The 54,197-nt window shown below is 69.3% G+C and carries 59 protein-coding genes and 3 pseudogenes; 13 read left to right on the forward strand and 49 right to left on the reverse strand.

Annotated elements, in window-relative coordinates; translation table 11 throughout:
* Positions 1 to 159: 159 nt before the first annotated feature.
* From ACIHAD_RS23715 to ACIHAD_RS23750, 8 genes and pseudogenes are all read right to left on the reverse strand, one after another.
* Positions 160 to 675, reverse strand: a complete 516-nt coding sequence (locus ACIHAD_RS23715) for a type II toxin-antitoxin system RelE/ParE family toxin (RefSeq protein WP_397356782.1) — start codon at positions 673 to 675, stop codon at positions 160 to 162.
* A gap of 3 nt (positions 676 to 678) precedes the next feature.
* Positions 679 to 987 (reverse strand): type II toxin-antitoxin system prevent-host-death family antitoxin, encoded by a 309-nt coding sequence (locus ACIHAD_RS23720; protein ID WP_397356783.1) that lies wholly within the window; start codon positions 985 to 987, stop codon positions 679 to 681.
* A gap of 56 nt (positions 988 to 1,043) precedes the next feature.
* Positions 1,044 to 1,151: pseudogene (locus ACIHAD_RS23725) on the reverse strand (peptide-methionine (S)-S-oxide reductase); the annotation flags it as partial.
* 28 nt (positions 1,152 to 1,179) lie between these two features.
* The gene (locus ACIHAD_RS23730) at positions 1,180 to 1,455 is read right to left on the reverse strand and encodes a hypothetical protein (RefSeq protein WP_397356784.1); all 276 of its coding nucleotides are present in this window, start codon (positions 1,453 to 1,455) and stop codon (positions 1,180 to 1,182) included.
* A 282-nt stretch (positions 1,456 to 1,737) separates the two neighbouring features.
* The gene (locus tag ACIHAD_RS23735; RefSeq protein WP_397356786.1) at positions 1,738 to 2,193 is read right to left on the reverse strand and encodes a helix-turn-helix domain-containing protein; all 456 of its coding nucleotides are present in this window, start codon (positions 2,191 to 2,193) and stop codon (positions 1,738 to 1,740) included.
* Between the two features lie 227 nt (positions 2,194 to 2,420).
* Positions 2,421 to 2,693, reverse strand: a complete 273-nt coding sequence (locus tag ACIHAD_RS23740) for a helix-turn-helix domain-containing protein (protein WP_397356788.1) — start codon at positions 2,691 to 2,693, stop codon at positions 2,421 to 2,423.
* A gap of 73 nt (positions 2,694 to 2,766) precedes the next feature.
* A pseudogene (locus ACIHAD_RS23745) lies at positions 2,767 to 2,872 on the reverse strand (peptide-methionine (S)-S-oxide reductase); the annotation flags it as partial.
* A gap of 16 nt (positions 2,873 to 2,888) precedes the next feature.
* Positions 2,889 to 3,764: a GNAT family N-acetyltransferase gene (locus tag ACIHAD_RS23750; RefSeq protein ID WP_397356789.1), complete on the reverse strand. Its 876-nt coding sequence runs from the start codon at positions 3,762 to 3,764 to the stop codon at positions 2,889 to 2,891.
* Here ACIHAD_RS23750 and ACIHAD_RS23755 point away from each other — a divergent pair.
* The gene (locus tag ACIHAD_RS23755; protein WP_397357154.1) at positions 3,719 to 4,051 is read left to right on the forward strand and encodes a replication initiator; all 333 of its coding nucleotides are present in this window, start codon (positions 3,719 to 3,721) and stop codon (positions 4,049 to 4,051) included. The two genes, ACIHAD_RS23750 and ACIHAD_RS23755, sit on opposite strands and share 46 nt — an antisense overlap.
* 273 nt (positions 4,052 to 4,324) lie before the next feature.
* Positions 4,325 to 4,735: pseudogene (locus ACIHAD_RS23760) on the forward strand (replication initiator); the annotation flags it as partial.
* Between the two features lie 46 nt (positions 4,736 to 4,781).
* Here the strand turns inward: ACIHAD_RS23760 and ACIHAD_RS23765 are convergent.
* On the reverse strand, positions 4,782 to 5,558 hold the full coding sequence (locus ACIHAD_RS23765) for a hypothetical protein (protein ID WP_397356790.1): 777 nt from the start codon (positions 5,556 to 5,558) through the stop codon (positions 4,782 to 4,784).
* Between the two features lie 112 nt (positions 5,559 to 5,670).
* Here ACIHAD_RS23765 and ACIHAD_RS23770 point away from each other — a divergent pair, with 112 nt between their 5' ends.
* Entirely contained in the window at positions 5,671 to 5,886 is a 216-nt protein-coding gene (locus ACIHAD_RS23770) for a hypothetical protein (protein ID WP_397356791.1), read from the forward strand.
* Positions 5,887 to 6,757: 871 nt separating this feature from the next.
* On the opposite strand, the gene msrA is transcribed toward ACIHAD_RS23770, so the two are convergent.
* Complete coding sequence (gene msrA / locus ACIHAD_RS23775) at positions 6,758 to 7,420, reverse strand: peptide-methionine (S)-S-oxide reductase MsrA (protein WP_397356792.1); 663 nt, start codon at positions 7,418 to 7,420, stop codon at positions 6,758 to 6,760.
* Positions 7,421 to 7,589: 169 nt separating this feature from the next.
* Between msrA and rarD the strand changes: the two genes are divergently transcribed.
* A complete protein-coding gene (gene rarD, locus ACIHAD_RS23780) occupies positions 7,590 to 8,519 on the forward strand; it encodes an EamA family transporter RarD (RefSeq protein WP_397356793.1) in 930 nt (309 codons plus the stop codon).
* Here rarD and ACIHAD_RS23785 read toward each other — a convergent pair.
* The 18 genes from ACIHAD_RS23785 to ACIHAD_RS23870 all read right to left on the reverse strand — a co-directional run bounded on the left by ACIHAD_RS23785 (position 8,481) and on the right by ACIHAD_RS23870 (position 27,647).
* Positions 8,481 to 9,470 (reverse strand): polyprenyl synthetase family protein, encoded by a 990-nt coding sequence (locus tag ACIHAD_RS23785; protein ID WP_397356794.1) that lies wholly within the window; start codon positions 9,468 to 9,470, stop codon positions 8,481 to 8,483. The two genes, rarD and ACIHAD_RS23785, sit on opposite strands and share 39 nt — an antisense overlap.
* Positions 9,471 to 9,483: 13 nt before the next feature.
* The gene (nuoN, locus tag ACIHAD_RS23790) at positions 9,484 to 11,073 is read right to left on the reverse strand and encodes an NADH-quinone oxidoreductase subunit NuoN (RefSeq protein WP_397356795.1); all 1,590 of its coding nucleotides are present in this window, start codon (positions 11,071 to 11,073) and stop codon (positions 9,484 to 9,486) included.
* A complete protein-coding gene (locus ACIHAD_RS23795) occupies positions 11,070 to 12,629 on the reverse strand; it encodes an NADH-quinone oxidoreductase subunit M (protein ID WP_397356796.1) in 1,560 nt (519 codons plus the stop codon). The genes nuoN and ACIHAD_RS23795 overlap by 4 nt, the downstream gene beginning before the upstream one ends.
* Positions 12,629 to 14,542 (reverse strand): NADH-quinone oxidoreductase subunit L, encoded by a 1,914-nt coding sequence (gene nuoL / locus ACIHAD_RS23800; RefSeq protein ID WP_397356797.1) that lies wholly within the window; start codon positions 14,540 to 14,542, stop codon positions 12,629 to 12,631. The genes ACIHAD_RS23795 and nuoL overlap by 1 nt, the downstream gene beginning before the upstream one ends.
* Positions 14,543 to 14,554: 12 nt before the next feature.
* Positions 14,555 to 14,851 carry an NADH-quinone oxidoreductase subunit NuoK gene (gene nuoK / locus ACIHAD_RS23805; protein ID WP_125643825.1) on the reverse strand — a complete coding sequence of 99 codons (297 nt, stop codon included), beginning with the start codon at positions 14,849 to 14,851 and terminating at the stop codon, positions 14,555 to 14,557.
* A complete protein-coding gene (locus ACIHAD_RS23810) occupies positions 14,848 to 15,630 on the reverse strand; it encodes an NADH-quinone oxidoreductase subunit J (protein WP_397356798.1) in 783 nt (260 codons plus the stop codon). Before ACIHAD_RS23810 ends, nuoK begins: the two co-directional genes overlap by 4 nt.
* A complete protein-coding gene (gene nuoI, locus ACIHAD_RS23815; protein ID WP_189646988.1) occupies positions 15,623 to 16,138 on the reverse strand; it encodes an NADH-quinone oxidoreductase subunit NuoI in 516 nt (171 codons plus the stop codon). The genes ACIHAD_RS23810 and nuoI overlap by 8 nt, the downstream gene beginning before the upstream one ends.
* Entirely contained in the window at positions 16,125 to 17,429 is a 1,305-nt protein-coding gene (nuoH, locus tag ACIHAD_RS23820; protein WP_352322507.1) for an NADH-quinone oxidoreductase subunit NuoH, read from the reverse strand. The genes nuoI and nuoH overlap by 14 nt, the downstream gene beginning before the upstream one ends.
* Positions 17,426 to 19,813 carry an NADH-quinone oxidoreductase subunit G gene (locus tag ACIHAD_RS23825; protein ID WP_397356799.1) on the reverse strand — a complete coding sequence of 796 codons (2,388 nt, stop codon included), beginning with the start codon at positions 19,811 to 19,813 and terminating at the stop codon, positions 17,426 to 17,428. The genes nuoH and ACIHAD_RS23825 overlap by 4 nt, the downstream gene beginning before the upstream one ends.
* On the reverse strand, positions 19,810 to 21,102 hold the full coding sequence (nuoF, locus tag ACIHAD_RS23830; protein ID WP_397356800.1) for an NADH-quinone oxidoreductase subunit NuoF: 1,293 nt from the start codon (positions 21,100 to 21,102) through the stop codon (positions 19,810 to 19,812). Before nuoF ends, ACIHAD_RS23825 begins: the two co-directional genes overlap by 4 nt.
* Positions 21,099 to 21,755 (reverse strand): NADH-quinone oxidoreductase subunit NuoE, encoded by a 657-nt coding sequence (gene nuoE / locus ACIHAD_RS23835; protein WP_189646992.1) that lies wholly within the window; start codon positions 21,753 to 21,755, stop codon positions 21,099 to 21,101. Before nuoE ends, nuoF begins: the two co-directional genes overlap by 4 nt.
* Positions 21,752 to 23,077, reverse strand: coding sequence for an NADH-quinone oxidoreductase subunit D (locus ACIHAD_RS23840; RefSeq protein ID WP_397356802.1), 1,326 nt, complete (start codon positions 23,075 to 23,077; stop codon positions 21,752 to 21,754). Before ACIHAD_RS23840 ends, nuoE begins: the two co-directional genes overlap by 4 nt.
* Entirely contained in the window at positions 23,074 to 23,781 is a 708-nt protein-coding gene (locus tag ACIHAD_RS23845) for an NADH-quinone oxidoreductase subunit C (protein ID WP_397356803.1), read from the reverse strand. Before ACIHAD_RS23845 ends, ACIHAD_RS23840 begins: the two co-directional genes overlap by 4 nt.
* On the reverse strand, positions 23,778 to 24,329 hold the full coding sequence (locus ACIHAD_RS23850) for an NADH-quinone oxidoreductase subunit B family protein (RefSeq protein WP_352322512.1): 552 nt from the start codon (positions 24,327 to 24,329) through the stop codon (positions 23,778 to 23,780). Before ACIHAD_RS23850 ends, ACIHAD_RS23845 begins: the two co-directional genes overlap by 4 nt.
* A gap of 2 nt (positions 24,330 to 24,331) precedes the next feature.
* The gene (locus ACIHAD_RS23855; protein WP_357692402.1) at positions 24,332 to 24,727 is read right to left on the reverse strand and encodes an NADH-quinone oxidoreductase subunit A; all 396 of its coding nucleotides are present in this window, start codon (positions 24,725 to 24,727) and stop codon (positions 24,332 to 24,334) included.
* Positions 24,728 to 24,791: 64 nt separating this feature from the next.
* Complete coding sequence (locus tag ACIHAD_RS23860; RefSeq protein WP_397356804.1) at positions 24,792 to 26,045, reverse strand: geranylgeranyl reductase family protein; 1,254 nt, start codon at positions 26,043 to 26,045, stop codon at positions 24,792 to 24,794.
* Between the two features lie 183 nt (positions 26,046 to 26,228).
* The gene (locus ACIHAD_RS23865; RefSeq protein ID WP_397356805.1) at positions 26,229 to 26,375 is read right to left on the reverse strand and encodes a hypothetical protein; all 147 of its coding nucleotides are present in this window, start codon (positions 26,373 to 26,375) and stop codon (positions 26,229 to 26,231) included.
* Between the two features lie 555 nt (positions 26,376 to 26,930).
* The gene (locus ACIHAD_RS23870; RefSeq protein ID WP_397356806.1) at positions 26,931 to 27,647 is read right to left on the reverse strand and encodes a demethylmenaquinone methyltransferase; all 717 of its coding nucleotides are present in this window, start codon (positions 27,645 to 27,647) and stop codon (positions 26,931 to 26,933) included.
* A gap of 163 nt (positions 27,648 to 27,810) precedes the next feature.
* Between ACIHAD_RS23870 and ACIHAD_RS23875 the strand changes: the two genes are divergently transcribed.
* A complete protein-coding gene (locus tag ACIHAD_RS23875; RefSeq protein ID WP_397356807.1) occupies positions 27,811 to 29,016 on the forward strand; it encodes a hypothetical protein in 1,206 nt (401 codons plus the stop codon).
* Here ACIHAD_RS23875 and ACIHAD_RS23880 read toward each other — a convergent pair.
* Entirely contained in the window at positions 29,013 to 29,231 is a 219-nt protein-coding gene (locus ACIHAD_RS23880) for a DUF4229 domain-containing protein (protein ID WP_397356808.1), read from the reverse strand. The two genes, ACIHAD_RS23875 and ACIHAD_RS23880, sit on opposite strands and share 4 nt — an antisense overlap.
* A 257-nt stretch (positions 29,232 to 29,488) precedes the next feature.
* On the opposite strand from ACIHAD_RS23880, the gene ACIHAD_RS23885 reads away from it, so the two are divergent.
* The gene (locus ACIHAD_RS23885; RefSeq protein WP_026214226.1) at positions 29,489 to 29,710 is read left to right on the forward strand and encodes a BldC family transcriptional regulator; all 222 of its coding nucleotides are present in this window, start codon (positions 29,489 to 29,491) and stop codon (positions 29,708 to 29,710) included.
* A gap of 178 nt (positions 29,711 to 29,888) precedes the next feature.
* On the opposite strand, the gene ACIHAD_RS23890 is transcribed toward ACIHAD_RS23885, so the two are convergent.
* Together ACIHAD_RS23890 and ACIHAD_RS23895 are read right to left on the reverse strand one after the other, a co-directional pair.
* Complete coding sequence (locus ACIHAD_RS23890; protein WP_397356809.1) at positions 29,889 to 30,131, reverse strand: hypothetical protein; 243 nt, start codon at positions 30,129 to 30,131, stop codon at positions 29,889 to 29,891.
* Positions 30,132 to 30,141: 10 nt separating this feature from the next.
* Positions 30,142 to 31,119 carry a hypothetical protein gene (locus tag ACIHAD_RS23895; protein ID WP_397356811.1) on the reverse strand — a complete coding sequence of 326 codons (978 nt, stop codon included), beginning with the start codon at positions 31,117 to 31,119 and terminating at the stop codon, positions 30,142 to 30,144.
* A gap of 123 nt (positions 31,120 to 31,242) precedes the next feature.
* On the opposite strand from ACIHAD_RS23895, the gene ACIHAD_RS23900 reads away from it, so the two are divergent.
* Complete coding sequence (locus tag ACIHAD_RS23900; RefSeq protein ID WP_397356812.1) at positions 31,243 to 31,530, forward strand: PLD nuclease N-terminal domain-containing protein; 288 nt, start codon at positions 31,243 to 31,245, stop codon at positions 31,528 to 31,530.
* Here the strand turns inward: ACIHAD_RS23900 and ccsA are convergent.
* From ccsA to ACIHAD_RS23925, 5 genes are all read right to left on the reverse strand, one after another.
* On the reverse strand, positions 31,527 to 32,501 hold the full coding sequence (gene ccsA / locus ACIHAD_RS23905) for a cytochrome c biogenesis protein CcsA (RefSeq protein WP_397356813.1): 975 nt from the start codon (positions 32,499 to 32,501) through the stop codon (positions 31,527 to 31,529). The two genes, ACIHAD_RS23900 and ccsA, sit on opposite strands and share 4 nt — an antisense overlap.
* Positions 32,491 to 34,053: a cytochrome c biogenesis protein ResB gene (locus tag ACIHAD_RS23910; RefSeq protein WP_397356814.1), complete on the reverse strand. Its 1,563-nt coding sequence runs from the start codon at positions 34,051 to 34,053 to the stop codon at positions 32,491 to 32,493. Before ACIHAD_RS23910 ends, ccsA begins: the two co-directional genes overlap by 11 nt.
* Entirely contained in the window at positions 34,053 to 34,775 is a 723-nt protein-coding gene (locus ACIHAD_RS23915; protein WP_397356815.1) for a cytochrome c biogenesis CcdA family protein, read from the reverse strand. Before ACIHAD_RS23915 ends, ACIHAD_RS23910 begins: the two co-directional genes overlap by 1 nt.
* A complete protein-coding gene (locus ACIHAD_RS23920; protein WP_397356816.1) occupies positions 34,768 to 35,331 on the reverse strand; it encodes a TlpA family protein disulfide reductase in 564 nt (187 codons plus the stop codon). The genes ACIHAD_RS23915 and ACIHAD_RS23920 overlap by 8 nt, the downstream gene beginning before the upstream one ends.
* Before the next feature lie 71 nt (positions 35,332 to 35,402).
* Positions 35,403 to 36,041 carry a histidine phosphatase family protein gene (locus ACIHAD_RS23925; protein WP_397356817.1) on the reverse strand — a complete coding sequence of 213 codons (639 nt, stop codon included), beginning with the start codon at positions 36,039 to 36,041 and terminating at the stop codon, positions 35,403 to 35,405.
* A 242-nt stretch (positions 36,042 to 36,283) separates the two neighbouring features.
* Here ACIHAD_RS23925 and ACIHAD_RS23930 point away from each other — a divergent pair, with 242 nt between their 5' ends.
* Positions 36,284 to 37,144: an EamA family transporter gene (locus ACIHAD_RS23930; protein ID WP_397356818.1), complete on the forward strand. Its 861-nt coding sequence runs from the start codon at positions 36,284 to 36,286 to the stop codon at positions 37,142 to 37,144.
* A 52-nt stretch (positions 37,145 to 37,196) separates the two neighbouring features.
* Here the strand turns inward: ACIHAD_RS23930 and ACIHAD_RS23935 are convergent, their stop codons facing one another.
* Entirely contained in the window at positions 37,197 to 38,117 is a 921-nt protein-coding gene (locus ACIHAD_RS23935) for a LysR family transcriptional regulator (RefSeq protein ID WP_397356820.1), read from the reverse strand.
* Positions 38,118 to 38,300: 183 nt separating this feature from the next.
* Here ACIHAD_RS23935 and ACIHAD_RS23940 point away from each other — a divergent pair, with 183 nt between their 5' ends.
* Positions 38,301 to 39,200, forward strand: coding sequence for an EamA family transporter (locus tag ACIHAD_RS23940; protein ID WP_397356821.1), 900 nt, complete (start codon positions 38,301 to 38,303; stop codon positions 39,198 to 39,200).
* Here the strand turns inward: ACIHAD_RS23940 and hemL are convergent.
* The 7 genes from hemL to ACIHAD_RS23975 all read right to left on the reverse strand — a co-directional run bounded on the left by hemL (position 39,142) and on the right by ACIHAD_RS23975 (position 46,593).
* A complete protein-coding gene (gene hemL / locus ACIHAD_RS23945) occupies positions 39,142 to 40,431 on the reverse strand; it encodes a glutamate-1-semialdehyde 2,1-aminomutase (protein WP_397356822.1) in 1,290 nt (429 codons plus the stop codon). The genes ACIHAD_RS23940 and hemL overlap by 59 nt on opposite strands.
* 48 nt (positions 40,432 to 40,479) lie before the next feature.
* On the reverse strand, positions 40,480 to 41,109 hold the full coding sequence (locus tag ACIHAD_RS23950; RefSeq protein WP_397356823.1) for a bifunctional DNA primase/polymerase: 630 nt from the start codon (positions 41,107 to 41,109) through the stop codon (positions 40,480 to 40,482).
* Positions 41,110 to 41,239: 130 nt separating this feature from the next.
* A complete protein-coding gene (hemB, locus tag ACIHAD_RS23955; protein WP_397356824.1) occupies positions 41,240 to 42,223 on the reverse strand; it encodes a porphobilinogen synthase in 984 nt (327 codons plus the stop codon).
* Complete coding sequence (locus ACIHAD_RS23960) at positions 42,220 to 43,725, reverse strand: uroporphyrinogen-III synthase (protein WP_397356825.1); 1,506 nt, start codon at positions 43,723 to 43,725, stop codon at positions 42,220 to 42,222. Before ACIHAD_RS23960 ends, hemB begins: the two co-directional genes overlap by 4 nt.
* A 35-nt stretch (positions 43,726 to 43,760) precedes the next feature.
* On the reverse strand, positions 43,761 to 44,666 hold the full coding sequence (hemC, locus tag ACIHAD_RS23965) for a hydroxymethylbilane synthase (RefSeq protein WP_397356826.1): 906 nt from the start codon (positions 44,664 to 44,666) through the stop codon (positions 43,761 to 43,763).
* Entirely contained in the window at positions 44,663 to 45,919 is a 1,257-nt protein-coding gene (locus tag ACIHAD_RS23970) for a glutamyl-tRNA reductase (RefSeq protein WP_397356827.1), read from the reverse strand. Before ACIHAD_RS23970 ends, hemC begins: the two co-directional genes overlap by 4 nt.
* Positions 45,916 to 46,593 (reverse strand): redox-sensing transcriptional repressor Rex, encoded by a 678-nt coding sequence (locus ACIHAD_RS23975; RefSeq protein WP_352357297.1) that lies wholly within the window; start codon positions 46,591 to 46,593, stop codon positions 45,916 to 45,918. The genes ACIHAD_RS23970 and ACIHAD_RS23975 overlap by 4 nt, the downstream gene beginning before the upstream one ends.
* Before the next feature lie 114 nt (positions 46,594 to 46,707).
* Between ACIHAD_RS23975 and ACIHAD_RS23980 the strand changes: the two genes are divergently transcribed.
* The gene (locus tag ACIHAD_RS23980; RefSeq protein ID WP_357692449.1) at positions 46,708 to 46,941 is read left to right on the forward strand and encodes a glutaredoxin family protein; all 234 of its coding nucleotides are present in this window, start codon (positions 46,708 to 46,710) and stop codon (positions 46,939 to 46,941) included.
* Here ACIHAD_RS23980 and ACIHAD_RS23985 read toward each other — a convergent pair.
* On the reverse strand, positions 46,938 to 48,323 hold the full coding sequence (locus tag ACIHAD_RS23985) for a putative quinol monooxygenase (RefSeq protein WP_397356828.1): 1,386 nt from the start codon (positions 48,321 to 48,323) through the stop codon (positions 46,938 to 46,940). The genes ACIHAD_RS23980 and ACIHAD_RS23985 overlap by 4 nt on opposite strands.
* Positions 48,324 to 48,611: 288 nt before the next feature.
* Between ACIHAD_RS23985 and ACIHAD_RS23990 the strand changes: the two genes are divergently transcribed.
* Genes ACIHAD_RS23990 through ACIHAD_RS24000 form a run of 3 tightly spaced genes read left to right on the forward strand, consistent with a single transcriptional unit; the run spans position 48,612 to position 50,775 of the window.
* Positions 48,612 to 49,175 (forward strand): sigma-70 family RNA polymerase sigma factor, encoded by a 564-nt coding sequence (locus ACIHAD_RS23990; protein WP_397356829.1) that lies wholly within the window; start codon positions 48,612 to 48,614, stop codon positions 49,173 to 49,175.
* A 60-nt stretch (positions 49,176 to 49,235) separates the two neighbouring features.
* Positions 49,236 to 49,883 (forward strand): DUF5667 domain-containing protein, encoded by a 648-nt coding sequence (locus ACIHAD_RS23995; protein ID WP_397356830.1) that lies wholly within the window; start codon positions 49,236 to 49,238, stop codon positions 49,881 to 49,883.
* Positions 49,884 to 49,905: 22 nt separating this feature from the next.
* Positions 49,906 to 50,775 carry an HAD family hydrolase gene (locus tag ACIHAD_RS24000; RefSeq protein ID WP_397356832.1) on the forward strand — a complete coding sequence of 290 codons (870 nt, stop codon included), beginning with the start codon at positions 49,906 to 49,908 and terminating at the stop codon, positions 50,773 to 50,775.
* Between the two features lie 13 nt (positions 50,776 to 50,788).
* Here the strand turns inward: ACIHAD_RS24000 and ACIHAD_RS24005 are convergent, their stop codons facing one another.
* The 4 genes from ACIHAD_RS24005 to ACIHAD_RS24020 form a co-directional block, all read right to left on the reverse strand.
* Entirely contained in the window at positions 50,789 to 51,802 is a 1,014-nt protein-coding gene (locus ACIHAD_RS24005) for an LCP family protein (RefSeq protein WP_397356834.1), read from the reverse strand.
* A gap of 2 nt (positions 51,803 to 51,804) precedes the next feature.
* Positions 51,805 to 52,386, reverse strand: coding sequence for an RNA polymerase sigma factor (locus ACIHAD_RS24010; RefSeq protein WP_364082626.1), 582 nt, complete (start codon positions 52,384 to 52,386; stop codon positions 51,805 to 51,807).
* A 58-nt stretch (positions 52,387 to 52,444) separates the two neighbouring features.
* Positions 52,445 to 53,230 carry an SDR family NAD(P)-dependent oxidoreductase gene (locus ACIHAD_RS24015; RefSeq protein ID WP_397356835.1) on the reverse strand — a complete coding sequence of 262 codons (786 nt, stop codon included), beginning with the start codon at positions 53,228 to 53,230 and terminating at the stop codon, positions 52,445 to 52,447.
* A 70-nt stretch (positions 53,231 to 53,300) separates the two neighbouring features.
* Complete coding sequence (locus ACIHAD_RS24020; protein WP_397357155.1) at positions 53,301 to 54,182, reverse strand: lysophospholipid acyltransferase family protein; 882 nt, start codon at positions 54,180 to 54,182, stop codon at positions 53,301 to 53,303.
* Between the last annotated feature and the right edge of the window lie 15 nt (positions 54,183 to 54,197).

Below are 54,197 nucleotides of genomic sequence, written 5' to 3' on the forward strand. Positions count from 1 at the left end.
CGAACGTCACATGATCGAGAAGAGACAAGCCTCATCGGCCCTGCTGAGGACCGCTGTGGCATAGACCCGTCTCCACGCTTTGAGGGGATTGACACCCGTTGGGCACTTCAAAGAGATATTGCTGTGATAGCGCTGCGCTTCAGGCAATAGATGCACGACCTAATGAGCCTTGGACCGGTACTCAGCCCACCTGTCGACCGCCTCTTGAAGGTCAAGAGCGGCAACGTCCTCACGCGCCATCCCGGCGAAGATCAACCGGTCCGCGAGCCAATCTGGAACCGGTTCTCTGGGAGGTGCTTTCTCCACCCGAATGTGATCGGCCAGCCTGCCAAGGCGTTCGATCACCTGGCCGAGCTGGACGATCTCGGGACGGCCTGCACCCACCTCGCGGACCCTCGCCGTCGCCTCTGCGTACACCTCCGCGTCGGCACGCTCACCGACAGCCCACACCTCGCAGATCTCCACTGACTTGTCCTCAGTGATGCGATAGACGACACGCCAGGTGTTGCGACCGACCACCAGTTTCCGGAAGTTGGTCAGTTCCCCGCCGAGCGGGTAACCGGCTTCAGGATTGTCCAACAGGAGAAGGATCTTCTTGAGCACTTTGGGTACCGCGTCTGGGCCAATGCGCCGGAGGTCGTCAACTGCCGGCGCAGTGAAGGCGACGTCGGCCACGATTCACTCATCGTCCGGGACGGCGGAAAGCGACTCGCGAGTATGCCCGAAAGCGGCAAGCACCTCATCAAGTGAGACCCGCTCCCCCGTGTCCGTGACCGACCGGGCGAGCACAAGCGCCAGATCACGCAAATCAGCCGCCGCTTCCTCAAGCTCATTGAGCCGACGAATACTCACCACGGCCGCTACTGGCTGATGCCGACGGGTGACCACCAGATCGGCCCCCTGCTCCGCATCAGCCACCAGGCGGGCAACGCCTCGCTGGGCCGCCTCTGTGACGGTCAGCTCAGTAGGGTCGTGCAGAACAGTCATACGTCAACTGTACATCTTTCTGTACAGAATCGCAGCCCCCCTGCCCAAGCACCGCCTCACGCGTCACCTGACGTCAGACCCACTGGACACGCGACTCCGGTCCCGCCGATGCCGCAGCACCCATTGGGAACTTTAAAAAGATATTGCTGGTGGTAGCGCTTGGCTTCGCGCTACAGATCCAGTTGGGGGACTTCAGCCGGCTCGAAGGGCAGCGACCGCTTCGACGAGGCCCGCCGCCTCCAAAGCGTCGAGCACATCATCAACGGTCTCCGGCGGGCTGGTCCGTGAGTCCGCGATCTGCTGCACACAAGCCCAGACGACCCTTCCGTCCAGGTCGATTTGGTCCAGCACGAAGTCATCGGGTGACTTCACCTCGATATCCCATGGAGCCAAATAGTCGGCAGGGAAGTCCTTGAGATTCGACGTAACGATGACCTTCGCGCCCACCTTGATCGCCGCAGCCAGCACATGCCTATCATCGGAGTCGGGTAGTTTCAGCCCTTCGATCAGTGGCTCATATCCCTCGACGAGGCAGTCTCGGACAGCGGAGTTTCATCAGGCAGCGGAGCTTGTCGAGCTTCTCCGCAGGAATGTCGGGCCGGTTGGCGGCGAGGTTGCGCTGCATCTCGTCAAGGATGCCGTTGGTCCACCTGGCTTGCACCCGTCCTGTCATGGCGAGACGAATGAGCAGGTCACGCAGGTGTTGCCGTACAACACGTTCGCGTCGTAGACCGCCACGAATGTCATGGCTCAGATGCGCAACTCTTGCCCCAGCGCAGCGAGTTCGTCGGCTGCGGTCCGGCGCTTGGCGTCATCGCGACGCTTGTACTCCTGGAGATCCTCGTACTTGATTCGGCGGTGCTTGCCGATCAACCGGAAGGGAATTTTTCCCGTCTCCAGAAGTTTGATCACATACGGGCGTGAGACGTTCAGCATGTCCGCCGCTTGCTGTGTCGTCAGCTCAGCATGCGACGGAATCACCGCGACTCCGCGCCCTTCGGCTGCTTGGGCGAGGATGAAGGCAAGCAGAGTCACGGCTTCACGAGGCAGGATCAAGGGGTCCTCGTCCCCGTGCTCACCGACGACATGTACAGTCGGCTGCTCGGGATACCGCATGAGGTAATCCTTGATTCGGCGTACCGCGCGACCGGCTACCTCGGCATCGATGCTTCCCGGCTGAACTCGCTTGGCCTGCACGTCAGTCATGACGTCACCCCCTCTTCGCAGTATCCGCAACAGACGCAATAAACGCAAGCGAAATCGCTAGCGGCTAACGGGCGCACACGATCGAAGACGGCCGTCAAAAGGATCATGGACATGCCGCTGCCCCAGAGGTCCGGATGAGCCAAAAAAGGTGTGGATCTCCGCGAGGCCGGTGCGGGAAGGGGCGGCCCCGAACTGGGCGACAACTCATCTCGCGCGATACATCCGGCTCAGGTTGCGGGAGAGCGTGGACTGACGGCACCTCCAGTCTCGGCGTCCAGCGCCCTGGCCAGTCGCTCGAGGACCGGCAGCATCGGCACAGTGCCTCCCCCTTCAAGACGGGCCCCTGCTGACTGTGTCATGTCAGCCGCACGAGCCAGGTCACTCTGGCTCCATCCACGAGATTCCGGCAACCGTCGTACTGCCCGACCGAGCTCGAAGGCGAGACGAGCCGCATCGTATGCCTCGGCCGCCCCGGGCTCGGACAGCCGTCGATACCGCAACTACCCATGGCTGCACCAGCGACAAGAAGACAACGCGAACGGCCTCGGGACTCCGGTGGACGGCCTCGCGACCCTACGCGTCGCCGGACGTCAGACCCACTGGACACGCGACTCCGGTCCCGCCGATGCCGCAGTACCCGTTGGGGACTTAAAAGATATTGCTGATGGTAGTGCTCCGCTCCCGGCAACAGATCGTTAAGACTGGAGGTCGTTGGAGAGGTTGATCCGGATCTCTGTGTTGCGGTACCCGGCGCGCAGGAACGCGGCCGCCATCGGCGCGTTGCCCACGTCGGTGGTGGCTGTGATGCGCGACTCTCCGTTGGCCGCATGCATGCGGGTGATCTCGGCGAGTACCTCGTCCACGTATCCGCGCCCCCGGAACTCCGGGACCACCCCGAGGTATCCGACGTTCACGCTGTACGGCGTCGCCGAGGGGATCGCCATGCCTGCCACCTCGCCCTCGTACGTGTAGGCGATCCGCCACCACTCCCGCTTGCCCGGCGCGCCGAGATAGAAGTCCATCTCTTCGCGCGCGGTCGCGTCCACGCCTTTGGCCGCCACGTTCGTTCGGGTCTGAAAGTCCAGACTGCCCTGGGCGATTCTCCTGAACACCGCCAGGTACTCCTCATCGGACGCCTCGGCGAACCGCAGCGCCCCGGCCGCTGGAGGCACCCCGTCAGCCGGCGCCCACTCGAACTGCAGCCGCTCGACCTCCCGGCTGAGGCCGGCCGCGTGTGCTGCCGTTCGCCGCCATTCCACGGCCGCCGAGGTGACCGGATCGTCACGCCAGCCGCCGGACGCCTTGATCGCGTACTGCACCGGCTGCGGGAACACTGCCAGTGCGGCCCTGATCAGTTCGGTGGCGACGACGATGCGCTCACCCACTGCGGGATCCACGTCGAGGCAGTCGAGCGCGACCGGATACGCGCTGCCCCTCGGCCCCCACCACAGCGCACGTCCCACGACCCGGTCACCGACCTCGGCGATCCACGTCCACTCCGACCGGTACATGTTCTCGGCCAGTTCTGCGAGGTAACGGTCGGCGGAGATCCAACCGACGGGCTCCGTCACGACCCACGAGGTCACACGGTCCAGCTCCGCAGGGACGATCGCACGGCAGGAAATCACCGGAAGAGCTTAGTGGACCTTTTGTCCACCCGTGGGCGACCCGGCATGGGGCAGGTCACGCTGATCACGCGGACGCGTGTTTCCGGCTGCACGGCGAGAGGTACACGCTGGACAGCCGGACTGGCGAAGTCCTCGACGTGTACCGGACCGCCGACGAGCCGACCGGCTTCCTGCTCACAGCCTGCGGCAACCGGCGCGCGTCCAGGCGCCCGGCCTGCTCGGCGGTCTAAAGGACGACACGTACCACCTGATCATTACTGGCTCGACCGGGCCATACGCCGGACCGCCGGTCAGGTCGCGGTCCAAATAGAGGACGGACCGCCCTCGCCTGTCCGGTGGGGTGGGCGTTCCACAGGAAGGCCCCGATGTAGTCGTGGCAGTCCGCGGGACGGCCCCGGCGCGGACGACATGGGAGCGTCCGTCCGGACTGCTCGCGGTGTCTCGGCGACCTTGGCGCAGGAGAGGCGGACCGTCCGGCACAGCCCGCGTCCGCAGGGACCGTAGACCGTCCGATTCGGCATGCCGGACAGATCGCCGGTCTGGAGATCACCGAGCACGCCCGCCGCATGATCTACACCTGTTCAGCCTCGCCGAACTCCATCCCTACCGAAACCCTGGCTCCTGCGACAATGGGCGCACATGCTGGGCTACCGGGACACTTCTCCACCAAGTCCCGCCACTACTCGATCAGACTCGGGGACCTTCGACAGGCCCGCGCCGACTTCTGCGCCAAGCAAGCCCGGCTGATCGCTGGCGCTCCGCCTCCCGATCCAGAGAAGACCGTGACGGTAGGCGAATGGCACTATGCCGGAAGCGGCCATCGCCACGGAGAGGCCTTCTGGGCGGAGGTAGCCCGACTACGGATCGCCACCCCTCGCAAGATCGCCCGACAACAAGCAGACGAGAAGCGATAGGCCCCCGTGCCTCTAACCGAGAGGGTCCGGGCCGGTTGTGACTCAGTTAGTCACCCAGGATCGGGCCTGCGGGCTGGGGTTGCTGCCACACGTCTCGGCCGTTGCCCCACAGCTCAGAGGCATGGTAGGCAAACCGATCGAACAGGCCGTCGTCCTGATACCGCCGCAAGTGCAACATGGGCGAGTCGTGACCAACGAGCTTAGCCAAGTGCGGCGTGACGAGCATTTCCGAGTCGAACCGGAACACGCTCATGGCGATGTGCTCGTCACCGAACCGGGCCTCCACACCGGCATCGTCGCGTAGCTGCTCGATCTCCGACAGAGTGATCCGGATGCGCGTGGAGACGGTCAGCGGAACGTTCTCCACGTCCTCACGGTGGCGCGTTACCTCACTCGCCGGATCGCCGACGAGGAACCGAATCTTGCAGCCCTGCTGCGCCTTCCGCTTGAGCACCTTCGCGAGATTGGGGTGTTCCAGCCACAGGAAGTAGTTGGTGTAACCGGCGAACACGATCTCGTTGCGCGCCGAGCTGATGAGGTTGCGCCAGATTGATTTCGGACATGCGGAGCGATACGGATAGACGGTCAAGACTTCCTTATCCGGCCCAGTTTTCACCGTATTGCGAATTGCATCCGGCCATAGCATGGCTGTCTCAACTCCTAGTGCCTCTGCGGCTGCCCATTGGTGCCGCATGTGCGGAACGCGCGTTTCGTCCTGCAGCCAGCGTTCCACCGTCTTGACGTCCACGCCACATCGGTCGGCCAAGTGCTGGTTCGTGACCTGGGCGTTCAGCATGGCGCTGCGTAGTGGGACGTTGGCCACGGCACACCTCGAACTGGAGGACGTCAGGGACGTTCGGAGCGTAACGCTGTAACGTCCTGGACGTCTTGATAACGCGGTGGGTTTGTCACGCTCAGGTAAGCACGCTGATCGCATGTCCACTCCGGTGATTCTCGAAGACCTCCAAGCGGCATTTCCCGGTTGGTGCATTTGGCGTAGTTCTGCGGGCCGTCTCTGGGCCACCCGGAACGGCCGTCGCCTGTCCCCGCGCGAAATAGATCACGGCCTGTCCCAGACGATCGACGCGAACGACATCGTCCATCTCGCCGAGCAGCTGAAGGAGCAGGAGACAGCAGAGGAGGCGTTGTGAGCCGCCCTTCGCTCGCACCGGAGACCCACGCCGCTGCAGCCCTGGCCAACGCCCTCGCCGCTCGGGGAGTCTCCGCAGATGTGCACGACGGCTACGGCCTGGCGCTCGTGTCCGTCTGGGTCGGATTGGTCGTCTGGTGTCACGGCGGGCGCTACTGGTGGCGATCGGCATGGGATGCGAGACGACAGCGAGTCATCTACGCCTGGCACCCCTCCACCGAACCCGCTCGGGCCGCTCACCGAGTCGCTCTCCGCTACGCCCAACTACGGGAGTCTCAGCCGATCTGTACGCCGGTCGCCGGAGTGCACCCGTGCCCATGACCTTGGCGAAGCTGATCGCCCAGTACCCGGCATGGAAGGTTCAGGACATGGCCGCAGGCTGGGTGGCCATTCGGAAGCAGCCCGTGCCCTGTGCAAGCGGACTGTCCAACGTCCGTTGCGGAGCGACGTTGGATGAACTGGCTGCGAATCTGCAGGCGGAGACCAGACAGGGGAGGAGGAAGCAAAGGCCCCTTCGAAGCGTCTGAAACGGCCCCGCAATACGCGAGCCTCCACTACAGGGAGCAACGCGGGTAAATCGATGGCAACCCGACCCGGAGCGCAGGGCCTCCAGGCCCGAGCACCGGAAGCGGGGCGGCAGGAACTTGAAGCTCATCGTCGGGGCCGCCGGCTCGCGTGCGGTGGCGGGCGCGAACGGCCCCCAGGCCGCACGCGCAAGCCCGCCAGACCGCTAAGCGGGCCGGCGGCCCCGTGGCGAGCGCAGCGAGCCCTTGACCTTGTAAGGAGGGTTGTCGCCGAAGACGGCTCTGGCCCGTGATCGACGCCGGACGAGCCGGGTGACCACGGGCCAGGATCTAGCTATCTCCGCAGGTCTACGCCTCGCCGGATGTCAGCCCGACCGGACAGGCCACGCCCGTCCCACCTATCCCGCAGTAGCCGTTTTTGTTGCGGTGGAGGTACTGCTGGTGATAGTCCTCGGCGTAGTAGAAAGGCTTGGCTTGGGCTATTTCGGTGGTTATGGTGCCGTAGCCGGCCTGGGTGAGGACCTGCTGGTAGGCGGCGCGGGAAGCCTCCGCCGCCTTCTCCTGCTCCGCCGAGTGGTAGTAGATCGCCGACCGGTACTGGGTGCCGGTGTCGTTGCCCTGGCGCATGCCCTGGGTCGGGTCGTGGGCCTCCCAGAAGAGCTTCAGGAGCTCCTCGTACGACACCCGAGCCGGGTCGAACACCACCCGGACGGCCTCGGTGTGGCCGGTGAGGCCGCTGCAGACCTCCTCGTACGTCGGGTTGGGGGTGTAGCCGCCCTGGTACCCGACGGCCGTCGTCACCACCCCCGGCGTCTGCCAGAACTTGCGCTCGGCTCCCCAGAAGCAGCCCAGGCCGAAGTCGGCCACCTCCAGGCCCGAGGGGTACGGCGGGGCGAGCGGGGCGTCCAGGACCGCGTGCCGCGCGGGCACGGGCATCGCCTCCGAGCGGCCCGGCAGGGCGTCCTCGGGACGGACCATCGATGTCTTGTTGCCGCCGAACAGCCAGCCCATCGTGCCACCTCCATCAGGTGTCTCTACCTTACGCAGCGCCGCGGGCGGCGGCGTGGCGTGGGTAGCGGGATTGCGCCTACACAACGCCCGAACACTTAAGGATGCCTAAACATTCCCGTATAGTGACACACATTTGTATTTAAGCTAGTAAGGCCCGAAAATGGGCTACATGCCTGACCTTCGGCGCGGTGTACTGTTCGGGATCGCCGCCTACACCATGTGGGGGCTGTTCCCCCTGTACTGGCCGCTGCTCAAACCGTCCGGGGCCGTGGAGATCCTGGCCCATCGGATGGTCTGGTCGCTGGTCGCCGTCGTCGCGGTGCTCGCCGTGCGCAGGCACTGGAGCTGGTTCCGGGAGCTGGCCCGGCAGCCGCGCAAGCTGGTCCTGCTCGGCATCGGCGCCGTGGTCATCACCGTCAACTGGGGCACCTACATCTACGCGGTCAACACCGGCCACGTGGTCGAGAGCGCCCTCGGGTACTTCATCAACCCGCTGGTCAGCGTGCTGTTCGGGGTGCTGGTGCTGCGCGAGCGGCTGCGTCCGCTGCAGTGGACGGCGGTGGGGTTCGCGGCGCTGGCGGTGGTCGTGCTGACCGTGGACTACGGCAGGCTGCCCTGGATCGCGCTCACGCTCGCCGTCAGCTTCGGCGTGTACGGGCTGGTCAAGAAGCAGGCGAACGTGGCGGCCACCGAGAGCCTGGCCGTCGAGACGCTGGTGCTGCTGCTGCCGGCGCTCGGGTACCTGGTCTATCTGGAGTTCGCGGGGCAGGCCACGTTCGGGCAGGAGGGCGGCCGGCACGCGGTGCTGCTGGTGGGGGCCGGGATCATCACGGCGGTGCCGCTGATCTTCTTCGGCGCGGCGGCGATCCGGGTGCCGCTGAGCACCGTCGGGGTGCTGCAGTACATCGCGCCGATCCTGCAGTTCGCGGTGGGGGTGACGATCGCCGGCGAGATCATGCCGCCCAGCCGGTGGATCGGGTTCTCGATCGTCTGGCTGGCGCTGGCCATCTTCACGTACGACAGCTTCCGGGCGGCGCGGACGGCCGCCCGGGTCAGGCGATCAGCCCGAACGCTCGACCACGTAGTCGCAGAGCGCTAGGAACGCCGCCCTGGCCGGGATGTCGGGCAGGGCGGAGAGGTCGACGCGGGCCCGGTCGACCCACGCGACCAGTTCGGCGCGGGCCCGCTCCATGGCCGGGTGGGCCCGCAGCAGGGTGAGCGCCTCCGCCACGTCCTCCTCCGACACCGGGCCCGCCAGCAGCTCGGTCAGCCGCGACTGCTCGCCGCCGGTGAGCGCGTAGAGGACCGGCAGGGTCCGTACGCCCTCGCGCAGGTCGGTGCCGGGGGTCTTGCCCGACTGGGTGCCCGAGGACGCCACGTCGAGCAGGTCGTCGCCGAGCTGCCAGGCCACGCCGACGGCCTCGCAGGCGCGGCTCAGGCGCTCCTCCACGTCGGCGGGGGCGCCGGACAGCAGCGCGCCGAACCGGCCGGAGGCGGCGATCAGGGAGCCGGTCTTGTCGGCCAGGACGCTCAGGTAGTGGCCCACCGGGTCCTCGTCCTCGCGCGGGCCGATCGTCTCGCGGATCTGCCCCTGGACGAGGCGGGAGAACGTCTGGGCCTGGATGCGGATCAGCTCGGGGCCGAGGTCGGCCAGGAGGTCCGAGGCCTGGGCGAACAGGTAGTCGCCGGTGAGGATCGCCACGGTGTTGTCCCACCGGGCGTTGGCCGAGGGCGAACCCCGGCGCACCGGGGCCTCGTCCATGACGTCGTCGTGGTACAGCGAGCCCAGGTGGGTCAGCTCGATGACCACCGCGCCGGGCACGACACCCGGCGCGGACGGGTCGCCGAACTGGGCCGCGAGCAGCACCATCAGCGTACGGAACCGCTTGCCGCCCGCCTCGATGAGGTGCTTGGACGCCTCCGTGACGAAGGCGTCCTCGCTCTCCACCGACGAGCGCAGGAGCTTCTCGACCGCGGCCAATCCGGTGGCCACGTCCTGCGCCAACCGTTCGTCCTCAATGGGAAGGTCAACCACGGGCGGCGCAGACATACGAGATCCCCTTTTATCTAATGAACAGAGCCGAAGCGGCGTCGTTGGCGACACCGAGGAGGGACTCCGGGTAGAGCCCCACTCCTACGGTAACCAGCAGGGAAACGGCGATGACGGCCACGGTCCCCATACTGGGCACCGCGATCGCCGGGCCGTCGGCCGCGGGCTCGCTGAAGAACATCAGCACGATGACCCGGACGTAGAAGAACGCGGCGATGGCCGAGGCCACCACGCCCACCACGACCAGACCGGCCATCCAGCCGCCCATGGAGTCGCCGGGCTGCGTGCCACTGTTGAGTGCGGCCGCGAACACGGCGTACTTGCCGAAGAAGCCGCTGGTCAGCGGGATTCCGGCGAAGGCGAGCAGGAAGAAGGCGAACACCCCGGCGAGCATCGGCGAACGCTTGCCGAGCCCGGCCCAGCGCGACAGGTGTCCAGCCTCGCCGCCGGGGTCGCGCACCAGCGTGACCACCGCGAACGCGCCCACCGTGGTGATGCCGTAGACCGCCAGGTAGAACAGGATCGACTTGAGCGACTGGGCGTTCTGCCCGGCCGAACCGAACGTCGCCATCACGCCGACGAGCAGGAAGCCCGCGTGCGCGATGGAGGAGTAGGCCAGCATGCGCTTGATGTCGGTCTGCGTGATCGCCAGGATCGAGCCGACGATCATCGTCAGGGCCGCGACGGCCCAGATGACCGGCCGCCAGTTCCAGTCGAGGTTGCCCAGACCGACCCAGAACACCCGCAGCAGGGCGCCGACGGCCGCGACGAGCGTGCCGGAGGCCATGAGCGCGGTGATGGGCGTCGGGGCGCCCTGGTAGACGTCGGGCTTCCACGCCTGGAAGGGCGCGGCGCCGATCTTGAACAGCAGGCCGACGCCGAGCAGCGCGAGCCCGGCCATGAGCAGCGGGTCGAGCAGCGCGCCCTTGGACAGGGCGGCGTTGATCCCGGGCAGCGAGACGGTGCCCGCGTAGCCGTAGATCATGGCGGTGCCGTACAGGAAGAACGCCGAGGAGAACGCGCCGAGCAGGAAGTACTTCATCGACGCCTCCTGCGACAGCAGGCGGCGCCGGCGGGCCAGGCCGCACAGCAGGTACAGCGGGAGCGACATGACCTCAAGGGCCACGAACATCGTCAGCAGGTCGTGCGAGGCGGGGAAGAGCAGCATGCCGCCGACCGCGAACAGCACCAGCGGGTAGACCTCGGTCTGCCCGGCGCCGTTGTCGGCCGCCTCGGCCTCCTCCTCGTCCGCGCTGCCCGGTACGGCCGCCGCCGAGGCCACGAAGTGGCCCTCGTCGTTGATCAGCAGCACCGACACGAACGACAGGACGATGATCACGCCCCAGATGAACAGCGCGGGCCCGTCCACCGCGACCGCGCCCATGGCGGCGGCCTGGGTCGGCACGCCGCGCATGACCTGAAGGATGACCAGGGCGAACGCGCCGATCAGGCTGAGCAGCGTGAGCGGGACGTGGATGGACTTGCGCAGGTAGCGCGGCGCGAACGCCTCGACGAGCACGCCGATGCAGGCCGCGCCGAAGATGATCAGCAACGGCGCCAGCGTGCCGTACTCGATCGTCGGCGCTTGGATGACGTCGTTCACTGACCTGTCCCCTTCTCAGCGATGGTGGCAGTGGGTACGTGCACGTTGGTCAGCGTCTGGTGCACGGACGGGTTGATCACGTCGAGCAGCGGCTTGGGGAAGAAGCCGAACCCGATGATCAGCGCGACCAGCGGCGCCAGCACCCAGATCTCGCGGGCGTTGAGGTCCTTGAACGCCTTGACCGGCTCGGCGGTCGGGCCGTTCAGCGTCCGCTGGACCATCCACAGGATGTAGACGGCGGCCAGGATCACGGCCACCGCGGAGATGATCGCGGCCACCGTCAGCGCGCCGGAGCCGTGCGCCTCGCTGGAGTACGTGCCGATCATCACCATGAACTCGCTGACGAAGGACGACAGTCCGGGCAGCGAGAGACCGGCCAGACCGGCGACCAGGAAGAAGCCCGCGAGCACCGGGGCGACCTTCTGGACGCCGCCGTAGTCGGCGATGAACGGCGAGCCGCGCCGGGCGATGAGGAACCCGGCCGCCAGGAACAGCGCGCCCGTGGCGAAGCCGTGGTTGACCATGTAGAGGGCCGCGCCGGACTGGGCGACCGACGACATGGCGAACACGCCGAGCACGATGAAGCCGAAGTGCGAGATCGACGTGTAGGCGATGAGCCGCTTCATGTCGGTCTGGCCGATGGCCACGATCGCGCCGTAGATGATGCTGATGACCGCCAGGACGACGATCGGCATCGTGAACGCCTTGGCCGCGTCCGGGAACAGCTCCAGGCAGAAGCGGAGCATGCCGAACGTGCCGACCTTGTCGAGCACGCCGACGAGCAGCACGGCGGCGCCGGCCGGGGCCTGGGCGGCCGCGTCGGGCAGCCAGGTGTGCACCGGCCAGAGCGGCGCCTTGATGGCGAAGGCGATGAAGAAGCCGCCGAACAGCCACTTCTGCGTCGTCGGGTCCTGGATGGCGCCGACGAGCGGCTCGAACATGAACGTGCCCTTGTTCGCCAGCACGTACAGGCCGATGACCGCGACCAGCATGAGCAGGCCGCCGAACAGCGAGTACAGCAGGAACTTGACGGCCGCGTACGACCGCTGGGCGCCGCCGTACGACCCGATCATGAAGTACATCGGGATCAGCATGGCTTCGAAGAACACGTAGAACAGGAAGACGTCGGTCGCCGCGAAGACGCCGATCATCATCGTCTCAAGGACGAGCAGCAGCGAGAAGTACGTCTTGACCGACCGCTTGGGCGTGATCAGCGTGCCGTCCGCGGTCCTGACGCCGTCGGCGTCGTGCCAGGAGGCCAGCACGACGATCGGCACCAGCACGACCGACAGGGCGATCAGGACCAGGGCGACGCCGTCGACGCCGACCCCGAACTTCACGCCGAAGCTCGGGATCCAGTCGTACTCCGCCTTGAACTGGAAGCGCTCGCCGTCGGGCTTGAACCCGGCGGCCATGACGCCCGTCAGCACCATCGTCAGCAGCGAGACCGCCAGCGTGACCTGCTTGGCCAGCTTGTCGCCGCCCTTGGGAAGCAGGGCCACCACGATGGCGCCCACAACGGGCACCGCCATGATTATCGGGAGCCAGGGTGACATCAGATGTTCCCAACGAGGAGCAGGGCGCCGGTCAGCAGGGCGGCACCGATCAGGATGGACAGCGCGTACGTTCGCGCGAAGCCCGTCTGGAGCCTGCGCAGGCGACCCGAGCTCCCGCCGATGCCTGCCGCCAGACCGTTGACCAGCCCGTCGACGCCGCGGTTGTCGAAGAACACCGCGATGCGGGTGAGCCACTGGCCGGGACGCATGAACAGGGACTCGTTGAGGGCGTCGCCGTAGAGGTCACGGCGGGCGAACGTGGTGAGGAAGGAGCCGCGCGGCTGCACCGCGGGCACCTCTGCCCGGCCGTACCTCATCCAGGCGAAGACCACACCGACGGCGACGAGCGCGAGGGTGGCCAGACCAGGCGTGCTGGCGAACTGGAAGGTCGGGGCCTCCGCCTCGCCGCCCACGGCGGGCCGCAGGAAGTTGTAGAGCGTACCGCCCAGCACCAGGTACGCGCCCAGACCGAGCGCGCCCAGCGACAGGATCATCAGCGGCACGGTCATGACGAGCGGCGACTCGTGCGGGTGGGCGTCGTCGGCCCAGCGCTTCTCGCCGAAGAAGGTCATGAAGACCATCCGCGACATGTAGAAGCCGGTGATGCCCGCGCCGAGGACGGCCAGCCAGCCCAGGATCGGCTGGTGGTGGACCGCGGTCTCGATGATGCCGTCCTTGGTGAAGTAGCCGGACAGCAGCGGGAACCCGATGATCGCCAGGTAGCCGATGAAGAACGTGACGAACGTGATGGGCATGAACTTGCGCAGGCCGCCGTACTTCCTCATGTTGACCTCGTCGTTCATGCCGTGCATGACCGATCCGGCGCCGAGGAACATGTCGGCCTTGAAGAAGCCGTGCGTGATGAGGTGGCCGATCGCGAAGGCGTACCCCGCGGGGCCGAGGCCCGCGCCGAGCATCATGTAGCCGATCTGCGACATCGTCGAGCCGGCCAGGCCCTTCTTGATGTCGTCCTTCGCACAACCGATGATCGCACCGGCGAGCAGCGTGGCCGCGCCGACGATGGAGACGGCGAGCGCCGCACCCGAGCCCTCGGGGAAGAAGAACGCGCCCGAGCGGACGACCAGGTAGACACCGGCGGTGACCATGGTCGCCGCGTGGATCAGGGCCGACACGGGCGTCGGGCCCTCCATGGCGTCGAGGAGCCAGGACTGCAGCGGGAGCTGCGCCGACTTGCCGCACGCCCCGAGGAGCAGCAGCAGGCCGATGGCGAGCATGGTGCCGTCGGAGGCGCCACCGGCGCCGATCTTCGCGCCGAGATCCTTGAAGGCCAGGGTGCCGAACGACGTCCAGATGATGAACATGCCGACCAGCAGGCCGAAGTCACCGACGCGGTTGACGACGAACGCCTTCTTCGCCGCGACCGCGGCCGACGGCTTGAACTGCCAGAACCCGATCAGCAGGTACGAGGCCAGGCCCACGCCCTCCCAGCCGATGAACAGGCCCACGTAGTTGTCGGCCAGCACCAGCAGGAGCATCGAGGCGACGAACAGGTTCAGGTACGCGAAGAACCTGCGCCGGTGCTCGTCGTGCGACATGTACCCGATGGAGTAGATGTGGATCAGTGATCCGACACCCGTGATGAGCAGCGCGAAGCTGATCGACAGCGGGTCGATGAGCAGGCCCATGTCGACCATGCCGGGGATGAACTCGTAGAGGTGCACCGCCCGGCGGCGCTCCTCCTCCCCGAACCCGATCAGCTCGAAGAACGCCAGCACCGCCACCACGAACGAGGCCAGTGACATGACCACGCCCAGCAGATGGCCCCAGCGATTGGTGAACTTGTTGAACACCAGCAGGATGAACGCCCCCACGAGCGGAAGGGCGATCATCAGCCAGGCGTTCCCGATCACACCGCCGACGTGAGGGGTGATCTGAGCGATTTCAGATTGCATCAGTCACCTCTCTTAGTACTTCAGCAGGTTGACGTCGTCGACGGACGCGGACCTGCGGGTTCGGAAGATCGTCACGATGATGGCCAGGCCGACGACGACCTCGGCCGCGGCCACCACCATCACGAAGAACGCGATGATCTGGCCCTCCAGGTTGCCGTTCTGCCTGGCGAAGGTGACGAACGCGAGGTTGCAGGCGTTGAGCATGAGCTCGACGCACATGAACACCACGATCGCGTTGCGCCTGATCAGCACGCCGAGCGCGCCGATCGCGAACAGCACACCCGACAGGATCAGGTAGTGGGTCGTCACTTGGTCACCTCGTTGGTGGTCTCCTCGGCGTCATCCTCGGCCGTGTGCTGGATGGCCTCGGCGAGCTTGGGGTCCTCGGGGAGGTGGCCGTGCTCGACGTCGTAGCGGGCGATGTAGCGGTTGACCGACGACTCCGCGACCGAGCCGTCGGGCAGCAGCGCCGGCATGTCGATGGCGTTGTTCCTGGCGTACGTGCCGGGGCCGGGCAGCGGCGAGGGACGCTCGCCCAGGAACCTGGCGCGCGAGAGGTCCTTCTGCGTGACCTTCTCGGTGAGCTTCTCCCGGTGCGCCAGGACCATCGCGCCCAGGGCGGCGGTGATCAGCAGGGCCGAGGTGACCTCGAAAGCGAAGACGTACTTGGTGAACAGCAGCAGCGCGATCGAGCGGACGTAGCCGCCCTGCGCCGTGGCCTGGGCCAGACCCGCCTCACCGGAGAAGATCGCGTTGCCCACCGCCAGGATGATCAGGACGGCGAAGCCGAGGGCCGCCAGGGCGCCCCAGAAGCGCTGCCCCTTCAGCGTCTCCACGAAGGAGTCGGAGGAGTCGACGCCCACCAGCATGAGCACGAACAGGAACAGCATCATGATGGCGCCGGTGTAGACGATGATCTGCACCGCGGCGAGGAAGGGCGCGTCCTGGACGGCGTAGAGCACCGCGAGGCAGAGCATCACGGTGCCGAGCATCAGCGCCGAGTAGACGGCCTTCCTGTTGAAGACCATGCCGAGCGCCGCGCCGACGGACACGACGGCGAGAACCCAGAATGTGATGGTCTCACCCATTGGTTCGTCCCAGCCGGTAGTAGTCCTCTTCGGTCTCGCCGAGGCGCATGGGGTGGGGCGGCTGCTCCATGCCCTGCGTCAGCGGCGCGAGGAGCATCTCCTTGGTGAAGATGAGGCTCTCGCGGCTGCTGTCGGCGAGCTCGTACTCGTTGGTCATGGTGAGCGCGCGGGTCGGGCAGGCCTCGATGCACAGGCCGCACAGGATGCACCGCAGATAGTTGATCTGGTACGTGCGCCCGTAACGCTCACCCGGCGAGAAGCGCTCCTCGTCGGTGTTGTCCGCGCCCTCGACGTAGATCGCGTCCGCCGGACACGCCCACGCGCACAGCTCGCACCCGACGCACTTCTCCAGCCCGTCCGGCCAGCGGTTGAGCTGGTGACGACCGTGGAAGCGAGGAGCCGTCGGCTTCTTGACCTCCGGGTAGTTGGTCGTGACGGGCTTCTTGAACATCGTGTGGAAGGTGACCCCGAAGCCCTTGACGGGGTTCAGCCAATCAGTTAGTCCCACTGGGAATCTCCTTGTGCTGCACCCCGTGGTAGTGCGGCAGATCGAGCGGCGGCACAGGGAAGCCGCCGGCCGTCGGCTCGTCGGACAGTTGCTCGAACTCGGCCTCCACCTCGGCCTTGCGCGCCTCCTTGCGCCGCTGGTTGACGGTGTCGAACCGCATCCAGATGGCCAGCGCGCCGACCACGATGACCGCGCCGATCACGATGCCGACCGTCTTGTTGCCCTCGTTGACGACCACGTTGCGAGCCGCGGCGACGAGCAGGATCCAGGCCAGGTTCACCGGGATCAGCACCTTCCAGCCCAGGGACATGAGCTGGTCGTAGCGCACGCGCGGCAGCGAGGCACGCACCCACACGATGAAGCTGAAGGTCAGCACGAACTTGATGAAGAACCACAGCACCGGCCACCAGCCCGTGTTGGCGCCGTCCCACAGGGAGATCGGCCACGGGGCCCGCCAGCCGCCCAGGAACAGGGTGACCGCGATGCCCGAGGCGGTGAAGGTGTGCAGGTACTCGCCCATCATGATCAGGGCGAACTTCAGGGACGAGGAGTACTCGGTCTGGAAGCCGCCGACCAGCTCGCCCTCGCCCTCGGGCAGGTCGAACGGGATACGGGCGGCCTCGCCGAACATGCAGATCACGTAGATCACGAAGGACGGGATCAGCAGGAAGACGAACCAGCCCTGCTCGCCCTGCGCCTTGACGATCTCGGAGGTGGACAGCGTCCCGGCGAACAGGAAGATCGCCACGAACGACAGACCCATCGCGATCTCGTACGAGACCACCTGCGCCGCCGACCGCAGACCGCCCAGCAGCGCGTACGGCGAGCGCGACGACCAGCCGGCCAGCACCACGCCGTAGACCGAGATGGCGCCCATGGCCAGCATGAACAGCACCGCCACCGGCAGGTCGACGAGCTGCAGCGGCGTCTGCACGCCGAACAGGTTGACCATCGGCGCGAACGGCACGATCGAGAAGGCCAGGAACGCCGGCACGACCATGATCACGGGGGCCAGCAGGTAGAGCACCTTGTCCACGGTCCGCGGGAAGATGTCCTCCTTCAGACCCATCTTGATGCCGTCGGCCACCGACTGGAGCAGACCGAACTTGCCGGCCCGGTTGGGGCCGTAGCGGTGCTGCATCCGCGAGATCAGCTTGCGCTCGTACCAGACGCCGAACAGGATGCCCAGCATCAGGAAGGCGAACAGCATCACGGCCTTGATGATGGTGATCCACAGCGGGTCCTTGCCGAAGTCGGCGAGGGTGGGATCGGCCGCGAGAACGTGGGTCATGATGCGCTCCCGATCGTGACGATGTCGCCGGCCAGCGCGCGCAGATCGCGCGTGACCGAGCAGCCGCCGGAGTTCGCCGGCACCCAGACCACCCGGTCGGGCAGGTCGGCGACGCGGACCGGCAGCGTGACCGCGTTGGGGCCGGGGCCGCCGACGACGAGCTTGTCGCCGTCGATGACGCCGATCTCGGCCGCCGTGGCCGCCGACACCAGCGCCTCGGTGGCGCGGGCGGTGCCGGCCAGGTACGGCTCGCCGTCCTGGAGCCTGCCCTCGTCGAGCAGCAGGTGCCAGGTCGCCAGCAGCGCCTCGCCGGCCGCCGGGGCGGCCTGGGCGCGGGTGGCGGTGCTCGGCGCGGCGACGCGGGCCCCGCGCCAGGCGCCGAGGCTGGACAGCTCGCGCCGGACGGCCTTGGCGTCCGGCAGGCCGAGGTGCACGTCCATGCGGTCGGCCAGGTTGCCGATGACGGCCAGGTCGCTCTGGATGCCGGGCACGCGCAGCGGCGCCTCGAACGAGCGGCCCCTGCCCTCCCAGTTGACGAACGTGCCGCTCTTCTCCTGCACCGCCGCGACCGGCAACACCACGTCGGCGCGGTCGGTGACGGCGCTGGCGCGGATCTCCAGGCTGACGATGAACGGCGTGTTCTCCAGCGCCTCCAGCGCGGCGGCGGGGTCGGCCAGGTCGTGCGGGTCGACGCCCGCCACGACCAGCGCGTCGATCTCGCCGGAGCGGGCGGCGGCGATGATGCCGTCGGTGTCACGGCCGGGGACGGCGGGCAGCGAGCCCACGTTCCACACCCTGGCGACCTCGGCCCTGGCGCCCTCGTCGTCCACGGGACGGCCGATCGGCAGCAGGTTGGGCAGCGCGCCGGCTTCGAGCGCGCCGCGCTCACCGGCCCTGCGCGGCACCCAGGCCACCCGGACGCCGGAACCGGCGCCGAGGCGGACCAGGGCGGACAGCGCGCCCGGCACGGTGGCCAGCCGCTCGCCGGCGAGCACGATCGTGCCCTCGGCCAGCGTGCCGACCAGCTCGCCGATCGCGTCGGCCTCGGCCCCGGGGGCGGCGGCGATGAGCGTGCCGCCCATCTTGGCCAGCCCGGCGGAGGCGAACGGCGCGATCGCGGTGACCTTCAGGCCCTTCTTCTGCCACGCCTTGCGCAGGCGCAGGAAGACGATCGGCGACTCCTCCTCGGGCTCGAACCCGACGAGCAGCACGGCCGGAGCCTTCTCAAGGTCGGTGTAGCTGATCTCGATGCCCTTGCCGGCGACCGCGTGCGCCAGGAACTGCGCCTCCTCGGCGGAGTGCGGGCGGGCGCGGAAGTCGATGTCGTTGCTGCCCAGCGCGACCCTGGTGAACTTGCTGTAGGCGTAGGCGTCCTCGACCGTGACCCGGCCGCCGACCAGCACGCCGGCCTTGCCGCGGGCGGCGGCCAGACCCTCGGCGGCGACCGCCAGCGCCTCCGGCCACGAGGCGGGCACGAGCACGCCTTCCTCGTTGCGCACCAGAGGCGTCTTGAGACGGTCGGGCTGGGTGGCGTAGGAGAAGGCCCAGCGGCCCTTGTCGCAGTTCCACTCCTCGTTCACCTGCGGGTCGTTGCCCGCCAGGCGGCGGGTGACCCGGCCGCGCCGGTGGTCGGTGCGCAGGGAGCAGCCCGACGCGCAGTGCTCGCACGCGCTCGGCGTGGACACCAGGTCGAACGGGCGCGCCCGGAACCGGTAGGCCGCGCCGGTGAGCGCGCCGACCGGGCAGATCTGCACCGTGTTGCCGGAGAAGTAGGAGTTGAACGGCTTGCCGTCGGCGACCCGCACCTGCTCCTTGGCGCCGCGCTCGAAGAACTCGATGAGCGGGTCGCCGGCGATCTGGTCGGAGAAGCGGATGCAGCGGGCGCACTGGACGCAACGCTCACGGTCGAGCAGCACCTGCGTGGACAGCGGCAGCGGCTTGGGGAACGTGCGCTTCTGCTCCTGGAACCGCGACTCGCCCTGGCCGTTCGACATGGCCTGGTTCTGCAGGGGGCACTCGCCGCCCTTGTCGCAGACCGGGCAGTCGAGCGGGTGGTTCATCAGCAGCAGCTCCATGGCCCCCCGCTGCGCCTTCTCGGCGACCGGCGAGGTGAGCTGGGTCTGCACGACCATGCCCTCGGCGACCTCGATCGCGCAGGACGGCTGCGGCTTGGGGAAGCCGCGGCCGTTGCCCGCGTCGGGGATGTCCACGAGGCACTGGCGGCAGTTGGCCGCCGGGTCGAGCAGCGGGTGGTCGCAGAACCGGGGGATCTGGATGCCCAGCAGCTCGGCGGCCCTGATGATCAGGGTGCCCTTGGGGACACTGACCTGGAACCCGTCGATGGTGAGGGTCACCAGGGTGGTTTCTGTTTCTACGACGGTCACTGCTCACCCCAGAGAGTGGACTTCTTCGGGTCGAACGGGCAGCCGCCGATCTCGAAGTGCTTGAGGTACTCCTCGCGGAAGTACTTCACCGAGGAGTGGATCGGGCTGGTCGCGCCGTCGCCGAGGGCGCAGAACGAGCGGCCGAGAATGTTGTCCGCGATGTCGGTGATCGTGGACAGGTCGTCCTCGGTGCCCTGGCCCTTCTCCAGGCGCTTGAGCACCTGCTTGAGCCAGTAGGTGCCCTCGCGGCACGGCGTGCACTTGCCGCAGGACTCGTGGGCGTAGAACTCGGTCCAGCGCAGCACCGTGCGGACCACGCAGGTGGTCTCGTCGAAGATCTGCAGCGCGCGGGTGCCGAGCATCGAGCCCTTGGCGCCGACGGCCTCGAAGTCGAGCGGCACGTCGAGGTGCTCGTCGGTGAAGATCGGCGTGGAGGAGCCGCCGGGGGTCCAGAACTTGATCTGGTGCCCTTCGCGGATGCCGCCGGCCATGTCGAGCAGCTCGCGCAGCGTGATGCCGAGCGGGGCCTCGTACTGGCCGGGCCTGGTGACGTGGCCGCTGAGGGAGAAGATGCCGAAGCCCTTGGACTTCTCGGTGCCCATCGAGGCGAACCAGTCGGCGCCGTTGCTGATGATCGAGGGAACACTGGCGATCGACTCGACGTTGTTCACGACAGTCGGCGAGGCGTACAGGCCCGCCACGGCCGGGAACGGGGGCTTGAGTCGCGGTTGACCTCTGAAGCCCTCCAGCGAGTCGAGCAGCGCCGTCTCCTCGCCGCAGATGTACGCGCCCGCGCCGCTGTGCACGACGAGTTCCAGGTCGTAGCCCGACCCGAAGATGTCGTTGCCCAGGAAGCCCTTCTCGTACGCCTCGCGCACGGCCGCGTGCAGCCGGCGGATGACGTGCAGCACCTCGCCGCGCACGTAGATGAAGGCGTAGTTGGCCCTGATCGCGAACGCGGTGATGATGACGCCCTCGACCAGCGAGTGCGGGTTGGCCATCATCAGCGGGATGTCCTTGCAGGTGCCCGGCTCCGACTCGTCGGCGTTGACGACGAGGTAGTGGGGCTTGCCGTCACCCTGCGGGATGAATCCCCACTTCATGCCGGTGGGGAAGCCGGCGCCGCCGCGGCCGCGCAGGCCGGAGTCCTTGACCGCCTGGATGACGGCGTCGGGGTCCATGCCCAGCGCCTTCTTGGCCGCGCTGTAGTCACCGCCGTAGCCGTCGAGGGTGAAGGAGTCGGCCTGGTCCCAGTTGGCCGTCAGGACCGGGGTCAGTGTGGTGCTCATGCCTCGGGGGCCTTCCATCCGTTGGCCTTGGCCACCTTCAGGCCCTCCAGCGAGGGGCCGGCGGCCGACGGGCCGTCGCCCGCCTGGTCGTCGGGGAGGCCCGCGAGCACGCGCGAGGCCTCCTTGAAGGTGCAGAGCTTCTTCGGTCCGCGGGTCGGCCGCACGTCCTTGCCGTCACGCAGGTCGTCGACGAGCTGCTTGGCCGAGGCGGGCGTCTGGTTGTCGAAGAACTCCCAGTTGACCATCATGACCGGGGCGAAGTCGCAGGCCGCGTTGCACTCAAGGCGCTCCAGCGAGATCTTGCCGTCGCCGGTGGTCTCCTCGTGGCCGACGCCGACGTGCTCGGACAGCTCGTCCCAGATCTCGTCGCCGCCCATGACGGCGCACAGCGCGTTGATGCAGACGCCGACGTGGTAGTCGCCGGCGGGCTTGCGCTTGTACATCGTGTAGAAGGTCGCCACGCCGGTGACCTCGGCCTTGCTCAGGCCCAGCATCTCGGCGCAGAACTCCTTGCCGTCGTCGGAGACGTAGCCGTCGGCCGACTGCACGAGGTGGAGCAGCGGCAGCAGGGCGGACCGCGTCTTGGGGTAACGGCCGATGATCTCCTTGGCGTCCTGTTCGAGACGCTCGCGGACTTCCGGTGAGTAAGTCACCGGTCCACACCTCCCATGACGGGGTCGATAGAAGCCACCGCGGCGATCACGTCGGCGACCTGGCCGCCCTCCGCCATGGCGGAGAAGCCCTGCAGGTTGCAGAAGGAAGGCTCGCGGAAGTGCACGCGGTACGGGCGGGTGCCGCCGTCGCTGACGATGTGCGCCCCGAGCTCGCCCTTGGGCGACTCGATGCTCGCGTACGCCTGGCCGGCCGGGACCCGGAAGCCCTCGGTCACCAGCTTGAAGTGGTGGATCAGGGCCTCCATCGAGCTGCCCATGATGTGCGCGATGTGGTCGGGCGAGTTGCCGAAGCCGTCGGGGCCGAGCGCGAGCTGCGCCGGCCAGCCGATCTTCTTGTCCTCGATCATCACCGGGTCGCCCTTGAGCGGGCCGGCGATGCGGTCGAGAGCCTGCTCGACGATCTTGAGCGACTCCTCCATCTCCCGCATGCGCACGAGGTAGCGCGAGTAGACGTCGCAGCCGCGCTCGGTGGCGACCTCGAACTCGTACGTCTCGTAGCCGGAGTAGGGCTGCGACTTGCGCAGGTCCCAGGGCAGACCGGCGGCGCGCAGGATGGGGCCGGTGATGCCGAGCGCCATGCAGCCGGTCAGATCGAGGTAGCCCACGTCCTTGGTGCGGCGCACGTAGACGGGGTTCTCGTCGAGCAGCTTGCGGATGTCCTTGATCCGCTTGGGCATCTCCTTGAGGAACTCGCCCACCTTGTCGACCGCGCCCGCGGGCAGGTCGACGCTGACGCCGCCCGGCCTGACGTAGGCGTGGTTCATGCGCAGACCCGTGATGTACTCGAACAGGTCCATGATCATTTCACGGTCGCGGTAGCCGAACAGGAACGGCGTGGTCGCGCCCAGCTCCATGCCGAACGTGCCCATCGCGACCAGGTGCGAGGCGATGCGGTTGAGCTCCATCATCATCACGCGGATGGCCTGCGCCCGCTCGGGCACGCGGTCGGTGATGCCGAGCAGCTTCTCCACGCCCAGGCAGTACGCGGTCTCGTTGAAGATCGGCGAGAGGTAGTCCATGCGGGTCACGAACGTGGTCCCCTGGGTCCACGTCCGGTACTCCATGTTCTTCTCGATACCGGTGTGCAGGTAGCCGATGACGCTGCGCGCCTCGGTGACCGTCTCACCGTCGAGCGTCAGGACCAGGCGGAGCACGCCGTGCGTGGACGGGTGCTGCGGGCCCATGTTGACGACCAGGCGCTCTTCCTCGGTGTCGCGCGCTCCGCCGACGACCTCGTCCCAGTCTCCGCCGGTGACCGAGTAGACCTTGCCCTCTGTCGCCTCGTCATAAGCGGTGCTCATGAGTAAGACCTCCTCTGGTCCGGCGAGGGGATGGTGGCGCCCCGGTACTCGACCGGGATGCCGCCGAGCGGGTAGTCCTTGCGCTGCGGGTGACCGTCCCAGTCATCCGGCATCATGATCCGGGTGAGCGACGGGTGACCGTCGAAGACGATGCCGAAGAAGTCGTACGTCTCCCGCTCATGCCAGTCATGACCAGGGTAAACGCCCACAGTGGATGGAATGTGCGGGTCGGCGTCGGGTGCGCTCACCTCGACGCGCACGCGCCTGTTGTGGGTGATCGAGCACAGGTGGTAGACGGCGCGCAGCTCCTCGCCCTTCAGGTGCGGGTAGTGCACTCCGGACACGCCGAGCGACAGCTCGAAACGCAGGGCCGGGTCGTCGCGCAGCTTCTGGCAGACCTCCACCAGGCGCTCCCGGCGGACGTGCAGCGTCAGCTCGCCGCGGTCGACCACGACGCGCTCGATGGCGTCGTCGAGGGCGAGGGCGTCGACGAGCTCGTCGAAGTAGCCGCCGTACGGGCGCGGCGTGGAGAGCTGCGGCGCCCGGCGGACGACGAGACCGCCGTAGCCGGAGGTGTCTCCGGTGTCGTGCGCGCCGAACATGCCGTGCCGGGCGACGGGCGCCTCGGGGACGGCCGGGACCGAGGCGGCCTCGGGGGCCTCCCCGCTCTCCGGGCTCCCGGGAAGGTGGTCGGGCGAGGTCACTTTCCGGCCCCCTGGTCGATCAGCGGCAGCGTGCGCAGCGCCCGCAGTTCGAGGTCCTCGATCTGCTTGGCGCGGTGAGCGCCGAACTTCATGTTCTGGATCTTGTCGTGCAGCTTCACGATCGCGTCGATCAGCATCTCCGGCCGCGGCGGGCAGCCGGGCAGGTAGATGTCGACCGGCACGACGTGGTCGACGCCCTGCACGATGGCGTAGTTGTTGAACATGCCGCCGCTGGAGGCGCACACGCCCATGGCGATGACCCACTTGGGCTCGGCCATCTGGTCGTAGATCTGCCGCAGGACGGGCGCCATCTTCTGCGACACGCGCCCGGCGACGATCATGAGGTCGGCCTGGCGGGGAGACGCCGAAGCGCGCTCCATGCCGAAGCGCGCCAGGTCGTAGTGGGGGCCACCGGTGGCCATCAGCTCGATGGCGCAACATGCGAGGCCGAACGTGGCCGGCCACACGGAGCTCTTACGCGCCCATCCGGCGGCCGCTTCGACCGTGCTGAGGATGAACCCGCTGGGGAGTTTCTCTTCAAGTCCCATTTTCAGTCCCAGTCCAGACCCTTGCGGCGCCACACGTACGCGTAGGCGACGAGCACGGTGACGATGAACAGCAGCATCTCGACCAGCGCGAACAGTCCGAGGCCGGACGCGATGACGTCGCCCGCGTCGTTCTTCAGCGGCGCGAAGGAGACCGCCCACGGGTAGAGGAAGATGATCTCGATGTCGAACACGATGAAGAGCATCGCGGTGATCATGTATTTGAGCGGGAACCGTCCGCCACCGACCGGCTGGGGCGTCGGCTCGATGCCGCATTCATAGGCGTCAAGCTTCGCGCGGTTCCAGCGCTTGGGACCGGTGAAGGGAGCGATGGCGACCGAGAAGATCGCGAAGCCCCCCGCGAGAACGGCGAGCACCAGGATGGGCACGTAAAGGTCCATCGCTACGCCTCCTCTGGAGTCGCCGCGCGCGCGGGCGCGCAGCTTGATGTGTCTGTCGTGGGAATCATGCTGGTGGGGCGACCTTCGAGAGTGCGTTGATGATCATGTCGGACGCATCGCCTCGCCGGTCGGTGAGATTACCAAGGAGTTTGAGCGCGAAGCGCATCAGCCTCGGGTGAGGCAGGCCGTGCCTGGTCCCGAAGCGCATCACACCCGGTTTCCCAATCGCCTCGACGAACAACCTCCCTAGTGTGAAGTAGCCGCCGTAGGCGTCCTTCATCACCTGGGGGTAGGTCCTCAGGATCCGCTCGCGCTGTGCGGGAGTGGTGTCCCTGAGGGCCTTCGCGATGATCTCGGCGGCTATCTCGCCGGTCTCCATGGCGTAGGCGATGCCCTCGCCGTTGAACGGGTTGATCGACCCGCCGGAGTCACCCACGAGGATAAGACCCCGCGTGTAGTGCGGCTGCCTGTTGAAGGCCATCGGGAGAGCGGCGCCGCGGATGGGGGCCGTCATGTTCTCCTCGGTGAAGCCCCAGTCGGCCGGCATGGCCTTGCACCAGCGCTTCAACAGGTCGCGGTAGTCGATGTTGCCGAACTGGGCGCTGGTGTTGAGCAGCCCGAGCCCGACGTTGGCGGTGCCGTCGCCGACGCCGAACACCCAGCCGTAGCCGGGCAGCAGCGTGTCGCCGTCCCACAGCTCCAGCCAGGTCTCCAGGTAGTCGTCGTCGTGGCGGGGGCTCTCGAAGTAGGTGCGGACGGCCACGCCCATGGGCCGGTCCTCCCGCTTGTGCAGGCCCATGCCGATCGCCAGGCGGGTGCTGTTGCCGTCGGCCGCCACGACCACGCGGCTGCGGTACGTCGCGCCGTCCTTGGTGCGCACGCCGACGATGTGCCCGCTGCGGTCGTCGAGCACCGGCCCGGTCACGGTGACGCCCTCCATGAGGCGCACGCCGTTCTTGACCGCGTTGGCCGCGACGATCTGGTCGAAGTCCTTGCGGGGGCGGACGAGGCCGAAGTCGGGGAAGCGCTCCAACTGCGGCCAGTCGAGCTCGAAGCGGAGGCCGCCGCCGACGACGCGCAGGCCCTTGTTCCTGATCCAGCCGGGCGCGTCGATGTCGACGCCCATGTTGAGCAACTGCTTGACGGCACGCGGCGTCAGGCCGTCGCCGCAGACCTTCTCGCGAGGGAACCTGGTCTTCTCCAGGAGCAGCACGTCGAGACCGGCCTGAGCGAGGTAAAAGGCGGTTGCGGAACCGGCGGGACCGGCGCCGACGACGATGACGTCGGCGTCAGCCTGTATGGCTGGTGGCACGGTCACTGGACTGTCCTGTCCTACACGCTCGAAGGCCTCGGGGTCTTGCGCCTTCGTTCCTTTGTGAACCCCTTCACAAACTTGTCGGCCCGCAGTCTACTGCTTTTCCTGTACATAGTGGCAGTCGGGGTACGGATCCCGGACACAAGAAGGCCCTCCGTCGTCAACGAAGGGCCTCGCACAGGATCGTCAGACTTCGAACTCGGCGTAGCGCACTCCACCGACGTACGCCCGCCACTCTCCGGGCGCGCTCCGGGCGAACGCGGCACACTCGCCGGCGGCCGCGCCGAGACTGCTCTTGCGCCATCCGTCCGGTGAGACAGTGAGGCCGCTCATCGGACGGACCACCTCCCGAGTCTCATTGGTCTGGACCAATGACGGTAGCCAACAGAAGATCGGCCGGGCCTGCAAGACACGCCACGATAACCATGTCGTTACGATTGATCTGCCAACGACGTGACGACTCCGCGCGATTCCTGCCCGTCCTCGGCGAGGGTGACGTTCTCGTGGTGGAGTCGCACTCCCGCCAGTCCTTCACGCCGTCGTCGCGGTCCAGGGCGGGCGGCGGGTCGCCGACCCCGTGGGCCGCGGCGGCCTGGCGACGCCCTTCTCGGACGGTGCCACCTGCCCGTTCTCCGTCCTGGAGATCTTGCACGTCGGCCGGCGGGGTGTCGGATTGATTTCTCCGATCACCCGGGCTCCTTCCGAGAATTCGAGGAGATAAGCCCACAAAGCGCGATGAGCAATCCCGGAAAGATTCCCTGTCGTCAGCCCGGCGGGAATTGCACAGGGCCTCCCTCCGGACCTCCGCAGCGAGCCCGCAAAGGCGAAAACCGGCAGAAAGGCGGAAGGTGAATTCCGGAACTCCGGCCGCTCAAGGGCCGAACCGGCTCAGGCGGGCTTGAAGCCCCTGTGCACGGCGACGATGCCCATCGTGAGGTTGCGCCAGGCGACCCGCTCCCAGCCGGCGTCACTGATCGTCCGGGCGAGCGTCCGCTGGTCGGGCCAGTCCCTGATGGACTCGGCGAGGTAGTCGTAGGAGTCGTCGTTGGAGCCGAACACCCCGGCCACCTTGGGCAGGAACTTCATCAGGTATTCGCGGTAGACCAGGTCGAACGGCGCGAACGTCACGTGCGAGAACTCCAGGATCACCAGCCGCCCGCCCGGCCTGGTCACCCGGAGCATCTCGCGCAGCGCCTGCGAGGTGTCCTGCACGTTGCGCAACGCCACCGAGATCGTCACCGCGTCGAAGACGCCGTCCGCGAACGGCAGCCGCATCGCGTCACCGGCCACGAACGGGATGCCGGGCCCGCTCAACGAGTTGCCGCCGTGCCGCCGCACGCCCGTGCGCAACATGCCGAGGGAGAAGTCGGAGGCCACCGCGCGGGCGCCGAGGCTCGTGAAGCTGTCGGTGGAGGTGCCGGTGCCCGCCCCCAGGTCGAGCACGACCTCGCCGGGCCCCGCGTCGACGGCGGCGGCCACGGCCTTGCGCCAGAGCCTGACCTGCCACAGCGAGGCAACGTCGTTGACCAGGTCGTAGCGCCGGGCGGTGCGATCGAACATCGCGGCGACCTCGTCCGGCTGCTTGTCCAACTGAGCGCGCGTCATGCGGACAAGAGTACTCACGCGGCCGGCGGGGTTTTCGCCGGGCGTTACGGCCTTTGACCAGCTACCACCCGGTCAGCGGGCGGGACCGGCGGCGAGCCAGGCCCTTGCGGCAATTGACGCAAAGTAGCGGCACCATTACCGAACGTCTGCTAGTTGTTGGTGAATGCTTGCCCGTGTCGCCCTTGCGGCGATCATCGCTTCGGCCCCCGTCGCGCATCCCCGCGTGGTCTCGGCCGACCCGGTCGACAACACCCCCCACGTCCTCGACGGCATCGTCAACGCCATCGCGCTGGTCGGCGGCACCGTCGTCGTCGGCGGCTCGTTCAGCGAGGTCGCCGACGCCGCGCGCACCTACACGCTGCGCCGGGCCAACCTGTTCGCCTACGACCTGGCGACCGGCCGCATCCTGCGTGACTTCGCGCCGTCCGTCGCCGGGCCGGTCTACGGGCTGGCCGCCGGCGACCACGGCACGGTCTACGTGGGAGGCGCCTTCCCCGGCGTCAACAACACCGGCGCCCGCGCGCTGGCCCGGATCAGCGTCGCCGACGGGCAGCTCGTCGGCGGCTTCTCCCCCCGGATCGAGGGCGGCATGGTCACCACCCTCGTCAGGAACGGCTCCAGGCTCTACGTCGGCGGCGACTTCGTCCGGCCGCGCGTGGCCCTGGCCGGGCTCGACGCCACGACGGGCGCGGCCGACCCCGGGTTCGCCGTCACGCCGGGCGAGCCGCTGACGCCCCGGGTGAAGGTCCAGGCCCTCGCCTTGTCGGCGGGCCGGCTGGCGGTCGACGGCTCGTTCACCACGCTCGGCGGGAAGTCCAGGCCACAGCTCGGCCTGATCGACGTCGGCGGCCCCGTGGCCAGGGTCGCCGACTGGCGCACCGAGGTCTACGCGCAGCGCTGCGCCGAGCCGTTCCCCTCCTACGTGCGCGGGCTGGACTTCGCCCCCGACGGCCGCTATTTCGTGGTCGTCACGACCGGGGGGCCGAGGGGTCGCATGTGCGACACGGCCGCCCGGTTCGAGACGTACGCGAGGGGCACGGACGTCAGGCCGACCTGGACCAACGCCACCGGCGGCGACTCGCTCTACGCGGTCGCGGTGACCGGCTCAGCGGTCTATGTCGGCGGCCACCAGCGCTGGCTGAACAACCCGCAGGGCCGCGACTCGGCCGGCCCGGGGGCGGTCCCCCGCGAGGGCATCGGCGCCATTCATCCGGGTACCGGAAAGGCGCTCGCCTGGAATCCGGGCCGGGAGCGCGGCATCGGTGTGAAGGCATTTCTGGCGCACAAGACAGGGCTACTAGTCGGTAGTGACACAACGCGACTCGGACGGGAGTACCATGCCCGGATTGGCATGTTCCCCCTGGCCTAGTCGTCCTGCGGCTTCGGGCGGTCGATCCGGTCGCTGAGGCGTGCGCTGACGGCGTCACGCTGCCTCGACAGCAACACGTAGCTGGCAATGCCGCTGATCACGAAAGCGGCTGCGAGCAGGATCAGCGGGTTTTGCAGGCCGACGAGGTACAGAACACCCAGGGTCACGACAAACAGGCCGATCCGCGACGCGGTGTAAACAAGAACGGGATGCACAGGTTCGAGGTTACTCGTCCCTGCGTAGCGGTCGCTCTTCGCATCGGACGCGAGCGCTGCTACTGTTCCCAGTTAGGGTGTTTCGTAAAGAAACACCCACGAGAGCCCCAAAGAGGCTCTATCATATAACAATCGGGCAGTCAGCTGATAACAACCCGTGATCTTTGTCGAAAACCACGGATAAATCAGGCTTCGCTCGACACACTGGTTACCTGTCCGCCCGCTGGCAGGAAGCGGGATGCGAGGGGGAGAGATTGGTGGAGAGTAGCAGCGAGCGTCTGCTGACCCCAGGAGAGGTTGCCGCCCTCTTCCGGGTAGACCCAAAGACGGTTACGCGCTGGGCTGCGGCAGGCCGCATCAGCAGTATCCGCACCCCCGGAGGGCACCGGCGCTTCCGCGAGTCGGAAGTGCACGCCCTTCTTCGAGGCGAGGACGTTCTCACGGCCGACAGGCCAGCAGGTGAGTCCCCGCGCGTCTGACGTTCCGTCTAGTCGGTGATCCTGAGATCCGCCAGGATCACCGCTGGCGGGACCTCAGTCCGCCGCACGTCGTGAGGCCGTGAACGAGCGTGCTTCCGGGCCACACCTCCCGAGGGCAGGCACGAGGCGGCGCCAACCGCCGACCGTGGCTGGCGCCCGTCCTCCTCAGGCGTCCTCCTCAGGCGTCCTCCTGGCCGGCCTTGAACGCCAGGAACTCACGCTCAAGGTCGTCGTTCTCCTCTTCCCAGCGACGCCGGCGCTCGGCCGCCTCCTCCTCGGTCAGCGACTCGGGCAGCCACTTGTCGTAGTCGGGATCGCCGGGCTGCACGTCCACGTACGCGTTGCCGATCAGACGCCCGTCTTCGCTGGTCAGGCTCTGCGGCACGCGCAGGGTCCCGTCAGCGAGCCGGATGACGTACATGGCTGATCACCTAGATTCCGTAGCGCCGGTTGAAGAAGAGCATGACGTCGAGCGCCATCCGTGTGTCGCCGCCGAGCATGTCCACCAGGGCCGGGCGCTGGCGGGCGGCGATGGCCGCGAAGGCGTCGGCGAAGAACTCCTTGCGGCCCAGGCCGTTGCCCTGGCGGTGGAAGGTCGAGGCGAGCTTGGGGAAGGCGTTCTCGTAGAGCCGGACGAACTCTCGCGAGTCCGACACCCATTCGCCGTGGAGCGAGTCCAGGTCGTCGATGGCGTGGCCGACCTCGTGCATCATCACGTCCGGTGTGGGTGAGGGCCGGTCGCCCACCACGATCTTGCGGTCGCCGTACGCGCCGGCGCAGATGTCCCAGGTGGCCCGGCCCGCCGGGAGCGGCGCGCCGCGTAAGTAGCCCATGTCGTCGAGGTCGGGGACGCCGCCCGGGCCGACGTAGATGCCTTCGAGGCCGGCGGCCAGCAGCTCCTTCAGCCGTTCCGGCAGCCGGGCCAGGCTCTCCACGGCGCGCACGGCGTCCTTGGAGGGCGGGCCGTGCCGGGCGTCCCACTGGCGGTGGAGGATCTTCTCCAGCTTGCCGCAGTGGCGCAGGCCGTCGCCGATGGAGGGGGCCTCGGGCCTGTTGGGCTGGGCCCTGGGGGGCGTGTCGTCGAGCTCGAAGTCGTACCAGGTGTAGCGGGGGCGTTCGGCGACGGCGGCGGGCAGGCGTTCCCCGCGTTCGCGCAGCGAGAAGCCGTCCCAGGTCACCTCGCGCCGCTGGGGGCCGCCCGGACGGGCGAACCGTTCCGGCTGCTGCTCCTTGCGCCGCTCCGCGCCGTTGAGCTGCTCTCTCGGGGCCTCGGGGCGGCTGTCCCTCCGGCGGGACCAGAAGGAACGGTCCGCGTCCGGAGGAGCCTCGTCACGCCGCGAGAACAGGTACGACCCGCGCCGCCACCAACGGCCGCGCCGATGTCGGCCCTTGTCGTGAGAAAAGGCCATCGCACCCCTTCACGCCGCGTCCATGCCGAACCGGGTTCCACGGTACGACGCCGATCTTCCCGAGTCATCCGAAACGGGACATCGCCCAACACGATCACGTCGCGGATGGCTTACAGTTCGGGCATGGCAGGTGTTCTGATCGGCCTGGCGTTGCTGGCCTTCTGGCTCTTCTCGCTCTTCGACGTCATCACCGCACCCGAGGAAGAGGTCAGGAACGTACCAAAGGCGCTGTGGGTCCTCATCGTCGTGCTGATCCCGCTTCTCGGCGGTGTGATCTGGATGCTGCGCGGCCGGCCCAAGGTCGAGCGCGACCCGTGGCCGGTGCCGCCGGGCCCGGGCGCGCCGAAGGGCCCGGACGACGACCCCGACTTCCTGCGAGATCTCGACCGGCGGATGCGCGGCGAGGACTAACCGCTGACGTCGGCGTAGCTGTGCAGGCCGGAGATGAAGATGTTGACGCCGACCAGGTTGAAGATCAGGCACCCGAAGGCCAGCAGCTGCACGATCATGGCGGCCCTGCCCCGCCAGCCGGCGGTCACCCTGGCGTGCAGGTAGGCCGCGTAGGCCACCCAGGTGATGAAGGACCAGACCTCCTTGGGGTCCCAGCCCCAGTAGCGGCCCCAGGCGCGGTCGGCCCAGAGCGCGCCGGCAATGACGGCGAACGTCCACAGCGGGAAGGCCAGCACGATCGCCCGGTGCGCCACCCGCTCCAGGTCGTCGCGGGTGGGCAGGCGGGAGAGCCCGTCGCCGCGCACCAGGAACAGCACCCCCGACACGCCGGCCAGCGTGAACAGCCCGCTGGCCAGGATCGCCGCGGTGACGTGGATCGCGATCCAGTACGAGTTCAGCGCCGGCACCACGGGCCCGGCCGCCGTGTAGAGCACCTTGACCGCGAACCCGAGCCCGAGCGTGGCGGCGATCATGACGAACGCGCCCAGGAACCGCACGTTCTGGCGGACCTGGGTGAACAGGAACGCGGTCACGGCGGCGAGGCAGATGGCCACCACGAACTCGTACATGTTGCCCCACGGCCACCGGCCGACCGCCAGGCCGCGGGTGATGATGGCGCCGAGGTTGGCGGCCCAGCCGATCCAGGCCAGCACGAGCGCGATGCGCCCGGCCCTGGCCCCGCCCCCCATGACGGGCGCGGGGTCGGCGACGGCCGCCTCCGCCTCGGGGGCGGCGTCGCCGTCCGAGGGGTCGCCGTCCGAGGGGGCGCCGACCGTGACGGGCTGCCGGGCGGCCCGCTTCACGGCGGCCTTGCCCGGCACGGCCCTCCCGAAGGCCAGCTCCATCGCGAAGCCCACCATGGCGATGATGTAGAGCAGGACGGCGGCGACGACGAACTTGTCGCTCAGCCCGGCCAATTGCTCAGCGGACATGCTGTTCTCCTGCTGATAGAGCCTTGACGATCTCGGCGAACTCCTCGGCGAAGCCCGCCGCGGAACCCTCGGTACGGGTCAGGCCGCCGACGTCGACCCGCCCTTCCCTGACCCGCACCCAGACACGGCGGCGGCGGATCATCAACGACAGCGCGATGGCGACGACCGCGACGGCCGCGGCGATCAGCGCGGGCACCCGCCCCGGGTCGTAGGCGGTCTGGAGCGTGATCCACTCCTTGACGCCGGTGAACTCCAGCTTCCCCGCCCCGCCGGGCAGCTCGGCCGACTCCCCCACCGACAGCGGCTTGGTCGCGAACGACCCCCGCACCACCGGGACGATCTTGCCGTCGAGCTCGTCCGGCAGGATCTTGTAGACCGACTGGGGCTTGCCCGACCGCATGCCGAGGTCGCCCACGTAACCGCCCAGGAGCTGCACCTGCGGCTGGAGCTCGCCGGGGAAGGCCGAGGCGTAGGTGCCGTCGGTCAGCGGCACGCTGGTGGGCAGGAAGCGCAGCAGGAACCCGAGCTGGGACGGCTGCGCGTCGGGCGCCTTGACGACGCACGACGAGGTCAGCGTGGACTTCTGGTCGATCAGGCAGGCCACGGGCCCTTCGTAGGCGACCTGACCCTTGCCGTCGGTGACCTTGAAGACGGGCGCGTAGCCGTGGCCGATCAGGTACGTCTGCGTCCCGTCGACCTCAAGAGGGTCGTTGACCTTGAGCTCGTAGTCGCGGGCGGGCGCGCCGGGCTCGTCGTGCACCTTCAGGTAGGCGGAGTAGTCGAGCTCCTGGCCCTTCTTGTCGCCCTCGACCTGGTAGGTGGCCTTGAAGTCGGACAGCTCGAACGAGAACGGCTGGAGCGACTCGGCCGAGACCCGGCTGCCGGGGATGAACCTGTCGTAGGCGGCCACGGTGTTGGCGAAGCCGTCGCCCTCGACGACCAGGACGTTGCCGCGGTAGCCGTACAGGGAGCCGAAGCCGACGGCGAGCAGGATGCCGATCAGCGCGACGTGGAAGAACAGGTTGCCGGTCTCGCGCAGGTAGCCCTTCTCGGCGGCCACCCAGCCGTCGCCGGTGACGACGCGGAAGCGCAGCCCGCGCAGCCGCCCGGCGGCCTCCTCCACGGTGAGGTCGCCCTCGAAGGAGTCGGAGTGCGGCAGCCGGGACAGGTTCTTGGGGGCGGCGGGCGGCTTGCGGCGCAGCTCGCGCAGATAGGTCGCGGTGCGCGGGATGATGCAGCCGACGAGCGAGGTGAACAGCAGCAGGTAGACGGCGGCGAACCAGACCGAGGTGAACACCTCGAAGAGCTGGAACCGGTCGTACCACTCGGCCAGGGTGGGGTTCTGCTGGTAGAGCAGCGCCACCTTGTCGGGCTCGACGCTGCGCTGGGGCACCAGCGAGCCCGGGATCGAGCCGAGCGCGAGCAGGAAGAGCAGGATCAGCGCGGTCTTCATCGAGGTGAGGGTGCGCCAGCCCCATCGCAGCCAGCCGACGGGCCCCAGCCTGGCCTGCCGCGGCTCGCGCTCCTCCCGCACCAGCTCGTCGACGCTCATCAGATCACCGGCTCGAACGCGCCGATGAGCCCCTGCATGGCCGCGATCATCGTCCCCCACAGTCCGGTGACGAGCAGCAGCCCGACGGCCACCATCATGACCCCGCCGATCCTGGTGATCAGCCTGGTGTGCCGGCGCACGGCCCGGAACGTGCGCAGTGCCTTGCTGTAGGCCAGGGCGGCGGCCACGAAGGGCAGCCCGAGGCCCAGCGCGTAGGCGACGGCCAGCAGCGCGCCGCGCGAGGCGCTGCCCTCGTTGAGCCCCAGCGTGAGCACGACGGCCAGCGTGGGGCCGATGCACGGCGTCCAGCCGAGGCCGAACACCACGCCGAGCAGCGGCGCACCGGCCAGGCCCGCGGCCGGCAGCTTGTGGATGCGCACGTCGCGCATCAGGCCGGGCAGCACGCCCAGGAAGGCCAGCCCGAGCAGGATCGTCAGGACGCCGAGGACCCGCGTGATGATCTGGGCGTTGCCCAGCATGATCGAGCCGAGCCCGCCGAACAGCGCGCCGCTGAGCACGAACACCAGCGCGAACCCGGCCACGAACAACACCGCGCCGAGCACGAGCCGCCCCCGCTTGGGGTCGGCGCTCATGCCCGTCACGTACGACAGATAGCCCGGCACCAGCGGCAGCACGCACGGCGACAGGAACGACACCACCCCGGCCAGCAGCGCGATCGGCACCGCGAGCAGCAGCGAGCCGGAGGCGACGACGTCACTCATCGCGCACCTTGGTCACCGTGTTCATCAGGTCGGTGTACTTGACCGCCCCGAGCGCCCTGGCCGCGACGCGCCCCTGCTTGTCGATGATCAGCGTGGACGGGATCGCCGCGGGCGGCACGGTGCCCTGGAAGGACAGCGCGACCTTGCCGGGCTGGTCGAAGATGTGGGAGTAGCCGGTCTGCTCGGTGCGCTCGAAGGCGAGGGCGTCGGCCTGGCGGTCCTTGAAGTCGACGCCGATGAACTGCACGTCGCCCTGGGTCTTGGCGGCGACCTCCTTGAGCACCGGTGCCTCGGCCCGGCACGGGCCGCACCACGAGGCCCAGAAGTTGATCACCACGACCTTGCCCTTGTGGGCGGCCAGCGAGGCCGTGCCGCCGTCGAGCGTGGGGCCCTCGACCGGCGGGGCCGCCTTGCGGTCGGAGGCGTCGAAGACCTGCATCTTGCCGTCGCCCGCGACGAACCGGGTGTCGCCCACCTGGGGCTGCCCGCTCTGGTTGGCCGCGCAGCCCGCGGCCAGCGCGGCCAGGAGAACGAGGGAGATGGACGTCGCGCGCACGGAGGATGATCTCCTTGTACTACAACCGGTAGAGCTTGCAACTCTACCGGCGGGGACACATGGCCCGGACATCAGGCCCCTGGTACCGACGGCCCCGAACTCAGCGACCCGGCCGGCTCGCTGTAGCCGACGCTGACCAGGCGGTCGCCCTCGAAGGTGAAGGTGGTGAGGCTGGCCAGCGCGCACTGCCTGCGGCGCGGGTCGTGCCAGAGCCGGCGGCCCTCGGCGGCCATCCTGATCGTCCAGATCGGGAGCTGGTGGCTGACCAGCACGGCCTCGTGCCCGCGCGCGGCGGCCCTGGCGTCGTCGACCGCCGACTTCATCCGCGCCACGATCGCCGGGTACGCCTCACCCCACGACGGGCGCAGCGGGTTCCAGAAATAGCGGTAGTTGCGCGGGTTGCGGAGGATGGCCAACCCCTGGCCGACCGGGCGGCCCTGCAGCATGTTCGCCGCTTCGAGCAGGCGGTCGTCCTTGGTCACGTCGAGGCCGAGCTTGTCGGTGAGCGGGGCCGCGGTCTCCAGCGCGCGTTCGAGCGGCGAGCTGAAGACGGCGACGATGTCGCGGCCGCCGACGGCCTTGGCGACCGTCTCGGCCATGAGCCTGCCGGTGTCGGACAGGTGGTAGCCGGGCAGCCTGCCGTACAGGATGCCGCCGGGATTGTGCACCTCACCGTGGCGCAAAAGGTGGACGACGGTGGTTTCAGCCATGGTGTGCCACAGCCTATCCGTTTCGATGCCGGTCATAGTCAGGGGCTGCCTGGTCCGGCATTTCGCGCGGCGGTAGGGTCGGGACGACTGCGCCTAGGGTTCCGCGTCCGGCCTGCCTCCCCCGTCACACAACCAGGGCCGGAAGACAGGTCCGAGCGGCGCCGCGGCCCCTGGGGGCCGTACAGCTGACGGGACAAAAGCCTGGAGGCTCCTCTCCGTCACACCTGGAAGGAGTCGCCCGGATGAGCCCTTGGGCGCTGGTCCTCATTCTCGTCGCCGCCGTCGCGCACGCCACCTGGAACCTGCTGAGCAAGAAGGCCTCCCAGGCCGACGGGATCGTCTTCCTCTGGCTGGTCGGGGTCGTGGCCACGGTGGTGTGGAGCCCGCTGTTCGCCGGGTTCCTGCTGGTCACGGGCGCCCGGCTGTCGTGGGGCGACCTCGCGGTGATCGGCGGCAGTACGGCCCTGCACCTGGTGTACTTCGTGCTGCTCCAGCGTGGCTACGGCGCGGGCGATCTGTCGCTGGTCTACCCAGTCGCCCGCGGTACGGGGCCGATGCTGGCCAGCCTGGTCGCCGTGCTGTTCCTGGACGAGCATCCGGCGCCGGTCGGCGTGGCCGGGATCGTGCTCGTCGGGGTCGGCGTGTTCATGATGAGCGGCGGCGCGGCCGGGCGCGGCGACCTGCGGGGGCTGGTGTCCGGGCTGGTCGTGGGGCTGTTCATCGCCGGGTACACGGTGTGGGACTCGCAGGTGGTCAGCGCGTTCGCGGTGGCGCCGATCATGCTCAACTACCTCGGGGAGGTCGGGCGGGCGCTGGCGCTCACGCCGTTCGTCGCCGGGGCCAGGCGGCGGCTGGTCGTGCCCGTGTGGCGGGAGCACCGGTCGCGGATCGTGGGGGCGGCGTTCCTGATCTTCCTGTCGTACCTGCTGATCCTGGTCGCGTTCACGATGGCGCCGGTGAGCGTGGTCGCGCCGGCGCGCGAGGTGAGCGTGCTGATCGCGGTGGTGCTCGGCGGGCGGCTGCTGGCGGAGGGCGACCTGCGGCGGCGGCTGCTGGCGGCGGGCGTGATCCTCGGCGGCGTGGTGGCGATCGCGCTCAGCTGAGCGCGTGCGTGGTGGCGATCGCGCCGGGTTGAGCGCGTGCGTGGCCGGGCGCTCAGTTGACCGCCCAGGCGTTCTCCTGCTCGCGGCTGACGGCGACCAGGGCCTCGACCGTGGCCCTGATCGCGGGACGGCGGGCCGCGTCGGTGCGCCACACCGCGTAGATGCGGCGCGACTGCCGCGGCATGATCGGGACCAGCCGCACGCCGTCGGGCACGCAGTCGCGGCCCAGCCGCGGCACGATCGCGCAGCCGAGCCCGGCGGCGACCAGCGCGAGCTGGGTGGGGTACTCGTCGGCCATGCAGGCGATCTCCGGCTCCAGCGAGGCGTTGCGCAGCGTGAAGACCAGCCAGTCGTGGCAGACCGTGCCGGGCGAGGAGCTGATCCACCGCTCGCCGTGCAGCTCGGCCAGCCCCAGCTCCCTGCGCCCGGCCAGCGGATGGTCGGCGGGGATCGCGACGTCGGCCACGTCGTCGAGCAGCGTGGCCCTGGACAGGCCCTCGGGCATGGCGATGGGCCGGTTGAGCCAGTCCTGCATCACGCCCAGGTCCAGCTCGCCCCTGGCCACCTCGCGCAGCACCCGCTCGGGCTCGCGCTCGTAGAGGTGCACGTGCAGGTCGGGATGGTGCTTCTTGAGCTGGACGAGCGCGCCGGGCATCAGGCCGCGGGTCGCGGTGGCGAAGGCGGCGATGCCGAGCCGGCCGACGACCTCGCCGCGCAGGGCCTCGAAGTCCGCCTCGGCGGTCTCGACCAGGGCCAGGATGCGTTCGGCGTGCTCGGCGAGCAGGCCCGCGGCGTCGGTCAGCCGCACGCCGCGGCCGCTGCGCTCCATGAGCCGGGCGCCCGTCTCCCGCTCCAGCTTGGCGATCTGCTGGCTGACGGCCGAGGGCGTGACCATGAGGGCGTCGGCCGCCGCGCCGACCGAACCGTAGACGTGCACGGCGTGAAGAGCCTTGAGCCGGTTCAGGTCCAACATGTAAGCCAGACTAAAGGGTTTAGCGTAGAAAGTCTCGCTTGTCCTTGTATCTGAAGCAGATGAAAATATATGCATGCGAATCATTAAGAGCAGGAAGCCCGAGACCCGTTCCACCTCGTACCTCAAGGTGCTCGCCGAGCAGGCCCGCGAGCAGCGCAACCGGTACCAGAAGACCCGCTCTGCGTGAGCCCCCGCCACCTCGCCCTCGCCGTCGGCCTCGCGGCCGTCTGGGGCTTCAACTTCGTCGTCATGCAGGTCGGCCTGAAGCACTTCCCTCCGCTGCTGTACGCGGGGCTCAGGTTCACCCTGGCGGCGTTCCCCGCCCTGCTGCTCGCGGGGCGGCCGGGAGTCCCGTGGCGCTGGGTCGCCGGGGTGGCGGCCACTCTCGGAGTGGGTCAGTTCGGCCTGTTGCTGGTGGGCATGCGAGCGGGCATGCCGGCCGGGCTGACCTCTCTCGTCCTGCAGATGCAGGCGTTGTTCACCGTGCTGTTCGCGGTGACGCTGCTCGGTGAGCGGCTCACCGCCCGCCGCGTCCTCGGTCTGGCGGTCGCCTTCGGCGGCCTGGCCCTGGTCGCGTTCGACTTCGGGGTGTCCGGCCCGCTGGGCGCCTTCGCCCTGTGCGTGGCCGCCGCCGCTGCCTGGGGCCTCGGCAACGTGGTGCAGCGCAGGGCCGCGCCGCCGGACTCGCTGCGGTTCATGGTCTGGGTGAGCGCCTTCTCGGCGCCGCCCCTGCTGCTGCTGTCGCTGCTGGTCGAAGGGCCGCCCGTGCTGGCCGCCCCCGCCGAGGGATGGCTGTCGCTGGCCTACGTGGCCTTCGTCTCGACGCTCGGCGGGTTCGGCGTGTGGGGCTGGCTGCTGCGCCGGTACGACGCCTCGACCGTGGCGCCGTACACGCTGCTCGTGCCGGTGTTCGGCATCTCGTCGGCCGCGCTGGTGGCCGGCGAACCGCTCTCCTGGACCGAACTCCTGGCCGCGGCCCTCATCGTCGCCGGCGTGCTGTACGCCGGCACCGGGCCGCGCCGGGTCACAGAACCGCCGCTGCCGCCTTCGCCGCTGCCGGCAGGGCGTCGGCGATCCGATTGAGCGCCTCGTCGTCGTGGGACGCCGACAGGAACCACGCCTCGTACGCCGAGGGCGGCAGGTAGACACCCTGGTCGAGCATCGCGTGGAAGAACGCGGTGAAGGCCGCCGTGTTCTGGGCTTTGGCCTGGTCGAAGTCGCTCACCTCGGCCTCGGCGAAGAAGATCGAGAACAGGCTGCCGGCCCGCTGCAACCGGTGGGGCACACCCGCCTTCGCCAGCGCCTCGGCCGCCGCGTCGCCCACCGCGAGCGCCGCCGCGTCGATGCGCGCGTAGGCGTCGGCGTCGAGGGCGCGCAGCGTGGCCAGGCCGGCCGCGCACGCCAGCGGATTGCCCGACAACGTGCCCGCCTGGTAGACCGGGCCCTCCGGGGCCAGGAACGCCATCACGTCGGCCCGGCCGCCGAACGCCGCCGCGGGCAGGCCACCACCCATGACCTTGCCGAACGTCATGAGGTCGGCGTCGACGGGGTCGAGGCCGTACCAGCCGGCGGACGAGACGCGGAAGCCGGTCAGCACCTCGTCGACGATGAGCAGCGCGCCGTTGGCCGTGCACAGCTCGCGCAGCCGGGCGTTGAAACCGTCGCGCGGCGGGACGACGCCCATGTTCGCCGGGCACGCCTCGGTGATCACGCAGGCCACCTCGGCGGCCGCGAACGCCTCCTCCACGGCCTGGACGTCGTTGTACGGCAGCACGATCGTGTCGGCCGCCGACGCCCCGGTCACCCCCGGCGTGTCCGGCAGCCCGAACGTCACCACCCCTGACCCGGCCGAGGCCAGCAGCGCGTCGACGTGCCCGTGGTAGCAGCCGGCGAACTTGATCACCTTGGACCGCCCGGTGAAGCCGCGCGCCAGGCGAACCGCGCTCATCGTCGCCTCGGTGCCGGAGCTGACCAGGCGCACCTTCTCGACCGGCGCCATCCTGGAGACGATCTCCTCGGCCAGCTCGACCTCGCCCGGCGTGGCGGTGCCGTAGGAGAAGCCGTGGGCGACCGCGGCGGAGACGGCCTCGACGACCGCGGGATGCCGGTGGCCGAGGATCATCGGCCCCCAGGAGCAGACCAGGTCGACGTAGCGGTTGCCGTCGACGTCGGTGATGTAGGGCCCCTGGCCCGAGGCCATGAAACGCGGCGTGCCGCCCACCGCGCCGAACGCGCGCACGGGCGAGTTGACGCCGCCGGGCACCACTTCCCTGGCGCGGGCGAACAGGTCCTCGGAGTTCTGTGTACGGCTCACCCGACCCAGGTTAGCCCCGAGGGCCGGTGCCTTCGCCGCAGGGCGTGGTCAGTCGGCCAGCCATTCCAGGATGCGCAGCGGGTCGGGCAGCGGGCGGCCGTCCGGCGGCCGGAGCCAGGTGAGCGGCTGGCCGGAGGGCAGGGCCGAGGGCGGCGCGAGCACGTAGCTGTCGCGGCAGTGCCAGCGCAGGCCCGGCGTGTCGTCGATGGTGGCCGGGTCGCAGTCGAGCTGGCAGGACCACCACTCGTCCTCGTCCTCGGGGTTGCCGCGGGTGGCCACATAAAACAAGACCCGGTCGCCTTGAGCGGCGACCGGGCCTGGGTGGGCTCCGGCGGCGTCGATCCTGGTGAGGGCCGACAGGCCGGAGGCGAGCGGTACGTCGAACACGTCGAACACGCGCCCTGTGGGCAGGATCACGTTGGCCTCCGGCTCGCTCTCCCACCATCGGGTCAGCAGCGTCGTGTCCGTCGTGGCCTGCATGTGCCAGGCGGGCGAGAGCGGATGGGCGCCCGGGTCGGGACAGCCGACGCGGTCGCACGAACACGCCCGGGGGCCGTGACGCAGCGGAAAGGCACCCGGCACGACGGGCCAGCCCAGGGACGCGTACTCCAGCACAGAATCGATGCGCGTCGGCCGCGACCGCTTTCTGGTACGCCGAGCCAGTGGTACCCCCACCATGGTGTCTCCCGTCGAAGTTCAGCGCCTGAGGAGATCCCGGCTCCGGGCCGTTCGCGCACCGCGGGACACACCAGCACTTGTCATCGCACTCTAACGCACACGCCTCAGCAGTTGACGGGAAACCCCTTGGTTAGAGCCCTCGTGCCACTTCCGTGGCCCAGTACGTGAGGATCATGTCGGCGCCGGCGCGCTTGATGGCGACCAGCGACTCCATGATCATCCGCTCCCGGTCGACCCAGCCGTTGGCCGCCGCCGCCTCGACCATCGCGTACTCGCCGCTCACCTGGTACGCCGCCACCGGCACGTCGACCGCGTCGCGCACCCGGGTGATGACGTCGAGGTAGGCCAGCGCCGGCTTGACCATGACGGCGTCGGCGCCCTCCGCCAGGTCGAGCCGGACCTCGCGCAGCGCCTCCTCCAGCGGACCGGCCGGGTCCTGCTGGTGGGTGCTGCGGTCGCCGAACTGCGGCGCGCACTCGGCCGCCTCGCGGAACGGGCCGAAGAAGGCGGAGGCGTACTTGACGGAGTAGGCCAGGATCGGGACGTCGGCGTAGCCGGCGCCGTCGAGCGCGGTCCGGATGGCGCCGACCTGGCCGTCCATCATGCCGCTCGGCGCGACCATCTGGGAGCCGGCGGCCGCCTGGGCCACCGCGATCGAGGCGTAGCGCTCAAGCGTGGCGTCGTTGTCGACATCGCCGGACGGGGTCAGGATCCCGCAGTGTCCGTGGTCGGTGAACTCGTCGAGGCAGGTGTCGGCCATGACCACGAGGGCGTCGCCGACCTCGGCGTTCACCTCGCGCAGCGCGACCTGGAGGATGCCGTCGGGGTCGTCGGCCGCCGATCCGGTCGCGTCCTTGACCGCCGGGATGCCGAACAGGATCAGGCCGCCCACGCCCGCCTCGGCCGCGTCGTGCGCGGCCTTGCGCAGCGAGTCGCGGGTGTGCTGGAACACGCCCGGCATCGACGCCACCGGCTGCGGCTCGTCGATGCCCTCCTTGACGAACATCGGCAGGATCAGGTCCGCGGCGTGCAGCCGGGTGCCCGACACCATCCGGCGCAGCGCCGGGTTGCGGCGCAGACGCCGGGGACGTGCGACGGGGAACTGGGCGCTCACTTGGCTCTCTTCCTGGCGCCACGGCGGTTCTGGGAGGGCTTGCGCGGGCTGTCACCCGCGGCCACGGCCGCCTGGCGCTGCTTGGCACCGAACTCGGCCAGCGCTGCGGCCAAGGCGGATGCGGATGGCTTGTCGGACATGACGTCGACCCGGAGCCCGAACTCCTCGGCCGTCTTGGCCGTCTGCGGCCCGATCACCGCGATCACGGTGACGTTGTGCGGCTTGCCCGCGATGCCGACCAGGTTCCGCACGGTGGAGGACGAGGTGAACAGCACGGCGTCGAACCCGCCGCCCTTGATCGCCTCGCGGATGGGCGCGGGCGGCGGCGCGGCGCGCACCGTCCGGTACGCCGTCACGTCGTCGCACTCCCAGCCCAGCTCGGTGAGCCCGGCCACCAGCGTGTCGGTCGAGATGTCGGCCCGCGGCAGCAGCACCCGGTTGATCGGGTCGAGCATCGAGTCGTAGGGAGGCCACTCGGCCACGAGCCCTTCGGAGGACTGCTCCCCCGAGGGCAGCAGGTCGGGCTTCACGCCGAACTCGACCAGGGCACGGGAGGTGGCCTCGCCCACGGCGGCCACCTTGAGCCCGGCGAAGGCCCGCGCGTCGAGCCCGTACTCCTCGAACTTCTCGCGCACCGCCTTGACGGCGTTGGCGCTGGTGAAGGCCACCCACTCGTAGCGGCCGGTGACCAGGCCCTTGATGGCGCGGTCCATCTGCTGCGGCGTGCGCGGCGGCTCGACCGAGATGGTCGGGACCTCTTCGGGCACCGCGCCGTAGGCCATGAGCTGCTCGGACAGGCTGCGCGACTGCTCCTTGGTACGCGGCACCAGCACCCGCCACCCGAACAGCGGCTTGGTCTCGAACCACGACAACCTGTCGCGCTGCCCCACGGCCTCGCCGACCACGATCAGCGCGGGCTCGGTGAACCCGGCGTGCTTGAGGTCGGCCTGCAGCCGCCCGAGCGAGGACACGACGGTGTACTGCTCGGTGGTGGTGCCGCCGCTGCTGACCGCGACGGGCGTGGAGTCGGGCTTGCCGCCGGCGATCAGCGCCTTGCCGATGGCGACGGCCTCGGTGATGCCGTTGTAGATCACCAGCGTGCCGCGGGTGGCGGCGTGGGACGACCAGTCCTGCTCCTGAGCGGCGTCGACGACGCGGAACTCGGGAACGGCCGTGGCCGCCGGGATGCCGGCGTAGGTGAGCACCGCGGTCGCGGGCGGCACGCCGGGCACGATCTCGAAGTCCACCTCCGCCGCCACGCAGGCCGCGACCTCGTCGTCGATCGAGGAGAACAACATGGGGTCGCCCGCGCACAGGCGCACCACGAGCTGACCGGCCTTGGCCCGCTGGACGTAGTCGCCCTCGGCGACCTCGACGCCCTCGCGGCAGTGCTTGAGCAGCGGGCCGAACTGCTCGTCGTCGAGCACGACGGCGTCCGCCTTGCCGAGGAGTTCGGCGGCGCGGAGCGTCAGCAGGTTGGGGTCACCGGGACCCGCCCCCACGAAGGCGACGAAACCGGAGGTTGGACTATCGGAGCTCAATGGGAATGCTCCCCCATCAATCTGTCGGCCCCTTCGGCGATCATCTCGGCCGCCAGGAGGCGGCCCAGCTGTGCAGCCTCCGAAGGAGAGCCGGCGGCGGACTTGCGGACCGCTTCGCGGCCGTCGATGGAGACGACCACGGCGGTCAGGTTCAGAGTGTGCCCGTCATCGGCCGCGAAAGCACCCACGGGGGCGGCGCAGCCGGCCTCCAGTGCGGACAGCACGGCACGTTCGGCGGTCACCGCGCTGCGCGTGCGCGGGTCGTCGAGCACGGCCAGGGTCTCGACCAGGTCGGTACGGCCGGCCAGGCACTCCACGGCGAGCGCGCCCTGGCCGGGGGCGGGCAGCAGCTCCTCGACCTCGAAGATCTGCGCGATCTCGCCGCCGCGGCCGAGCCTGGTCAGCCCGGCGGTGGCCAGCACGACGGCGTCGAGCTCGCCCGCGGCGATCTTGCCGATGCGCGTGTCGGCGTTGCCGCGGATCGGGACGTACTCCAGGTCGGGGCGGAGCGCGCTCAGCATGGCGACCCGGCGCGGCGAGCCCGTGCCGACCCTGGCCCCGGCGGGCAGGTCGGCGAACTTGTGCGAGCCGACCAGCGCGTCGCGGTGGTCGTGGCGCTCGGGGAGCGCGGCCAGCGTGAAGCGCGGGTCCTGCTTGGTCGGCAGGTCCTTCAGCGAGTGGACGGCGAAGTCGATCTCGCCCTCGACCAGCTTGTCGCGCAGCGCGCTGACGAACACGCCGGTGCCGCCGAGCTGCGCCAGGTGGGCCTTGGTCACGTCGCCGAAGGTGGTCACGCCCACGAGCTCGACCGGAAGCCCGGTACGCCCGGTGAGGTCGTCGGCCACCATCTGGGACTGCGTGGTCGCCAGCACACTGCGGCGGGTCCCCAACCGCAGGTTCACAGCTCCACCTCCCTCACGGCCGCGGGCATCTTCGGATCGAGATCGAACAATTCACGCAGGGCTTCCGCATAATGATCGCCCCCTGGACCGGCGGCGAGCTGCTTGACACGCACAGTCGGCTCGTGAAGCAGTTTGTCAACGACCCTCTGCACGGTCATGGCGATTTCGTCCCTGGCCTTGTCGTCGAGATCGGGCATGCGCATCATCAGGCGGCCGAGCTCGGACTCGACCACGCCCGCCGCCTTGCTGCGCAGCGCCACCACGGTCGGGGTGACGCGGGCGGCGCGGGCGGCGTCGAGGTAGGCGTTGAGCTCCTCGGCCACGAGCGCGCGCACAGACTCGACGGCGTCGCCGCCGTTCGAGCCGATGCCGGACTCCTGGATCGTCTCCAGGTCGACCAGCGTGACACCGGGCACCTCGCGCACGGCCGGGTCGATGTCGTGCGGCAGCGCCAGGTCCAGCAGGAACGCGCCTCTGGTCAGCATATCCGGGGTGATGACGTGCCGCCCCGCGCCGGTGCAGGTGATCACGATGTCGGTGCCCGCCAGCTCCTCGCGCACGGCGGCGAACCCGACGGCCCGGCCGCCGACCGAGTCGGCCAGCCGCGCGCCCCGCTCGTACGTGCGGTTGGCCACGACGATGTCGGTGACCCCGGCGCGCTGCAGCGTGACGGCGGCCAGCGAGCTCATCGAGCCCGCGCCCACCACCAGCGCCCGCCGCCCGGCCAGGTCGCCCGCGAGCGCGAGGCCCGCCGAGACCAGCGAGGGGCCCGCCTGGTCGATGCCGGTGTCGGCGTGGGCGCGCTTGCCGACGCGCAGCGCCTGCTGGGTCAGCTCGTTGAGGGTCGCGCCGACCGTGCCGTGCTTCTGGGCGAGCTTGAGCGCCTGGCGGACCTGCCCCAGGATCTGGCCCTCGCCGATGGCCATGGAGTCGAGGCCGCACACCATCGAGAACAGGTGCTCGACGGCCCGCTCCTCGTAGTGCACGTAGAGATGCGGGGTCAGCTCGTCGGCCGGCACGCCGGAGTGAACGCCCAGCAGCCCGCTGATCGAGGTGACGGCCGCGTGGAAGCGGTCGACCGTGACGTAGATCTCGACCCTGTTGCAGGTCGAGATCACCATGGCCTCCGCGACGCTGGTGTCCTGCTGCACGTCGTGCAGCAGCTTGACCAGCGCGTCGCCGGTCACCGAGACGCGTTCCAGAAGAGCCACCGGAGCGGTCCGGTGGCTGAGTCCGATCGCCAGAACACTCATTGACCGTCCACCGCCATGAGTGGCCCCCCCGCCTTGCGTTGCTCGTGGAACGCGAGAATCTGCAGTTCGATTGACAGATCGACCTTCCGGACGTCGACTGTGTCCGGAACGGTGAGGACGACTGGGGCGAAGTTCAGGATGCTGGTCACGCCCACGGCGACAACACGATCGCACACTTCCTGCGCCGCTGCCGCCGGTGTCGCCAGTACCACGATCGAGACTCCACGCCGCTTGATGACGGCTTCCAGTTCGTCGATGTGCTCCACATTCAACCCCGCGATGGTGTCGCCCACGACTTCGGGGTCGGCATCGAAGAGCGCGGCCACGCGGAAGCCCCTGGAGACGAAACCGCCGTAGTTCGCCAGGGCGCGGCCGAGGTTGCCGACTCCGACGATCGCGACCGCCCAGTCCTGGGTCAGACCGAGTTCGCGGGAGATCTGGTAGACGAGGTACTCCACCTCGTAGCCTACGCCGCGGGTGCCGTACGAGCCGAGGTGTGACAGGTCCTTGCGGAGCTTGGCCGAGTTCACGCCCGCGGCCACGGCCAGGTCCTCCGAGCTCACGGTCGCCACGCCGCGCTCCGCCATCCCGTGCAGCGCCCGGAGGTACAACGGAAGCCTGGCGACCGTCGCCTCGGGGATGCCGCGGTCACGGGATTGGGACGGGCTCTTCACGTGCCGGAGCTCCAGGGAACGGGCGGTGGGGACCGCGTGAACGGATTAGAACCGTCTTTCAGGTTAATCCCTTTGTGAACCGATGCACAAAGTAGGGGCGCTACCGTTGGGGACATGCATCGCATCACCTTGCTCGGCAAGCCCGGCTGCCACCTCTGTGACGACGCCCGCGCGGTCATCGCCAGGGTGGCCGGAGAGCTGGGTGTGCCGTGGGAGGAGGTCAGCATCGACTCCTCGGAGGAGCTCAGGGAGAAGTACTGGGAGATGATCCCGGTGACGCTGATCGACGGCGTCCAGCACGACTTCTGGCGGGTCGACGAGACCCGCCTGCGCGCCGCCCTGGCCTAGAACATCACGGTGGGCAGGGGCACCACCTTCGCGGCGTTGACGTTGAGCTCGATGACGTTGGTGGCCAGGACCATCGCCTGACGCTCGCTGAGGAAGCGCTCGACGTGCGGCTGGCGCTGGTGGTCGCGGTAGGCGACCTCGTCCCGGTAGAGCTCGTAGACGATGCGCTGCAGCGGGGCCGACTTGACGGCGTGGCAGGCGTAGACGAGCGTGTCGGGCTCGCCGCGGCGCACGGCCTCGACGGTGGCCTCGGCCAGGCGGTCGAACGCGTCGCCGGCGCCGTCCATGATCGTGAAGACGGTGAGCAGGCCGAAGATGCTGGGTGCGGGCCTGCCGCCGCCCTGCTGCGGCTGCGCCGGGCTGAACAGCTCGGCGCCCGGGTAGACCACGCCGGTGCCGGGCATCGCGTAGTCGGGCCGCTGGGGCTGGGCGTCCATGCGCGGGGAGGTGTCCATGCGCGGGGGCGGGGAGCCGTTCATGATGTAGCCGGTCCCGGGGCCGGCTTCGGGGGCGGCCCCCATTCGGGCGGCGTAGTCGACCTGCTGGTCGCTTGCCCGGTACTCGGCCACCAGGTCGCCCAGGCCGGGCGAGCGGCGCGGGGGCGCCACGGGAGGCGGCTCGGCGGCCGGCACGGGCTCCGGCGCGACCCTGCGGCCCGGCCGGCGCTCGTGGTCCTCGTGCGGCGCCTCCAGCTCGTCCTCGTCGTCGTCCTCGTACGGCGCCAGCGGGCGCAGCACGGTGTACCAGATCGCCGCCGCGCCCACCGCGAGCAGCGCCGTGGTGAACAGCGGCGGGACCGCGAACCGCATGGCGCCCACCAGGGCGACGCTCGACGGCGCGATGACCAGGACCGCGTGCAGGTTGTCGGTGTCGTACTCGTCGCCGCCGCGCCACTTGAGCGCGGCCACCACCACGCACGCCAGCAGGACGAGCACGTCGATCGCGTGCACGCCGATGAGCAGGTAGTCGGGGATGAGCCCCCACAGGGCCGAGCCGGACGGCAGCGTCTTGCCCAGGTCGGTGGACCTGAGCGGGTCGAAGGTCAGGATCGCGACGGAGACGACGGTGAGCGCGATGCCGAACAGCCACGCGAGGAACCTCGGCGGCGCCTTGTCCGCCAAGAGCTGGATCAGGCCCACGGCCAGCCAGAGCGGCGCGAGCAGCGACCCCGTCACCTGGTAGATCCGGAACGTGACCGGCCCGAAGCCCAGGACGTGGCCGATGCCGACCACGGCCAGCGACAGGCACAGGGCTCCGGCTGCAACGGTCCAGGCGATCAACCACCCCTCGGGCTCGTCGCGCAGCCGGCGGATCAGGGCTCCGGTCGCGACAGCGGCGAGGAGCGCACCGGCAAGGGCTATGACAGCAACGAGGATCTCCATGGTGACTCCAATGCTGCCGGACGATGCCTCCCGGCCGGTAGCCGAAGAGGAAACAGGCGCACCATGAGGGGCTTCGCCGCAGGCTGTGGGGTAGGCGCCTATACGGTATAGGGCGATTACTCGTAGCCATGCCAGCAGGCGTGGATTGTGGAATTTCCAGTTGATTTCTAGAGTATTCGAGCACGCCGCACCCCTTACCCCTAGGGATACCGGATGCCTGATTCGTGGCCGTTCGCCGGGCTGCTTGCTCCAGCGGTCGCAGGACCTGCCCGGACGGGCGAGCTTGGCGTGCGCGAAGAAGTGCCCGACGACATCCGCACGCTGGTGCTGCACGCCAAGAACGGATGCACGGACTCCTTTGGCACGCTCTATGACCGCTACGTGGACCTGGTCTACCGCTACATCTACTTCCGGGTCGGCTCCCACCAGCTCGCCGAGGACCTCACCAGCGAGACCTTCCTGCGCGCGCTGCGCAGGATCGTCGACTTCACCTGGCAGGGCCGCGACTTCGGCGCCTGGCTCGTCACCATCGCCAGGAACCTGGTCGCCGACCACTTCAAGTCCGGCCGCTACCGACTGGAGATCCCGACGGGGGAGCTGATCGACGTACCGCTCGAAGGCTCGCACATCCCGGAGAACGCGGTGGTCACGGCCATCATGAACGACCGGGTGCTGCGCGCCGTCCGCGATCTCAATCCCGACCAGCAGGAATGCGTGGTGCTGCGCTTCCTGCACGGCCTCTCGCTCGCGGAAACCGCGTTGATCATGGGGAAGAAGAGTGGAGCGATCAAAGCGCTGCAGTTTCGAGCCATTCGAACGCTCGCCAGGGCACTCAAGCACGACCTGGCGTAACCTCCCCCACCCGCACCTCGTTAGGCCAGTTGTCACGGCTGGATCCCTCAGGGAGCTGTCATGAGTAGGGCGCGCAGACGGCGGGAGCTCGTCATCGAGCGTCTCACGGAGCTGCGGGACCCGTCCCTGGGCGGCGGGCCGGAGCCGGCCTTCCGCGAGCGCCTGCGCGAGGACCTGGTCTCCGGCCGCCTGCTGCTGTCGGCCCCCGGCGAGGAACGCGCGCCCGGCCCGGCCCGTCCGCCCGTACGGCGCCGCCGTCCGCCGCTGTCCCAGCTCGCCACGTTCGGCCTGGCGGGGGTCATGGTGATCGCCGCCTTCGCCACGTACCAGGCGGTCCCGGGCGACACGCTGTACCCGCTCAAGAGGGCCGCGGAGAGCACCCTCGTGCACCTGAGCGCCGACGACGCCGAACGCGGCGAGCGCGAGCTGGCCTCGGCCGAGACCCGCGCCAAGGAGGTCGCCAGCCTGCTCGGCTCGTCCACCGACAGCCCGCTGGTCGGCGAGACGCTCAAGGACATGGAGGACTCCACCCGCTCCGGCATCAGCCGGCTGACGCGTACGCAGCCCCGCTCGTCCAAGATCAAGAAGTTCGCCCAGAAGCAGCGGGACGTGGTCGAGCCGATGCTGGACCAGCTCAACGAGGCCCAGAAGGGACAGGCCGCGGGCTACCTCGACTACATCGAGGGGCTCGTGGCGCCGGCTCGGTAAGCTGAACCGCATGTGGCGGCTAATGCGACGACGACACGAGGTTGGGGCCGAGGCCGCCGGCGAGGCCGCGGCGCGGGCGGCGGTCACCGTCGCGCCCGCCGAGCCGGTCCAGCCCGACCTGGAGGCGGCGGCCTTCTTCGACGTCGACAACACCATGATGCGCGGCGCGTCCATCTACCACTTCGCCCGCGGTCTCGCCACGCGCGGCATGTTCACCACCTCCGACCTGCTGAAGTTCGCCGTGGGCCAGGCCGTGTTCCGGCTGCGGGGCAACGAGAACCCCGAGCACATCGCGGTCGCCCGGGAGACCGCGCTCGCCTTCGTCGCGGGCGCCAAGGTCGACGACGTCGTCCACCTCGGCGAGGAGATCTACGACGAGGTCATGGCCGACCGCATCTGGGGCGGCACGCGCGCGCTCGCGCAGAGCCACCTCGACGCCGGCCAGCGCGTCTGGCTCGTCACGGCCACGCCCGTCGAGCTGGCCCGCGTCATCGCCCAGCGGCTCGGCCTCACCGGCGCGCTCGGCACGGTCGCCGAGACCGCCGGAGGCATCTACACCGGCCACCTGGTGGGCGACCTGCTCCACGGCCCGGCCAAGGCCGAGGCGGTGCGCGCGCTGGCCCGCCGCGAGGGGCTCGACCTGACCCGCTGCACGGCCTACAGCGACTCGGCCAACGACCTGCCGATGTTGTCGCTGGTCGGAAGCGCGGTGGCGATCAACCCCGACAGCGAGCTGCGCGAGCACGCCAGGAAGCACGACTGGCCGGTCAAGGACTTCCGCACCGGCCGCAAGGCCACCATGACGGCCCTGCCGATCGCGGCCGGGCTCGGCGCGATCGCGGGCGGCGTCGCGGCGGGCATCGCCCTGCGCAGGCACTACCGCTCCCACTAGCCCGCCGCCCCGCCTATCGCAGGCGCTCGAACAGTTTCGCGGCCTCCGGCTGCCGCCACTCGATCCGGTTCGGGTCGTCCTCGGCCGGCTTCCACGGCACGGTGACGAACGACATCTGCGTCGCGGACGTGGTCCTGGCCAGCTCGATCATGGAGTCGAGCCTCAGGTCCGTCCTGACCGACGTGCGTACCACGCCGAGGAAGCCGCTCAGCCGGGCCGGGTCGGAGCCCAGGCTCCTCGCCTTCTTCAGCATCGCCAGCAGCAGGATCTGCTGCCGCTTGATGCGCTGGACGTCCGAGCCGTCGCCGTAGCGGCGCAGGCGGGCGTAGCCGAGGGCGCTCTCGCCGTGGAGCATGACCTTGCCCGCGGGCAGCTTCAGCTTCGACGCCTTGTCGTCCACGGGCGTCCTGAGCCTGATCTCCACGCCGCCGAGCGCGTCCACCATGCCCTTGAAGCCGGCGAAGTCGACCTCGACCGTGTGGTCGATGCGGACGTCGGTCAGCTTCTCCAGCGTCTTCCTCAGGCAGCCCGCTCCCCCGGTGTTGTACGCCGAGTTGATCATGTCCCGTCTCGCCGGGGACGACCCGCACGACGGGATCTGCACCAGCGAGTCGCGCGGCACGCTGACCCCGACGGCCTTGCCCCGGTCGGCGGGCACGTGCACGAGCAGGATGGTGTCGGAGCGCCTGCCGCCCTTGTCGGGGGTCCTGGCCAAGGCGGGGCCGTACTTGGCGTTGCCCGGCCCGTCACGCGTGTCCGAGCCGATCACCAGGATGTTGCGGGCGCCGCTCATGTCGGCCGGCCGCGTGCCCGCCGAAGGCGCGGCCACGGTGTTGCCGTTGACCAGCAGGGTCGGCACGGCGACGGCGGCGGCCGTGCCCACGGCGACGAGCCCGGCCATCCAGAAGGGCGTCCACCTGCGGCGCGGGCGCTCCCGCAGCAGGCGTTCGCGCTGGCGGACGAGCGTCGCGGGCGGCTCGTGCTCCAGAGCCCCGCCGAGGTCGCGGAGCATCCTCAGGTCGTCCATGGTCACTCCTCCTCCAGCATGGGGTTGGTGTCGCCGAGCGCGGCCCGTACCTTCCGCCTGCCCCTGTTGAGGCGGGAGCGCACGGTTCCGATCGGGATGCCGAGCGCCTGGGCGGCCTCTTCGTAGGTGAGGTCGCCCCAGGCGATCAGCAGCAGCACGTCCCGGTCCTTGGCGGGAAGCGCGGCCAGGGCGCCCGCCAGACGGGGACCGGCGGCCTGCGCGGTGACCCCGGCGGCGACGCGGTCGGCGGGCGACTCCACGTCCTGATCGACGGGGGCACGCAGGAACGCCCGGTAGCGCGCCGCCTCCTTGCGGTGGTGGCGGGAGATGAGCTTGGTGAGGATCCCGAAGAGCCACGGCCTGGCGTCGGGGTACGACAGGTCGTAGCTCTTCCTGCGGGAGAAGGCGACGAGGAACGTCTCACCGACGAGGTCCTCGGCGGGTTCGGGGCCGAGGCGCTTGGAGACGTACCGGTAGAGCATGGCGGAGTAGCGGTCGAACAACTCGGCGAACGCCTCCGGTTCCGTCAGGGAGGCGCTCACCAGCTCCGAGTCCGCCCCTCTGGTGGCGGGTTGCGTGATCATCTCCGCCCTTCTGTGGGGAATCAGTCACGGATGTCTTGCCACAACCCGCCAGGAGGGTTCAGATCTCCTTCAGGAAGCCGCCGTCCACGGCGATGTCGGCGCCGGTCGTGCTGCCCGAGCGTGGCGAGACCAGCAGGGCGACCATGTCGGCGATCTCCTGCGGGCTAACCAAGCGTCCGGTGGCCAGCTTCATCATGCCGGGGGCGACCTGGGCGATCACGTCCTCCTTCGACGCCCCGGCCATCCCGGCGATGACGTCGGCGGCGCCGCCGTCCTTGGTCCACCAGTCGGTGAGCACCGGGCCGGGCGAGATCGTGTTCACCCGGACGCCCTGCGCGCCGTACTCCTCGGAGACGGCCTTGCTCACGTGGTTCATGGCGGCCTTGGCCGCGCCGTAGTCCACGTTCATGGCCCCGGGCTGGCGGGCCGAGCCGGAGGAGATGTTCACGATCGAGCCGCCGCCGCGCTCCACCATGAGGGGCACGGCCGCGCGGATCATGCGTACGGCCGAGAACAGGTTGAACTCGAACATGGCCTGCCAGTCGTCGTCGCCCGGCGCCATGAACCCGATCCGGGGCAGCGTCACGCCGGGGGGCGGGCCGCCGGCGTTGTTGACCAGGATGTCCACCCCGCCGAATTCCTCGACGGCGCGGGCGATCACCTGGGCGGGCGCCTGCGGGTCCATCAGGTCCACCGCGACGTGCGTCACCTTGGCGTCGGGCGCGGTACGCGAGGCCGCCACGACGTGCGCGCCCTCCTCCGCCAGGGTGCGCGCGACGGCCAGGCCGATGCCCTTGGACGCGCCGGTGACGACGGCCACACGGCCGGAAAGCTGGAGATCCATCGAAGAGGTTCCTCTCGGGTGTCAGTGACTACACCCTCAGAACACCGGCCGCGCGCGACCGGTTGCACCCTCACAGGAACGGCGGGAAGGCCGGCCCCCTGCGCAGACGCAACTCGTTGAGCATCTGCTGGACGACCTCGCGCACGTGGTCGGTCAGGTTGAACACCAGCATCGGGTCGTCGGCCGCGGCGGGCTCGTACTCGTCGGTGCGGATCGGCTCGCCGAACTGGATCATCCACTTCGACGGCAGCGGCACCAGCCCGAGCGGCCCGAGCAGCGGGAAGAACGGCGTGATCGGCAGGTAGGGGACGCCGAGAATGCGGGCCAAGAACTTCAGGTCGCCGATCTTCGGATAGATCTCCTCGGCCCCCACGATGGCCGTGGGCACGATCGGCACGCCCGCGCGGATCGCCGAGGCCACGAACCCGCCCCGGCCGAACCGCTGCAGCTTGTAGCGCTCGGAGAACGGCTTGCCGACGCCCTTGAACCCCTCGGGGAACACGCCGACCAGCTCGCCCTTGCGCAGCAGCCGGTCGGCGTCCTCGCGGCAGGCCAGCGTGTGGCCGGTCTTGCGGGACAGCTGACCGAGCAGCGGGAGCTGGTAGACCAGGTCGGCCCCGAGCAGGCGGACGGCCCGCCCCGCCTCGTCGTGCAGCGCGACCTGCATCATGAGCGCGTCGACCGGCAGCGTGCCCGAGTGGTTGGCCACCACCAGCGCGCCGCCCTCGGCGGGCACGTTCTTCAGCTCGGCCGTCTCCACCCTGAACCAGTGGTGGTAGAGCGGCCTGATCAGCTCAAGGAGCACCTTGTCGGTCAGCTCGGGGTCGTAGCCGAACTCGTCGACGTCGTACTCGCCGGTGAGGCGCCGGCGTAGGAACGCCAGCAGCCGGGCCAGCGGTTCGGGCTCCGGGTCGGACTCCTCGAAGGAAGGCGCGGAGCTGATCGGGATCACGCGGCCCTCCTCTTC

It is taken from the genome of Nonomuraea sp. NPDC052265 (assembly GCF_044547985.1).
Taxonomy (GTDB): Bacteria; Actinomycetota; Actinomycetes; order Streptosporangiales; family Streptosporangiaceae; genus Nonomuraea.

What these genes read in the sequence shown, in the direction of transcription:
- ACIHAD_RS23720 (WP_397356783.1), bottom strand. Translation starts at nt 987, where the DNA reads ATGACTGTTCTGCACGACCCTACTGAGCTGACCGTCACAGAGGCGGCC.
- ACIHAD_RS23735 (WP_397356786.1), bottom strand. Translation starts at nt 2,193, where the DNA reads ATGACTGACGTGCAGGCCAAGCGAGTTCAGCCGGGAAGCATCGATGCC.
- ACIHAD_RS23770 (WP_397356791.1), top strand. Translation starts at nt 5,671, where the DNA reads ATGTCCACTCCGGTGATTCTCGAAGACCTCCAAGCGGCATTTCCCGGT.
- msrA (WP_397356792.1), bottom strand. Translation starts at nt 7,420, where the DNA reads ATGGGCTGGCTGTTCGGCGGCAACAAGACATCGATGGTCCGTCCCGAG.
- rarD (WP_397356793.1), top strand. Translation starts at nt 7,590, where the DNA reads ATGCCTGACCTTCGGCGCGGTGTACTGTTCGGGATCGCCGCCTACACC.
- ACIHAD_RS23785 (WP_397356794.1), bottom strand. Translation starts at nt 9,470, where the DNA reads ATGTCTGCGCCGCCCGTGGTTGACCTTCCCATTGAGGACGAACGGTTG.
- ACIHAD_RS23795 (WP_397356796.1), bottom strand. Translation starts at nt 12,629, where the DNA reads ATGTCACCCTGGCTCCCGATAATCATGGCGGTGCCCGTTGTGGGCGCC.
- nuoL (WP_397356797.1), bottom strand. Translation starts at nt 14,542, where the DNA reads ATGCAATCTGAAATCGCTCAGATCACCCCTCACGTCGGCGGTGTGATC.
- ACIHAD_RS23810 (WP_397356798.1), bottom strand. Translation starts at nt 15,630, where the DNA reads ATGGGTGAGACCATCACATTCTGGGTTCTCGCCGTCGTGTCCGTCGGC.
- nuoH (WP_352322507.1), bottom strand. Translation starts at nt 17,429, where the DNA reads ATGACCCACGTTCTCGCGGCCGATCCCACCCTCGCCGACTTCGGCAAG.
- nuoF (WP_397356800.1), bottom strand. Translation starts at nt 21,102, where the DNA reads ATGAGCACCACACTGACCCCGGTCCTGACGGCCAACTGGGACCAGGCC.
- ACIHAD_RS23840 (WP_397356802.1), bottom strand. Translation starts at nt 23,077, where the DNA reads ATGAGCACCGCTTATGACGAGGCGACAGAGGGCAAGGTCTACTCGGTC.
- ACIHAD_RS23850 (WP_352322512.1), bottom strand. Translation starts at nt 24,329, where the DNA reads ATGGGACTTGAAGAGAAACTCCCCAGCGGGTTCATCCTCAGCACGGTC.
- ACIHAD_RS23855 (WP_357692402.1), bottom strand. Translation starts at nt 24,727, where the DNA reads ATGGACCTTTACGTGCCCATCCTGGTGCTCGCCGTTCTCGCGGGGGGC.
- ACIHAD_RS23865 (WP_397356805.1), bottom strand. Translation starts at nt 26,375, where the DNA reads ATGAGCGGCCTCACTGTCTCACCGGACGGATGGCGCAAGAGCAGTCTC.
- ACIHAD_RS23870 (WP_397356806.1), bottom strand. Translation starts at nt 27,647, where the DNA reads ATGACGCGCGCTCAGTTGGACAAGCAGCCGGACGAGGTCGCCGCGATG.
- ACIHAD_RS23875 (WP_397356807.1), top strand. Translation starts at nt 27,811, where the DNA reads ATGCTTGCCCGTGTCGCCCTTGCGGCGATCATCGCTTCGGCCCCCGTC.
- ACIHAD_RS23890 (WP_397356809.1), bottom strand. Translation starts at nt 30,131, where the DNA reads ATGTACGTCATCCGGCTCGCTGACGGGACCCTGCGCGTGCCGCAGAGC.
- ACIHAD_RS23895 (WP_397356811.1), bottom strand. Translation starts at nt 31,119, where the DNA reads ATGGCCTTTTCTCACGACAAGGGCCGACATCGGCGCGGCCGTTGGTGG.
- ACIHAD_RS23900 (WP_397356812.1), top strand. Translation starts at nt 31,243, where the DNA reads ATGGCAGGTGTTCTGATCGGCCTGGCGTTGCTGGCCTTCTGGCTCTTC.
- ccsA (WP_397356813.1), bottom strand. Translation starts at nt 32,501, where the DNA reads ATGTCCGCTGAGCAATTGGCCGGGCTGAGCGACAAGTTCGTCGTCGCC.
- ACIHAD_RS23910 (WP_397356814.1), bottom strand. Translation starts at nt 34,053, where the DNA reads ATGAGCGTCGACGAGCTGGTGCGGGAGGAGCGCGAGCCGCGGCAGGCC.
- ACIHAD_RS23915 (WP_397356815.1), bottom strand. Translation starts at nt 34,775, where the DNA reads ATGAGTGACGTCGTCGCCTCCGGCTCGCTGCTGCTCGCGGTGCCGATC.
- ACIHAD_RS23925 (WP_397356817.1), bottom strand. Translation starts at nt 36,041, where the DNA reads ATGGCTGAAACCACCGTCGTCCACCTTTTGCGCCACGGTGAGGTGCAC.
- ACIHAD_RS23930 (WP_397356818.1), top strand. Translation starts at nt 36,284, where the DNA reads ATGAGCCCTTGGGCGCTGGTCCTCATTCTCGTCGCCGCCGTCGCGCAC.
- ACIHAD_RS23935 (WP_397356820.1), bottom strand. Translation starts at nt 38,117, where the DNA reads ATGTTGGACCTGAACCGGCTCAAGGCTCTTCACGCCGTGCACGTCTAC.
- ACIHAD_RS23950 (WP_397356823.1), bottom strand. Translation starts at nt 41,109, where the DNA reads ATGGTGGGGGTACCACTGGCTCGGCGTACCAGAAAGCGGTCGCGGCCG.
- ACIHAD_RS23970 (WP_397356827.1), bottom strand. Translation starts at nt 45,919, where the DNA reads ATGAGTGTTCTGGCGATCGGACTCAGCCACCGGACCGCTCCGGTGGCT.
- ACIHAD_RS23980 (WP_357692449.1), top strand. Translation starts at nt 46,708, where the DNA reads ATGCATCGCATCACCTTGCTCGGCAAGCCCGGCTGCCACCTCTGTGAC.
- ACIHAD_RS23985 (WP_397356828.1), bottom strand. Translation starts at nt 48,323, where the DNA reads ATGGAGATCCTCGTTGCTGTCATAGCCCTTGCCGGTGCGCTCCTCGCC.
- ACIHAD_RS23995 (WP_397356830.1), top strand. Translation starts at nt 49,236, where the DNA reads ATGAGTAGGGCGCGCAGACGGCGGGAGCTCGTCATCGAGCGTCTCACG.
- ACIHAD_RS24000 (WP_397356832.1), top strand. Translation starts at nt 49,906, where the DNA reads ATGCGACGACGACACGAGGTTGGGGCCGAGGCCGCCGGCGAGGCCGCG.
- ACIHAD_RS24005 (WP_397356834.1), bottom strand. Translation starts at nt 51,802, where the DNA reads ATGGACGACCTGAGGATGCTCCGCGACCTCGGCGGGGCTCTGGAGCAC.
- ACIHAD_RS24010 (WP_364082626.1), bottom strand. Translation starts at nt 52,386, where the DNA reads ATGATCACGCAACCCGCCACCAGAGGGGCGGACTCGGAGCTGGTGAGC.
- ACIHAD_RS24015 (WP_397356835.1), bottom strand. Translation starts at nt 53,230, where the DNA reads ATGGATCTCCAGCTTTCCGGCCGTGTGGCCGTCGTCACCGGCGCGTCC.